The organism is Vibrio hepatarius (assembly GCF_001274785.1).
GTDB lineage: Bacteria > Pseudomonadota > Gammaproteobacteria > Enterobacterales > Vibrionaceae > Vibrio > Vibrio hepatarius.
In genome coordinates this window covers 114,136-171,806 of the sequence record NZ_LHPI01000009.1, presented here as the reverse complement: position 1 = coordinate 171,806, position 57,671 = coordinate 114,136, and the positions used below count along the sequence as shown (strand labels likewise).

Sequence of the window (57,671 nt, the reverse complement as noted above, 5' to 3'; positions counted from 1 at the left end):
AAGGCAATCTTTCGCTAGGACAGGTCGCTGAGCTGACGGGTTTCTCTGGGCAAAGTACTTTTACTCACACTTTTTCCCGTATTCAGGGTGTTTCACCTTCTTTGTATAAGAAACAAGTTGGTTAAATGTGAAAACAAAACCATACAATATTTTGCTTATTTGCATGTGACTCTGTGTTTGTTTTGTTAATAATCAGAGTTTTTAGCAAAAGACTCGGAGTTTTTGACAAGTAATCCTCTCGCGCTCAAAATACACTGCATGCCATTGTAAAAAACCTGATCTATTTTCAGGTGTGAGATTGAGGAAAACGCATGTTTACAGCAACTGATGTGTTGAATGCCGAGTTTGTCGAGCAACCGCTTGATAAGCTGTGGTCATTGATCTCTCCACTATATATGGTGGATGAATCACAATGGCTTGACCAATTACTTCCTTTGGCAATGCCAACTGACGCTGAGAAGGCGCAGATTACTGACAAAACAACCGACCTGATTAAAGCGATTCGAGCAGACAAAAAGTCGATTCAAATGATCGATGCATTGCTACTTGAATACAGCCTGGATACTCAGGAAGGTATTTTGTTGATGTGTCTTGCAGAGGCGTTGATGCGTATCCCAGATGCTGCAACCGCTGACGCACTGATCCGCGACAAACTGACAGTCGCAGACTGGAAATCCCACCTGAAAAACTCAGATTCTGTGTTCGTAAACGCTTCAACTTGGGGCTTAATGCTAACAGGTAAAGTGGTTGGTCTTTCTGAAACAGAATCTCGCAGCCCAGTAAGCGCGGTTAACCGCCTTGTAAACAAGATGTCTGAGCCAGTGATTCGCCAAGCGATGCACCAAGCAATGAAAGTGATGGGGCACCAGTTTGTACTAGGTCGTAGCATTGCAGAAGCGCAAAAGAACGGTCGTTCAATGCGTGACAAGGGTTTCACTTACTCTTATGACATGCTTGGTGAAGCGGCGCTAACCACAGCGGACGCGAACAAGTACTTCAAAGATTACCTAATGGCAATCGAAGCGGTCGGCCGTGACCAATACGGTCAAGATACTAGCCCAGCTCCTTCGGTTTCTATCAAACTTTCGGCTCTTCACCCGCGCTACGAAGTGGCGAATGAAGAACGCGTTCTGACTGAACTATACGACACGCTACAACAGTTGCTGCGCCGCGCGGTTGAACTGGACGTTGCGATCACGATCGATGCGGAAGAAGCAGATCGTCTTGAACTGTCACTGAAACTGTTTGAGAAAGTGTACCGCAGTGAACTTGTAAAAGGCTGGGGTAAGTTTGGTCTCGTGGTTCAGGCATACTCAAAACGTGCGCTACCAGTATTGGTATGGCTAAACCGTCTTGCGAAAGAGCAGGGCGATCTGATCCCACTTCGTCTTGTAAAAGGCGCGTACTGGGATAGCGAAATTAAGTGGTCACAGCAAGCGGGCTACGACAACTACCCAGTGTACACACGTAAAGAAGCGACTGACGTGGCGTATCTGGCATGTGCGCGTTTCCTTCTGAGTGAAAACGTGCGTGGAAACATCTTCCCACAGTTTGCTAGCCACAACGCGCAAACCGTTACTTCCATTGCGGTGATGGCGCAGCATAAAGATTACGAATTCCAACGCTTACACGGTATGGGCGATTCGCTTTACAACCATGTAATGGACATTCACAAACAATCGGTACGTATTTACGCGCCGGTTGGTAGCCACAAAGACCTACTGCCTTACTTAGTTCGTCGCTTGTTAGAAAACGGTGCGAACAGCTCGTTTGTTCACCGTTTGGTCGATGCGCGTTGCCCGGTTGAATCATTGACTCAACATCCAGTTGATATGCTGAATGCATTTGAAACTAAGAACAACACCAGTATTCCACTTCCGCCAGCGGTGTTCCCAGAGCGTAAGAACTCGATTGGCGTTAACGTTGACATCGAAAGCGAAGCTAAACCATTTGAAGCGCAAGTTGAAAGCTTCATGGATAAGCAGTGGGTCGCGGCTCCTATCATTAATGGTCAATCTTTTGCCGAAAGCATGATCAAGGAAAACATCAATCTAGAAGATGTTAAAGCGCCATACGACCGTCGTATTCAGGTTGGTCAGGTAGCATTCGCAACCCTTGATCATGTTTCCGATGCAATCGAAGGTGCACAAAATGCATTTGCCGCGTGGCAAGCAACGCCATCGACAGAGCGTGCAGAGAAGCTAGAGAAACTTGCAGACTTACTTGAAGACAATCTTGCTGAGCTGGTTGCGCTATGTCACCAGGAAGCGGGTAAGACCATTCACGATAGCATCGATGAAGTGCGTGAAGCGGTAGATTTCTGTCGTTACTACGCCAAGCAAGTTGATGCGCTGGGTGAGTTGGCGATCAATGGTTTTGACGGCAAAGCGCGTATCGTAACTCGCAAAGGTCGCGGTGTGTTCGTTTGTATCAGTCCATGGAACTTCCCTCTGGCAATCTTCCTTGGTCAAGTGACTGCGGCGCTGGTGGCGGGTAACACCGTTGTGGCGAAACCAGCAGAACAAACCAGCTTAATCGCTGCACGTGCAGTCGAACTGATGAACCAAGCAGGCTTCCCAGCAGGTACGATTCAACTGTTGCCGGGTCGTGGTGCAGAAATTGGTTCGGCGCTCACGTCTCACGCTGCTATTGCGGGTGTGGCGTTTACAGGTTCGACGGCGACAGCTCAACGCATCAATCAAACGCTTGCTGCTCGCGACGCAGCGCCTGTACCGTTCATTGCTGAGACTGGTGGTCAAAACGCAATGATCGTTGACAGTACTGCGCTACCAGAGCAAGTGGTACGTGATGTGATTCGCTCGGCATTTGCTTCGGCAGGTCAACGTTGTAGTGCATTGCGTGTTTTGTACGTACAAGAAGATATTGCTGACCGCATCGTTGCGCTGATCCAAGGTGCGATGCAAGAGCTGAGCGTTGGCAAGCCTTACCTGCACTCAACAGACGTTGGCCCAGTAATCGATAGCACAGCCAAAACCAAACTGGTTAAACATATCGAACACATGACCGCGACCGAGAAGAAGGTAGCAGAGCTGACGTTAGGTGAAGAGCATCAATACGGTGATTTCGTTGCGCCAAGCGCATTTGAAATCCGCGATATTTCTTGCCTGAAAGAAGAACAGTTCGGTCCGATCCTGCATATCGTACGCTTCAAAGCGAGCGAGTTGCACCAAGTGGTAGAGCAAATCAATAACACAGGCTTTGGCTTGACTATGGGCATCCACAGCCGTAACGAAACCACTTACCGCTGGATTGAGAAACACGCGCGAGTTGGTAACTGCTACATCAACCGTGACCAAGTGGGTGCGGTGGTTGGCGTACAACCATTTGGTGGACAAGGTCTGTCTGGTACTGGCCCGAAAGCGGGTGGTCCACACTACTTATTCCGTTTCACTCAAACTCAGTTTTCTTAATCCGTAGGCAAGGAGAAATATCATGGTTCATCAAGTAACTCTTTTTTCTGATGCTTTTTCGGCGTGGGAAAACTGGAACCTCACCAGCTTTGAATCAAAAAGCGAGTGCTTACTCGCATTGAAAAAGGCTTTGCAAAAAGCTCAGCCATCATTGGCTTCGGTTGTTTCTTACCATATTGCTCAGGCGTCAGCGCTACTGGCTGAAACGCATCAATTGGTTGGTCCAACTGGTGAAACCAATGAATTGTACACCGCAGGCCGCGGTGTCGCTCTCATCATCCAAAACGATGTATCAGAGCAAGCTCAGAAGTCGGCAGTCGCGCAGCTTACCGCCGCGTTAATTGCAGGCAACACCGTTATCTTATGCAGTGATGACGTGAAACTGAGCGAAAAACTGGAAGCTGCTTACATGCAGTCTTCATTACCAATGAACCTAGTACAGTTTGCTCCGCTTGATGCTTACCATCAATTGCTTGAGCAAGACGTACGTAGTGTGGGTTACGTTGGCAAACCTGAGGTTGAGTTAAATATCAACCGTCAGCTAGCGAAACGAGAAGGCGCGATTGTTGGCCTTGTTTCAGAAACGGATCTGGCGGCTCTCTCTGTAGCGCTGGACCCTCACCTCTCGCTTCGTTTTATTACTGAGCGTACGAGAACAATAAATATAACAGCAGTGGGTGGTAATGCGACCTTGCTAGAACTAGGTAGCGAAGCTCACTAACCCTTTCTTTTCCTGTTAGGCTTGCCCTCATTTGACGTATGTTTACCAACGATGAGGGCATTTTAGGGAAGGCGATCGAATAAAAAGAGGACAAATCACATGGAAAATAGCTTTGCTATTACAGCCACGTTTATTGCGTATCTAATTCTGATGCTTGCAATAGGCGTAATTGCGTATCAACGAACGAAAAACTCTTCAGACTACTTCTTGGGTGGACGCTCTCTTGGTCCTTGGCCTGCGGCACTTTCGGCGGGTGCGTCGGATATGAGTGGTTGGCTACTGCTTGGTCTACCTGGTTACGCGTTTGCGGCAGGTATCGAGGCGTTTTGGCTAGCGGGTGGTCTACTTGCTGGTACATGGCTAAACTGGCTAATCAACGCGAAACGTCTACGTACGTACAGTATCACTACTGACTCACTGACATTGCCAGAATACCTATCACGTCGTTTTAACGACAACTCAAAACTGATTCAGGTTATTTCTGCTTTCTTCATCCTTTTATTCTTCCTTTTCTACACAAGCTCAGGCTTGGTAGCTGGCGGAAAACTGTTTGAAACAGTATTTGGTTTGGATTACACCACAGCGGTAATCATTGGTACGGTTTGTGTTGTGTCATACACCCTGTTCGGTGGTTTCTTAGCGGTATCTTGGACTGACCTTGTGCAAGGTCTACTAATGGCGGCGGCACTCGTCATCGTGCCGATTGTGGCGATGGAAGGTGGTTTCAGCGACCTAGAAGGTCAGCTTGCGAACATCAACCCGCAACTACTGACTCTTTGGAATGACTCAAAAGGTGAGCCACTAAGCGCGATCGCGATCATCTCGCTGGTAGCATGGGGCCTAGGTTACTTTGGTCAGCCGCACATCCTAGCTCGTTTTAAAGCGTCTCGTTCAAACAAAGATCTAACGACAGCTCGCCGCATCGCGGTTATCTGGACGGCACTATCAATGTTTGGTGCGATGCTGGTCGGTCTCGTTGGTCTTATCTACGTAAGCAACTCTGGCATCTCTGTCGATGACGGTGAGAAGATCTTCATGCTGCTTGTGAATGCGATGTTCCACCCAGTTGTCGCGGGTATCCTTCTTGCGGCGATTCTTGCAGCAATCATGAGTACAGCGGATTCACAGCTGCTAGTATCGTCTTCAGCACTAGCAGAAGATTTCTACAAGCAAGTGTTTAAGAAAGACGCGAGCTCAGAAGAGATCGTGATGGTAGGTCGTATCGCGGTAATCGCAATTTCAATTGTGGCGCTAACGCTTGCTATGACACCAGACAGCTCTGTATTGGGTCTTGTATCTTACGCGTGGGCTGGTTTTGGTGCGGCATTTGGTCCAGCACTTGTACTTAGCTTGTACTGGTCACGCATGAACCGCAACGGCGCGCTTACAGGTATCATTGTGGGTGGCGTGACTATCGTAGTTTGGAAACAGATTTCTGGTGGTTGGTTCGACGTGTACGAAATCGTACCGGGTATCATCTTCTCAACCATTTCTATCGTGGTTGTAAGCTTGCTAACGGGCGAGCCAGAAGAGAGCGTGAAATCTCAACACTCGAAATATCAAAAACTACTGACTGAACTTGAATAAGAACATTAGTCGGTAAAAAGGCCCCTGAAGCGTAGAGTTTCAGGGGCTTTTTGTATTTTTGGAATAATTATTTGGCAAGCGTCACATTTTTTTCACTAAAGTTTGAGCCGCGCGAACCAACAGCTTACAAATAGGTCAATTAAATAACCCCACCACTTTTAAGGAGAGAAAAACATGCCTCAAGAGTACTGCCATTGCTGTGCAAAAGTGACACCACATAAGGTTGTCATGAAGCGATGTGAGGACACCAACCATTCTATGGTTAAGAGTATGGCTTGTTTTTTTGCGACACTATTCCAAGGGGCACATTACATGAAGATGGAAAAGCAGTGCTTTTGCCGTGTATGTAATAGCCAAACGGAACGTGTGAATAGCAATTCTTTCTCCGATGCCGAAGTGGCATAACCGCCATTCACAAATTTCTTACATTCCACTGATTTGGTGCTAGGTTTACTTAGTGCGTTTAGATAGTATTAGCAAAAAGCTAACAACTATCATAAGAGCGCTAAATGGACTTGGACAGAATTGACCGCGAAATTCTCAGAACCCTTAACCTAAAAGGCCGACTGCCGATTGTCGAGCTTGCCAAACAGGTAAACCTCACCACTTCTCCTTGCTCTGACCGAGTCAAACGCCTTGAAAAAGAAGGCTACATCAAAGGCTATCACGCGGAACTCAATCCCGAAAAACTCGGCCTAGACGTGCAAGTGTTTATCCACATCCGACTGGATCAAACCAGCTTCTCCATTTTTGAAAAATTTGCTGATGCCGTAGAAGACATGCCAGAAATTGAAGAGTGTTATTCGCTGTCCGGTGACTTCGATACCATGATTAAGGTGCGGGTGAAAGACATGAAAGCGTACCAGAATTTTATGTCTTCAAAACTTGGTACGTTGCCGGGCGTGATTCAAACCCGTAGCGAAGTGGTGATTGAAGAACACAAAACCAGTTTTGGTGTGAACGCTGATTTAATTACCAAGCTATAAATCCCGAACGGATGTATAAGGTTTCTTTGGACTCAACGCTTGGGTATAGATTTTCGTTAAAGTGAGGAATATCAGGTAAAACTTCGTATTTGTTGAAGATGATCACAGGTGGTTCATCGCATCATCTTGCATAAGCGATATTATTTAGTAATCGATAGATATTCATGTGTTGCTTAAAAATCAAGGAATTAAGCGCACTCCATTCAGTATCGACACCTTGCTTCAAGCAAAGGAGATGACTAATGACTAAACACTTTGTCGCTGCGATTTTTCTGTTTTTACTGGTCGGCTGTGCCTCAACGGGGGGAGAGAAAGTCGACGACTTTACTAAGCTTTCGGTAGGCTATGGCTGGCTCAACATAGACGATGTCGATGCTAATCGACTTCACTCAGTAGTAATATTCCAACACCGTCCTCACTCTGATAAACCTTACTACCACGTAGCGGTCAAAGAGTTTGAAGGCGGCTACCTTTACTATTCTTTTGCCTTTCCAAACGGCGCTTTCGCTGCTTACTCTGCAGAAGGGCAATCTTGCCTAGGTTTTATCTGCAGTAACACGATTTATAGCTACAACTTCGGTAAACAAGGCGATGATGTGGCGGCATTGCTAATAGAAAAACCGGGTGTCTACCACTTTGGTGATTATGCACTGCAAGAGTTGGATACCGGCTTTTTTGAGCAGTCTAAGTTCGATGTGGTTCCCGTTGACAACGCGCCTTCTGAAAAACAGATGCTTGAGGAAATTCTGAAAGATACCAAAGACAACCCTGTTGTCGCTCAACGAATCCAAAACAGAATCGACCAATTATGAAAAACGTTTTAAAGCTCGCCTTGGTTATTTTGTTTTTGAGCGGCTGTAGCATGCCAACAATGCTGCCGCATACCACAGCGTTATCGAGTGCAGAGAACAAGGTCATTGTCATCGGTAAATTTGAGCTCGACCCGCCGATCGATGTAGAACTTGAACAGACCACGTATTGGAATGCGCTAGGCGATGGTCGCATTCTCAATAAAGTGTTTGTTGCAACGGGAACCCGCTCAGACCGAATTTATCCGGGGCCGATGGATGGAAGCGACGATTGGCAAGCGACCATTGAAGCGACTTGGGGCGTGCCGTTTATGGTGGAAGTTCCTCGTCGCACCACATGGTTGCGAGGGGCGGTAACCTATCTTGATTCGATGCAACGCGATGTATTGAGCTTTCCCGGTGGTGTCTATTTTCAAGTGCCAGAAAACGCCGATGTTGTCTATATAGGCACGTTTCGCTATATCAGAGATGACTTCAACAATATCCAGTACACGGAGATTGTTGATGAATATCAGCAGGCGATGGATGCTCTCGGTCTGGATGACTCCGCGAATGTCACGAGGTCTTTGTTAAAATCTGGCCGATAACTAATCGTTAAATAAAAAAGGGAAGCACTCGCTTCCCTTTTTCGTTGTGTCGTTTTACTAGCTTAAGCAACAAATGATGAGATCACACCGATAATGCCGCCAAACACACCACCCCAAACAACAAGCCAGCCAAGGTGTTGTTTAATCATTTTCTGCACCATCTCTTTGACGAGCTGAGGTGTAAGCTCGCTCAGTCTCTGGTCGATAATTGCTTCAATATTGGCTTCAATTTCACTCATCATCGCCGGTGATTCAAACTGTTCTTTGAGCGCTTGCTTGACACTCTCACTCTGGCTGATGTCGGCCATTGCTTCTTTCATCTTCTCGACAAACGGCTGCTTCAATGGTTGCAGTGCTTCTGTGCCACCAAACATCGCCAGCATGCCACCGAATGATGACGCCGCAATCACTTCGACCAGTGAGTCGAAGGTTGGGTTAAAGTCGACTTTATCGATAACGGGTTGCAGCTCAAGCGTTTTCCCACCAGACATTTCTTGGTTAAGAAACTTGTCGATGTTTTCTTGGGTGAAGAACTGCTCCATCATCAAGTTTTTTATCGCCAGTTTAAACTCTTCAAAGCGTGCCGGGATAACGCCAGAGCCGTATAGACCGGGTACTTTTTCAAACAACATGTGAATCGCAAGCCAGTTGGTTATCGCGCCAGAAAAGGCGAACAGGCCTGCGTAGAAGGCAATTTGGTTGTCTGTTTGGTAGCCACCTGCCAACAAAGCAAGGGCGATGATATTCGTCAGTAAACTTTTATTCATTGCAAATCGATAGGTTTGAACGTTTAAAGGAGCGCAGTATATAACAACTGTCGCCAATCGCTAGACGCATCATGGGGATTGCGCTGGATGGAATCAAGAGGGAAGGGATAAATAACGATAACTGTTAAAAAAATGTGATCTACTATCACTCCGTAGTGCTCTGATTTTACATAACGATTAAGTGAGCGTAACGTTAATAATATGTAACCGATTGGAGGATCTACGATGGTTGCCCTCAATGGTTTTTCCCTCGCGCATATCGACCGCCGAACGGACTGGAATCAAGACTTGTTTAGCCTAAGAGTGACGGGCGCTCGCTTGCAATTTGAAGCGGGGCAGTACACGAAACTGGCTTTGTTCAACCGCCAAGGTGATTTGGTCAGTCGTCCGTATTCTGTTGTTAACGCTCCGTTAAACACGACCGATATGCTTGAGTTTCTGATTGTGTCGCACCCTGAAGGGGCGCTTTCTCCTTACCTACAGCAAATTAAAGAAGGTGATGAAATCTACGTCGGCGAAAAGGCGTATGGAGATTTGGTATTCAGTAATATCCCTAAGCAGACAAAAAACTTGTGGCTTCTGTCGACTGGAACAGGGATTGGACCTTTTTTATCGCTGCTTGATGATATTAACTTTCGTCCAAGCTGCGAGCATATTGTTTTAGTTCATGCGGTGCGTCATGAGCGTGACCTTGTGTACCGCTATCTAATTGACCAACTGATTCAGCAATATGAAGGGCGCCTAAGTTATGTTCCCGTCGTGTCTCGAGAACCGGTAGAAGGTGTGTTAAGCGGCCGTATTCCACAATTGATCGAGAGTGAAACGTTGCAACGTGTGGTGGATGTGCCACTTAATAAAGATGAAAGCTTCGTGATGTTGTGTGGTAATCCGGAGATGATCAAAGACTCCATAGCGGTGTTAACCGAGATGGGGTTGGAGAAGCATCGCCGGGCGACAGGCGGGCAGATTCTATATGAGCGATATTGGTAAAAAAATCCCTGCTTTTCAGCAGGGATTTTTATTTGTCTCGTGAAGCTACTGTGTACGGTACTGCTTAAGGATTTCTGACAGCGATTTTGCTGCCTGAGTCAGATTAGCGATGCCGCTTGAAGATTGCTCCGCGACTTCACGTAAGGCATTCGATTGAGCACGGATATCGGTCAGCTCCGATGCAATGTCGTTGGCGACTGAACTTTGCTCTTCCGCCGAGGTTGAGATCTGAACGCTCATGTTAGTCAATGAGCGTGCAGACTCAGCTATTGCCTGAACGTCCTGACCAAGGTCGGTGATGATGTCGCTACTGGTTTGCGCCTGAGACACAGTTTTAGACGTAATCGACGCAATGTTTTGGCTTTCAGTCTGCAGCTTCTCTATCATCGCTTGAATTTCTACCGTTGCCGATTGTGTGCGGCTGGCGAGAGTGCGCACTTCATCCGCTACAACGGCAAAGCCACGTCCTTGCTCACCCGCGCGCGCCGCTTCAATTGCCGCGTTCAATGCTAACAAGTTGGTCTGCTCTGAAATCGCGTTGATAGTGGTAATGACTTCATTAATTTGCGTGGTGTTCTCGTTCAAGCTAGTAACAGAGCTTGACGTTTGAGCAATGTATTGCGATAGCGTATCGATCTCTTGGATGGCAGCCAAAACACGTTGATGGCTACCTTCGATGTATTGTGAGTCGTGCTCAGTTTGTTCCGTCGCCTGCTGGGAAATACTAGAGACTTCTTTGGCTGAGGCGGTCATTTCTTCCATTGCCGTTGCGACGGAATCAAGCGACGCATACTGGCTGCGTACTTGTGATTCGCTGTGCTTCATCTCTTCTTCAAACGATGCCGACGTATCGGTGAGCGTTTGAGTGTTGTGCTTCACGTTGATGATCAGCTCGCTCAAGGTGTCCATTGCTTTGTCCAACGCACAGCCGATAGTACCGAACTCGTCGCGACCCGGATGAAAACCAAGACGTGAAGTTAAATCCCCCTCGCCGATACGCTGAGTGGTGCTGTACAGCACCCATAGAGCGCCACCGATAAAAGTGGATACCCAGTAACAAAATAGAGCGAAAGGCGCGAGCCAAAGGTAGCTTAACAGGAAAGAGGTCAGTGCTTGTGATTTCGCTTCGGCAATTGTCTCTTGCGCGTCGAACGTGAGCTGATAGATAGAGCCGTTGTCTGCACGTTGAGCAACGGTAATCACACCGTCTTTATTGGTTGGCTGTTTTAACTGTGATACCAGTGTTACGTCTGATTGAGCTTGAATGCGAGTATTATCACCAACCGCCAACATGCCCGCGAGTTTATGCTGAGCGGCATTCATTGCTGAGGTGTTGGCGTTTTCAATGCTAGACAGATAACGACTGCCAGCGATAAATGAAATTGCGCTTAGGAAAAGGATGAGAATGACCCAGAATTTGTCATTAATTGACATCTTGATAAACAGTCGGTCTATGGTTCTAAACTCAACTTCTTTCATGTGAACTTCCTCTGTGGTTACCCTGCTTTGGTTAATCTGGCGGGGTGAATTCAAGTCAATAAGATATTCGCATACTGTATCGACCGACTGAGATTTTCTTCAAATATTTATGTAACCACTAGTATTAAAATTAACAGTAATGGGATTTAGATCTAGTTTTGGGCCCAATTTGGCGATTTAACTAAGCTGAAGCCAGCTATTGGCTTTTCATCTGACGAGAAACATCGAGTTATTTCTCTCGCTATTTTTCAGTGGTAGGACTAATCTGAGCAAAGTTGTATCAGTAGTAGGTGCAAAGCAGTGAATTTGATAGTTAACATCCAAAAAAACGTTCGCAAATATGGTTTTGAAATGGCGACTCGCCAAGCATGGAAATGTGGTATTAAAGCCAACCTTGTTAAACGTGTCGTCGGTGTTGCGAAAGGGCAGATTGTTTGCGTGATTGAAGGGGTAAGGCCCGAGCTGTCGACAGAGATCAATAACCCTCTTCATTGCGCAGAAAAGCAGGGGAAATATGTGTTTGTTGGCGGGGTCGTATGGTTGCCCAATGACTTACTGGCACCAGGCTTTCCGGATTTTATGTTTATGCACGTGCGTAACTTAGGCCCGAAACATAAGTACATGACAGACGATGAGTTGTTTCTCAACTTGGCCTAGTCTGTTATGAACGATTTAAAAAGCCCTCCGATTGGAGGGCTTTGTCGTTTAGTGGTCTAGGTAGAGATAGTTTTGCCAGCTCTTCATCCGAATGAGAACTTTGCGCATGATGGATACATGGCTGAACCTATCTGAGTAAACCGCGACTTCGACTGCGGTGCCCATTGGAAGATGGAACTCGGACAGGTCGTCGGTGATCTTTAATGTGACAAATACGCGTCCGCTGGTGCGCAGTGCTTCTGTGCCAACTAGAGCGCCACGCGCTTGGAACTGGCTCTCACCAATCGCAGGTAGTACGTCGATCACTTCGCCTTTAAATACACGCCCTGGAATCGCTCTGAACACGAATTCTGCTTCAAACCCTGGCTTTAGGCGCTGTAGAGAGTTTTGTCTGAACGCCGCGGTATAAACCAAATCCTCGGTATGGACAAAAGTCATCACGGGCGCGATCGGCAGTGGTACCGCCATAACACCCGGGCGCAAAGCCACTTGAGTGGCAAAGCCGTCTGTTGGTGCGTAGACGACGGTCTGCTCTAGGTTGAACTCGGCTTTTCTCAACTCTGCGAGTAGGCGCGCCACCGTGGTGTTTTCACCGCCAATTTCAGAATCAAGTGCCAACTGTGCTTGGTCAACACGCGCCTTGGCGGCTTCTAATGCGGCCTCTGTCGCCTTGTACGCTTGGCGTCGGGTATCGAGTTGTTGCTCGGTAAATGCGCCTTTGTCATAACCGCGCTGGTAGCGAGCAAATTCACGCTGCGCTTTGTCGCGTTCGGCTTCTGCCTGAGCTTGTTGCGCGCTGGCGGCTTTCAGCTCTGACTCCAGTCCGAGCGCCCCTTGGCTGGCTTCCTTGATTTGTGCCTGTAGCTTCGCTACTTCTGCCTCAAATGGCACAGGGTCAATCTTAAACAGTACATCGCCTTTCTTCAGTGGTTTGTTTGGCTCGACCGGCACTTCGATAACGCGGCCTCTCACGCCAGAAACCATCGGGGTCGAAGAGAAAACTTGGTTACCCAATTGAGTAAACGGGTGGTTGTAGTTCATCAGTAGAATCAAGGTACCAATCAATACCACACCACCGAGCACAGCGGTTGGAACTGTCCATTTGTTCAAAGGGATTTTAAAGATTTTGAAAATAGCGATACAAATGGCGGTGTAAGTCAGAATGAGTAATAAATCCATTAGTTATCCTCCTCACGGTGTTCAGCATCATGAGTCGGAGAGACTGCTGGCTTCTGTTGCGCTTTTAGTTGTTTCAGTTCTTCTTGGAGTTGCTCGACTTGGTCGATTAGGGCATCAACACGGTGGTGGATGTCGTGTTGCTCTTGTTGCAGTTTCTGGAAACCCCAGCCGCGTTCTTTTCTCCACAATGTTGCCCAGATCCAGAGAAATGGCCACAGCGCATGAAAGGTGAATAGGCTGACCCAGCCTGCATAGTGGATAGCATCTTGGTGAGGATGTTCGCGACTTTTCGCGATTTCATAGGGAATATCGTGGATTGCGATAATGCCGTAGAAGATCACCAAGGTAACAAAGACCAACAGGCCAAGAGCAAAGTAGTCAAGAAACATACTTGAATCCCTGTATATGTGTATTGTGAAGACGAGCGGAAAAGCAACACAACGGAAAGCAAAAAATGAGCGAGTCAAATTTTGCTTGTACGCGTATTGGGTAAGTTTTCATTGTAGATGAACTACTTAGCGAATAGCCACCGCTTTGTCGTTTTTGTACTAGTTACTCAGTACAAACTTGATTTCGGCCGTTTGCTTTTGCTCGATAAAGAGCTTTATCCGCTCGATAGAAGGTTCGCTGGGTGTTTTCGCCGTCACGATGCAGAGTGACACCGATACTGATGGTGAGACCACGTTCGCCGAGAACGTCTTGCCAAGAGAAGTCGTAAATGCGATTACGGAAGGACTCCGCGTGGTTACGCGCTTGTTCTAACTCTGTCTTCTCGAGGATCACCAAAAACTCTTCACCACCAAAGCGAACGCAAGAAGCATTCTTGAACTTAAAGTGCTTGGCGAGCTCTGCTGAGACGTTAACGATCGCTTTGTCGCCGACTAGGTGGCTAAGCTCATCGTTGATAGACTTAAAGTGGTCGATATCGATGACCATTAAGGCAAATGGTGTTTCGTGCAAAAGCAAGTCTTTGAGTTTTACGTCCAGCCAACGGCGGTTGTGCAGTTGGGTTAGCGGGTCGGTAAACACGTCTTGCTGCAGCTTTGCCACGGTGTGTTTTTGGGTTTCCGTGGTTTCTTTCAACTCACGGTTTTCGATCTCAGACAGAATCAACTTAAGCTGAAGCTCAAATCGAGACAAACGTCTTAGTTGTGCTGCACCAAGATCGCCAATCGGAATTTTCTTCATCAGCTCGCTCTCGAGTTGATGCGCTTGTTTTTGATATTCCAATGCCGATTTAAAGTTGCCTTGTTCTTCGCTGAGCCACGCCAGCGCGTCGCAAATCTTTAGGTTCAAGGTCGGTGAAGAAGAATCCCCTTTACGATACGCACGCTCCAACACCCAACTTGCCCAATGACGCTTGCCATAATCGGTCAGGCAGCATGCCAGCTCCAAGCGAATCATTGACGCTAACCAGGCTGAATGAATATTACCTGACGTATATTGCAGACTACTCAAGCTCAACATTGCCTTTTCGATGTTTTTCTCGCTGCGGTGAATTTTGGCTTGGTAGAGATGAATCTGGCCAGACAGCACTTTATCGCTGACGAGGATACTGAGCTCTTCGCACTCTTTGATCAGTTCTTTGGCTTCTTTAATACGGTTGAGATAGATGTAACAAGCCAGCATATACAGCTTGTATTTCAGCCTTAGTGAACGACTTGAGATCGCGTGGTCAATGCTATCGATCTTTTGGTAGTAGCGTATCGCACGGAAATGGTCGCCGTAGATGTCGCACAGGTTTCCCATTCCGAGTACCGACATCACGTATTCATCGATAAATCCATTGTCTACCGCGATGGTAGAAGAAGTGATGTATTCGTTCAGCGCCAACGAAAACTCGCCATTTTCGACTAATCGGTCGGCGAGGTTGTTTTTGACCTCGAGGATCAGTGCGGCGTCTTCAGGCAACGACAAAAGGTTTAGCGCCTGCTTTAAATCGTTAATGCTGGCGGGAATTTGTTTTAGTTCACGGTGAAACTCTGCGCTGATCACGAAACACTGCGCTTTTTCTTGGTGTGTTGTGGCGACGTTTTGACGAATATTGTCCCAAAACGCGAGTGCTTCTTCACCTGTCACGGAAGAGGCGTCTAGGCCCGATTCGGAAATCTTATTCAGTAGCACTTCCATCGCTCTCTTCCTGCTGTTGAATCTCAAGTTGCTCGATTGTGAATGGGAACGTGAGGATACCTTGATGGCGAACTTCTGGTAGTGCGTGGTTGAGTCCGCGACGTTGCCAAGGATAAATCTCGATCATCTTTCTCAGTACGTTAGCAACGTTGGCCGCCGACTCACCTTTATCGGACAACAATAAACCTAAATGTTCTTTGCTTAAACGGGTCAGGATGTCTTGCTTGCTGCACAGTGAGTGGGCTAGTTCAGTACAAATATCGATATATTCCGCTTCATCGTGTCGGATAGTAATCACCGAGTGATTACTGTGTTTCAGCTCGGTTTTGAACAGAACCAACTGTTCCCACCAATAAATCTCAGACACCATGTTACTCAGATGCTTATCAGGATCGAACTCATGCTGACGGCGTATGAGATTAATGATTTTACGTGCACGTTGCTCAAGTTGACGCTTTGAAGCTCGAGCCTTGTCATTGTTGAACTTGGCTGTTTGCTCGCGCAGCATATTGATTGAGTGTTTACGATACTTCTTGAATGCTTCTAAGGCGGTTTGATGGTCGCCGTACTCTTCCGCAACCAGAGACTGCTGAAAACATATCTGAGACAACAATTCACCATTATCAAATGATGCGGCAGATTGTTCGGCACTTTTTAGCAGTTCGGACGCCATTTGCGGGTTCTTACGCAGCAGCTCTAAGCGCGCGCGGCTGATGTAGGAGTGTGCTTTCATCCACACTAAGTTGTGCTTCACCGCCAGCGAGTGCGCCTTATTGGTGGCTTGCTCCGCGTCTTCAATGCGTTCAAGTCCAAGTAGCGCTAATCCACGAAAATCCCAGATCTCGGCTTGCCAGGTACTGTCGGGGTGATCTTTTAATACTTCGATCGCGCCATCAAGCACAGAAAGCATCTCGACGTAGTTCTCCAACAGGTACATGTCCCACGCGAGTAGGATACGGGCTTTACCTTCCAACCAGTTAATACGCGTGTGGTTGGCGACAATCATTGCGAGTTCGTGAGTGCTCTTGGCGAGCTCATAATCGTTGGTGATGCGCCAGATGTTACCTAAACCGATTAAGGCTTCGACCTGAAACTCAACTTCATCCACTAGCGCCGATTGCTCTAACGTGTTAATCCAATACTGTTGTGCGGAAAAGTATTTGGCTTGTCCCCAATAGTGGAGTGCGTGAACGTGGAGGATTTCTGGTAGGAAGTCGTCGGTGTCAAGGCTGCTGAGTTTGCTATAAGCTTCTTTTATGTACTTGAGCCCTTTGCGGTACTCCATGGTATTCCAGGCGCAGCGAGACATGATGACCAGAGATTTGATTTCGCCTTCCGGGTAGAGAATTTGCGTTGCTCTTGCAGCACACTGTTCTGCACTCGCACTCACTTTTTCAGGCTCTATCTCTAACCTTGAGCGGAGCTGTTCAATCTCTAAGTCTAGTAGTCGCTGGCTTTTATCCAATGAATCAGTCCTTTACCGCAATACCGCTTTAATAACTTCGCATTATAAGAACAGCAGCTTAACTAACTCTACTAAAAGTAGCAAAACTCATGCTGTTTGTGGGCACTGGTCACATTAATAATAATTATGATAATAGCTCACGAAGTGTCATCGGAGATTGCGTTAATCCCAGATTTTGCGCGGCTGTTTGCCCATTTTTATCTTGATAGCATAGGTTATGCCAAGCGCGGAAAATATCAAGCATTGGTAGTAAACCACCAGGACGTAGCTTACGCCTTGGTTCATTTATAAAGCTTTCAAACAGAGTTTGGAATCGTTGTTGATAAAAAGCGGCTTTACGAATTGACGTTTTTTTTAGCCACAACTCAGGCTGATTATGCTCGCCTGCCAAGTAACAGATTCCTTTTGAGCTGTGATCGACGGTGGCAATCGCCCAGCGATCGCGCCACCACCCCATATGGACGATGTCGACTTTATCCACGTCGTTGTCTGGATTCCAGTTCGCGTCTTCTTCGACGTACATCAAATCAACATTGCGAGTCTGAATTCTTGGCAGACAAACACTCAATGCCGCTGAACGGACAACAGGGTCTTGTGGCAGATAGATTGAAACTTGCGCCTCTTGTTGGCACATATCGAGTACGTGTAAGAAATGAGCGTAGGAGGTATAAGGCGGACGAATCAATGCGCCTTTGGACGGGTAGTTAAAGACCGACAAATTACCCATCGGGTCTTCGACATTCCCTCGCGCAAGGATGGTTTGGTACTTTTGATCGATTCGCTCTTTGAGTACCGGTGACGGGCTTGGTACCGGCATGTTGGCTTCAGACGAGTGCTCGCGTGACACAAATCTCGCGGGTGTTTGGTATGGGTCGTGATCGACACTGCCAACTGGTTCTTCATCGGCGGCATAATTGACATGTTGACAAAGAATATAACCACTGTGCGCTTCGCCAGTGACAAACCACAAAACGCCATTGTTGCTCTTAGGCTGAAGCGTGGTGTAGTGAGCCGCCAACTCGTAGCTGCTGGCATGATTCACCCAGCGCGCATCGAACATCGCAAGTTTGCGTCGGCAGCGGCTGGCAATGTGGACCAGATGGTCGTAAAACGTCTTTGGGTTGATCTCCAACTTGCGGCAAATCTCGCGTACCGAGTAGCCCATAAAGAGCAAGCCAAGGAGGTTTTCTTGAAACTGGAGTTTTTTGTTGGCACCTGACCATTTGTCTACAAACGTCGAGTGGCAGTCTTTGCATCGATAACGTTGACGGTCGCCGCTGTAGCCAAAAGCGTGATAAAGGTGTTTATGGGTGTGAACCGATAGACCGAAATTTGCACAGTCATTGTTGCGACAGGCAGGCAAACCGTCGCTGTGTAGGTGTCGTAAACGGTGCAGCTCGTTGAGAACTTCACGGTTGTTAAGTAAGGGGGGGAAAGCACCACATTCTCGGCATACCATCGCAGGTCGCTTAGGGTTAGCATGTTGCACGACGTAACGATGTGCATCACTCATTCCAAAGTTGTCACACGCCAATGTTTTACAAAAGTTGAGCTGTAACCCGTCTGCTTCCGTTGGCAGTTTGCCAGATGTCACTATTCTCCCCCTCGGGATTATTCAGGCTGCCAGAGTGAGTTCTGGCAGCAAAGGTAAAGCGATTAGATGTTGATTGCAGTTTCAAGAGCAACTTTCATCATGTCATTGAACGACTTCTGACGTTCTTCTGAGCTTAGTTTTTCACCACGGATGATGTGGTCAGATACGGTTAGGATAGTCAGTGCTTTGGCACCTAGGTCTGCCGCAACGCCGTAGATACCGGCAGCTTCCATATCTACACCTAGAATGCCAAGTTTTTCCATCTTCTCGAAGATGTCTGCTTCAGGTGTGTAGAAAAGGTCTGCAGAGAATACGTTACCCACTTTCACAGGCACGTTTTGAGCACGCGCTTGGTTAACCGCTTCTTCTAGTAGACCGTAATCAGCGATCGCTGCGAAGTCATGGTTGTTGAAACGGATACGGTTCACTTTAGAATCTGTAGAAGCGCCCATACCGATAACAACGTCCATTAGTTTTACGTCGTCACGTACTGCACCACAGCTGCCCACGCGGATTACATTTTTAACGCCGTACTCAGCGATTAGCTCGTGTACGTAGATGCAGCATGAAGGGATACCCATACCGTGACCCATTACTGATACTTTTTTACCTTTGTAAGTGCCAGTAAAGCCGAACATGTTACGAACATCACAAACTTGTTTTACATCTTCCAAGAATGTTTCTGCGATGTACTTCGCGCGAAGCGGGTCGCCCGGCATCAGTACAGTTTCAGCGAAATCACCTGGTTGAGCGTTAATATGTGGGGTTGCCATAGTTGTTACTCCAAGTTTACTAGTAAATCAGGAACTGATTACTAATTTTGTTGATTCTCAAAAATCTGTTGAGGCAATACTAGCTAGCAATACTCGCTATCCTTGAGAAGTATGTCACAAAACCACCCCTTAGATCGTTAAAGAAAATCATTAATAACGTTTTCTGTTGAAAGTGGTAAAGCAATCGATTCGGAAAAACGATTGCTTCAGCTGTGCAATTTAAAACCGATCACTCAAAGCAAAATATTACAGGTCATATACAAAAATAATTTTTGTACAATATGTTTGGTTGTGCTAAAACTTATACAAGAATTAAATCTGTATAACAGTTCGTTTGGAGATTGGCATGAGCAACAACATTAATATTGGCATCAGTTCCTGCGTTCTAGGTGAGAAAGTGCGCTTTGACTCTGGGCATAAAGTGAGCAAGTTTGTGACGAAAGAGCTGGCACCTTATTTTCAGTTCGTTTCCGTTTGCCCTGAGGTAGGGATGGGAATGCCTGTTCCTAGGCCAACAATCCGCTTGATCTCCAACGACGAGCGTTTGGCATTGGTGGAAACTAAAGACTCTACTAAAGACCACACGCAAGCGATGGTAGAGTACTCAAAGAGTAAAGTCGCCGAGCTTGAAGAAGCACAATTGTGCGGTTATATCGTCTGTGCGAAGTCACCCACTTGTGGCATGGAGCGCGTCAAGGTTTATAAAAATAACGGTGCTGAAAACATTGGCGTCGGATTGTATACCAACGAATTGATGCAAAAGATGCCTTGGTTGCCAGTCGAAGAAGACGGCAGACTGAATGATCCAATCCTCAAAGAAAACTTCATCACACGTGTGTTTACGCTGTATGACTTTTATCAGTCAGTTGGCAACGATCTCAGTCGTGGCAGTATCATTGCGTTCCACTCCCGTTATAAACTCACGCTTATGGCGCATCACCCTAACTCATACAAAGAGTTAGGTCGCTTGGTGGCCAATATAAAAGATTACGACCTCGAAGAGTTTTACCAACTATATCGAGTGGGTTTGATGAAGGCGATGGCTTACCGCGCAACACGAAAAAACAACACCAATGTCTTGATGCACTTACAAGGATATTTCAAGCGCAATCTGGATAAGAAAGAGAAAGCCGAGCTTCGCCAAGTGATAGATGATTATCGAGTTGGCCTGTTGCCACTGCTCGCGCCTTTGACGCTGATTAAGCACTATTTGAAGACGCATCCAGACGAGTACCTAGAGCAACAAAAATACTTGGAACCTTACCCACAGGAGTTACGTTTACGTTATGGGCTGTAGTGAAAAATTGTACGCCATCCGAGAAGTGTCAGAGTTAACCGGAGTTAAGCCCGTGACTCTGCGTGCATGGCAACGCCGTTATAACTTGGTGCAGCCACAAAGAACGGAGAAGGGCCACCGCCTGTATACCGATCAAGACATCGCGTTGATCAAATTGATCCAAAGCTGGCTCAGTAAAGGGGTTTCGATTGGCAAAGTGAAAGGTCTTTTGGAAGCCAACATGACACCGAGTGGTGTGGGTTCCGAGCAATCTGACTATTTAGAAGAAGTCGAACCGCTACTCAATGCTCTGGCGTCACTTCGCCGTTCAAAAGCGGAATCGGTCATCAATACGGTTTTGAAAGAGTACCCGCTTGAGGTGGTTGAAAGCCAGTTCATTTCACCGATTTTGAGTGCATTGGAATCAATCAAACGTGCGCAGCGTATTTTGCAAATCAGCCTGTTTACGTCGCTGATTGTCTCTAAGCTGGAGTCGATCATCGAATCCGAAAATAAAGCCGCGAAATCGGGCAAATGCTTGTTGATCAACTGTGGTGACAGTCGCGACATTACTAGCCGTTTATGGGCGGTACATCTTTCTGATAAAAGCTGGAATGTCACTTTGATGGACAACGTCGAGGACGTTTCAGGGCTAGTCGATATTAACTTGGCAGACAACTATCAAGCGCTGGCTATTTACAGTGAGAAACCTTCAACCGAACAACAAAAATCCGCCATTCGTCAGGTACAAGAAAATTTCGATGGGGAATGCTTCTTGTCTGACGTACTGAATGCAACACAGGACTGATTATGAACTTAGTCTGGTTCAGACGCGATTTGCGCGTAGACGATAACAGTGCGCTTCTTGCCGCGATTAACACCAACAAGCCAGTTGTTGCTTTGTTCGTTGCGACACCCTCTACGTGGCAACAACACGAGCTAGCACCCATCCAAGCGGATTTTATTTATCGCCGTTTGTTTGAGCTACAGCAAGACTTGGCGAACTTGAACATCCCGTTGCTATACGCAGAAGTGGCGAGTTTCAGTGACAGCGCTGACAAAGTTGCTGAGTTGGCCGATGAGTTGGGCTGCGATGATGTGTACCTAAATAAAGAGTACGAGTTGAATGAGGTCAAACGTGATGAGCGCTTAGCACAAGCGTTATTGACGCAAGACAAAGCGCTTCATTGTTTTGATGACAAATGTATCCTCAATCCGGGCACGGTCGTCAATAAGCAAAACCAGTACTTTAAAGTCTTTACTCCGTTTAAAAAGGCCTACCTAAGTCAGCTATCGCTTGCTCCTGTTGTGCCACAAAAGGCTGTGGAAGCGGTGTTGCCACCGGAGTCGTTACACACTAGCGAGTACCAGTTTAGCCAAGACAGCACGTTCAGTTATCCGCGAGTTTCGAGTGAAGACTATGCCGTCGATACAGAAAGCATTTATCAAACCTTGCGCCGCTTTAATAGCGAAGATGTGGATGACTACAAAGATAAGCGAGATTTTCCTGCTATCGAAGGGACCAGCCGATTGTCGCCTTATTTGGCGATTGGCGCACTGTCGGTGCGTCAATGTATGGCTCGCGTTTTGTACCAACAGTCGATGCCGCTGAGTGCTGGGCGTGAAACATGGCAGAGTGAATTGATCTGGCGTGAATTCTACCAGCACCTAATCTATTTCGAACCAAAGTTGAGTATGGGCAAGAGCTTCCTTGAATGGGGGGAACAGCTCCGTTGGGACAACTCGCAAACGCGTATCGAGGCATGGAAAACCGGCAATACGGGTTATCCGATTGTCGATGCCGCAATGAAACAGCTTAACCAAACAGGTTGGATGCATAACCGTTTGCGAATGATTGTCGCAAGTTTCCTGATTAAAGACCTGCAAGTGGATTGGCGGGTAGGTGAAGCGTACTTCATGAGCAAACTGATTGACGGTGACTACCCTGCCAACAATGGCGGTTGGCAATGGTGTGCGTCAACCGGTTGTGACGGTCAACCTTACTTCCGCATTTTTAATCCGGTTACCCAAGGAGAGCGTTTTGATGCTGATGGCAGTTTCGTTCGACGTTGGATCCCAGAGCTTGCTTCTGTGCCGGACAAGTATGTTCATCAACCTTGGAAATGGAGCAATGTTAGCGCGCTGTCATATCCACCACCAATAGTTGATCACAAGGCGCAAAGAGAGATAACCTTGCTGAATTATAAAAACGCTAAGGATACTTTGGATGCTACGTAAGCTGATTGCGCTAGGTTGCAGCATATTTGCTTGTAATGTATTTGCCGCAAGTTATGAACTGCCGCCTGAAGGAAGCAATATTGTTGGACGTACGCAATATCACAAGATCAGTGAAGGTGAGACGTTGGCGGAGATCGCCAAACAATATGATGTGGGCTTTTTGCCGTTAATGGCGGCAAATAAAGGTGTAGACCCTTTTCTACCGCAAGTGGATTATGTGCTGACGATCCCGACGCAAGTGATACTGCCAAACGTTGAGAGACAAGGCGTTGTGGTTAACCTTGCGGAGTTGCGTCTGTACTATTTTGAGCCTAACTCGAATATCGTGCATATTTTCCCTGTTGGTATTGGTCGCGTCGGACGCGATACGCCAGTGATGCAGACCTCAATCAGCCAAAAACGTCCTAATCCGACTTGGACGCCTCCGGCTTCAATTCGTCAAGAATACCGTGCGAAAGGGATTGAACTACCAGATGTAGTGCAAGCTGGGCCTGAAAACCCGTTAGGTGAGTATGCTTTGCGCTTGGCTTACGGCTATGGTGAATACCTGATCCATGGTACCAATAAAGACTTTGGTATTGGCTTGCGCGTCAGTGCGGGTTGTATTCGTATGGAGCCAAAAGACATTGAATGGTTGTTCCCGAAAGTGACATTGGGCGAGAAGGTTCGCATCATCAACGAACCGATCAAAGTGGCACTAGAACCAGATCGCAGTGTGTTTGTTGAAGCGCATGAGCCGTTAACTCGCAGTGATGGCGTAAAAGAAGCGTTGACTGTACCGCAAGAGTTAAGCTGGTGGCTGAAAGAGTTTGATCATTCAGAAGTCAAAGCGAGAGCCGTAATTGCTGCACAGAATGGTGTGCCAGTTGAGGTGGTTCCTCCTTCTTTCTAAAATAATCTGAATAAAAAAAGGGTCTGCAATGCAGACCCTTTTTTAATAATAATGACTAATTACTTAGTGTAAGACTGAGCAATGTTGTCGATACGCTCGTTAGCGCGTGCTGCTTCTTCTTGAGCTGCCATTGCCGCATCGCCAGATTTACGAACGTCAGATTGAAGTGCCTGAACGTCTTGGCTTAGTTGGCTAACTTGGTTGCTTAGCTCGTCCATTTTTGCTGTTGTTTCTTCGTCTGGACCAGAAGCACAGCCAGCTAGTAGAAGAACCGAAGACGCTGCAGCTGCGATCAACATTTTGTTCATAATTGAACTCCTTGCGTTTTTAGTATCAATGTGGAACGTCCTATACCTTATAATCGTATAGTAACGCATATTAGTGTAGTGGTAATTCTAAGCTTCCAAAAGCAGAATAAAGTTAAAAAAACCCAAGTTTTTAAGCAATTATCAAATAAATTGACTTATGTCTCATTGGTGAGAGCAAAAATTGCACAGCTTGTTGAGTGAATTTTGTGCTTTTTTAGCCCGTCAAGAGTTTATTTTCTGTGATCACTATCCACTTTGTACAAATGTCGGTATCATAGCCTGTTTTCAAATTTATCACGTTCTGAACGGCTGCAATGTGCCGGTAGAACAGACCTGCTGCACAGATGGAGAATACTTTGCACTTCAAAGATTTAGGTTTAGACAATCGCTTACTTAAGACCCTAAAGCACTTCGATTTTAAGCAAGCTACAGAGATCCAACAGAAAGCCATTCCAGTGGCTATTGCTGGTAAGGATCTTTTGGCTTCGTCAAAAACAGGTTCGGGTAAAACGCTGGCTTTTGTTCTTCCTATGTTACATAAGTCGCTAAAGAACAAAGCATTCTCTGCGAAAGACCCACGTGGTTTAATTTTGGCTCCCACGCGTGAGTTGGCCAAGCAGGTTTATACTGAGTTGCGTTCAATGCTGTCTGGATTGTCATACGAAGCGACACTGATCGTAGGTGGTGAAAACTTTAACGACCAAGTGAAAGCGCTGCGTCGTTACCCGAAATTCATCGTTGCGACGCCAGGACGCCTAGCTGACCATCTTGAGCACCGCTCTCTATATTTAGACGGCTTGGAAACACTCGTACTGGATGAAGCAGACCGCATGCTGGATCTGGGTTTTGCACCAGAGCTTCGTCGTATTCACAATGCTGCTAAGCACCGTCGTCGTCAGACATTAATGTTTTCTGCGACACTTGACCATGCAGAAGTCAATGAAATTGCTTTTGAGATGCAAGACGCGCCAAAACGTATCGCGGTTGGTGTTTCGAATGAAGAGCACAAAGACATCACGCAGAAATTCTATTTGTGTGACCACCTAGACCATAAAGAAGCGATTCTTGAACGTGTGCTAGAAGAAGCTCAGTACAAACAACTGATCATTTTCACGGCAACGCGTGCAGACACTGACCGTTTGACCGAAAAGCTCAACGAGCAGAAACTCAAAGCGATCGCCTTAAGCGGTAACCTCAACCAGACTCAGCGTAATACTATCATGAGCCAGTTTGAGCGTGGTGTGTTTAAGATTCTGGTTACTACTGATGTTGCTTCACGTGGCTTGGACATTGCTAACGTGACTCACGTGATCAACTTTGATATGCCGAAGCACACTGAAGAATACGTTCACCGTGTTGGTCGTACTGGCCGTGCCGGTAACAAAGGTGATGCGATCTCGCTAGTTGGACCAAAAGACTGGGACAGTTTTAAGCGCGTTGAAGCTTACCTTCAACAAGATCTTCAATTCTCAGAGTTAGAAGGGCTAAAAGGTAAGTTCAAAGGGCTTAAGCCGCGCAAGCCAGATTTCCGTGGTAAGGTGAAGTCGAGCAAGAAAGCCAAGCCTCAAGCGAAGAAAGTGGCTAAGAAGCCAGCGCAGCGCGATAAAGCCTTCTACCAAAATGTGGCGGTGGGCGATTCGGTGTTTATACCGAAAAAGAAAGTCGCGCCTAAAGCCGACGACGAATAATAAAAAAAGGGGTTACGATGAGTAACCCCTTTTTTTTGTTCTGTGCTCAATGAACTAGATCTTGAAGAAACCGAGCTGCTGTTTCTGATGCTCCGCAAGGTTTGATAACTCTTGGCTTGCTGCTGCGGCTTGGGTAATACCCGTGACGTTTTGGCTCACTAATTCGTAGATGTTGCCCAAGTTCTTGTTCACGTCTGAAGTGACTTGTCCTTGTTGCTCAGAAGCGACCGCGACTTGCGCGTTGAGTGTGGTTAAGTGTGAGATGGACTGGCTAATGTTGTTTAACGCTTCATTGATGCGGTTGGCCTGCTCCTGATTACTCGCCAGCATATCCAAACTGGAGTGCATGCTCTCGTTGGCAACACTCGACTGGCTTTGCAGTTCTTCGATAATGGTTTGAATCTCTTTGGTTGATTCCTGAGTCCGTGCAGCCAGCATTCTTACTTCATCGGCTACAACAGCAAAACCGCGGCCACTTTCCCCAGCACGTGCGGCTTCAATCGCAGCATTCAATGCCAGTAAGTTGGTTTGTTCCGAGATGCTCTCGATAACCTCAATCACTCGGCCAATCTGTTGCGATTGCTCTTTAAGTGAATTCACCACATTGGCCGCTTCGGTAAGTTGCTCAGTCATCTCTTTGCTCGCATGCGTATTGCGCTCAAAAATGGTTAGGCTTTCTTGGGCGAGTTTGCTGGCATTGTTCGATGACGCATCGGCTTGATTGGCATTTTGAGTCACGTCTGATGCGGTGCTCTCCATTTGATTGATTGCCGATGCCACTTGTTCGACTTCATTTTTCTCTCGGTCTGAGTTTACACTCGATTGCGTCATCACCGCTGCAAGTTCTGTTGACGCGGATGCCACATCGACGCTAATGCGAACTAGGGAATCAACCGTGGTACGTAGTTGCTTGACGGTGATATTGAAGTCTTTCGCCAGTGCAGTGATCTCATTGTTGCCTTGCTCTGCGACCTTGACGGTGAGATGCCCTTGAGCCAATTGCTGCATTGCTTGTTGCAACGCTTTAATCGGCGTCACAATGATGCCCGCCAGCATCCAGCTAATCAGAAGCGCTGATGCTAAGACCACCAACAGGCCGATAAAGGTGTGTAGCATCACGTCAGAGTGACTGGTTTGGTTATCGGCGACTTCTTGAACGGCCAATTGATTGAGTTGCTTCGATAACGCATCGATGGCGACGACCATCGCATTACCTTTTTTTCGATATTCTGCGGCCGCTTTATCGTACTGAGCGTCAAAGTTGTGGTCTAACGTTTCTCCCGAATGTTGATGAGTCAGCAGAGGAATCATGGTGTCTATTGAGTAATCCACGTACGCATTGATCGCTGTTCTTAACGCTTCTACCTCGATTTCTAACCCGGCAACGTTGTTGAGTGAGTCGAGTAAGATCAGACTGTTATTTTTGTTTTCATTGAGCGTTTTGGCGAGCGTTTCTACGTCTTCAGAGCGAAATAAGCTGTAGATGGCTTTGATTCGCATTCCGTATGTGTTGTCGATAATTGTAGTCAGTTCATCCTTGTGAGCAATGAGTCCTTCTGTCGATACTGTCACTTGGGTGAAGACGTTTTTAAGGTTGGAAGCACTGTAACTAATACCGGCTAATAAGAGCAGTAATGTAAATAAAACAGGCACAATGACCTGAATCTTGATAGACAAGCCACTAAGTAGTTGGCGCATTGAATGTCCTCTTCATAAAAAAGAAATGAAAATAAAGTAATATTTTTATTATTAGAGGGAATGATTCTAATTTGCCTTAGGTAGATTTCAATCTTCTAAACGCGAGTGGATCGCAAAATCATGAGGATTTTGTGTAAGTAAATTTATTTACTTATCAATTGTTTATGTGATTTGTTGCAATGCACTTGTTACCGTCTTCTGTTCTATTGTCGCCGTGGCTCTGGCGTTCTTATCCCTGTATTGATGAAAAAGTGTTTATTGCAACCTGTCATGTAGGCTTCAACTAAGTGAAACACAACTGTCATATTCGAGTTCTAAAGTGAGCACCGTTCAAGTGAAACACAAACGGCAATGTAGCCAATTAAGGATATTGTGATGAAAAAGACAGTTATCGGTGCAATCGCACTTCTAGGCGCAATGGCAGTGACTCCTGTTTCTGCTAAAGAAACTATCTCTGCAGTGGGCTCTAGCAGCGTAACTCCACTGATGGAAGTTTTCTCTGAAACATACATGAAGAAGAACTCGAACGTATTTATTGAAGTTCAAGGCCCAGGTTCTTCTGCTGGTGTAAAAGCAGCTAAGAACGGTTCAGCGGACTTAGGTATGTCTTCTCGTAACCTAAAAGACTCTGAAAAAGAACCATCTCTAATTGAAGAAGTGGTTGCTCGCGACGGTATCGCAGTTGTAGTAAACCCTAAGAATGGCCTTAAAGGTCTGACTGCAGAGCAAGTGTCTGCAATCTACAAAGGCGAAGTGACTAACTGGAAAGATGTTGGTGGTGAAGACAAACCAATCGTAGCGATTACTCGTGATACCGCATCTGGTACTCGTGGTGCTTTCGAAGACATCATGTCTCTAAAAATGAAAATCTCTGGTAAGAAAGTATCGGCGATTTCTCAACGTGCTCAAGTAGCGAACGGTAACGGTGCACTTAAAACTATGGTTGCATCTAACCCTTACGCAATCGGCTACATCTCTCTAGGTACAGTCGATAACACTGTTCACGCACTAGCAATCGACGGCGTTGACGCAAACGTAGACAACGTGAAAAACGGTTCTTACAAAGTGGCTCGTCCTTTCCTAGTTCTATACAAGAAAGGTCAACCATCAGCTGAAACTCAGAAATTCCTAGATTGGATGCTAACTGATGAAGCGCAGTCAATTGTTGACCAAAAAGGCTACATCTCAGTTAACTAATCAGATTCTCATTATAAATTGCTCAGCCTACTTTTGGGCTGAGCGCTTTCTCACTCAATAACGGGCGACCAGCGCGTTAGAACGGTAAGAACTTTATGACCATCGCAACAAATAGTGAAAAGCTTATGAACAATGAAGCGACTCAAACGGTAAAGCCACGTCTTCGTGCTAAGAAGCAAGTTGACTGGAAAGAGCGCATTTTCCATGGCTTGTTTCTCACCAGTGCTGTCATCGGCATTGTGTCCCTATCCATTATTGCTTACTTCATCATTCGAGAGTCTATCCCAGCGTTCCAAGAAGCAGGTTTATCAGGCATCGTATTAGGCCAAAACTGGTTACCACCTGCGTTGTACGGTGTTGCGACCATGATCGTCGCATCCGTTGTTTCGACGTTTGGTGCAGTTATTGTCGGTGTACCTGTTGGGGTCTTGACGGCAATCTTCATCGCAGAAGTCGCGCCAAAACGTGTTGCAGACGTAATTCGCCCAGCGGTTGAACTATTGGCAGGTATCCCATCGGTTGTCTATGGTTTCTTTGGCTTGGTAATTATTGTTCCCCTGATTCAAAACGTTTTTGATGTACCTGCGGGTAACACCATTTTGGCAGGTATCATTGTATTGGGTGTGATGATTCTACCGACGGTAATTACGGTATCAGAAACGTCAATTCGAGCAGTGCCTCGCGCTTACAAAGAAGGTTCTTTGGCGCTTGGAGCGTCAAAAATCTACACGATTTTCAAATTGCTCGTTCCTGCTGCACGTTCAGGCATTATGACCGGCGTTATTTTAGGTATTGGTCGTGCTCTTGGCGAAACCATGGCGATCATCATGGTAATGGGTAACGCGCCAGCAATGCCACAAGGTATTCTTGATTCAGCAAGGACTCTGACTGCGAACATCGCAATTGAAATGTCCTATGCAAGTGGTGTTCACGCTAATGCTCTGTACGCTACAGGGGTCGTGTTACTGGTGTTTATTATGATGCTCAACGCAGCACTACTCTACCTTAACCGCGAAAAAGCGAAGTAAGTGACTGACAGGTGATGAAAATGGATCGCGTAAAACTAAAACAAGCTCGTGAGTTTAAAGACAAGATCTTTAACGGTTTAATCTGGGCAGCAGCGGCACTGACAGTCGGCTTCCTGTTCTGGATTATCTGGTACATTCTTTCAAACGGCCTACAGCACGTAGACTGGGCCTTCATTTCTGATGACTACACTCGTACGGGCGATGAGCACGGCATCTTCCCGATGATCGTTTCGACGATATACATGGTTATCGCATCTATTGCGGTGGCAGCGCCTTTGGGCATCATGACAGCAATTTATCTAACGGAATACGCCAAAGTAGGTAGTCGCTTAGTTAAAGTTATTCGTTTTTGTACTGAATCATTGGCGGGGATTCCGTCGATTATCTTCGGTCTATTCGGTATGACTTTCTTTGTTGCGATTCTCGGTTTGGGTTTCTCGATTCTGTCGGGCGCCCTCACGCTAAGTATTCTTATTCTTCCTGTTATTATCCGTACAACAGAAGAAGCGTTAATGGCGGTGCCTCAAACATACCGTGAAGGTTCATACGGTTTGGGCGCATCAAAAATCTACACTATCTGGCGCTTGATTTTGCCAAGTGCAATGCCAGGTATCTTAACTTCGGTCATTCTTAGTATTGGTCGTGTAATCGGTGAGTCAGCACCTGTCTTCCTAACAGCAGGTATGGTGGCACGTATTCCGGATTCTTTATTAGATTCGGGGCGAACACTAACGGTTCACCTTTATAAGCTAACTACCGAGCTGTTCACTGTTGAAGAGTGGAACCAAGCTTACGGTACAGCGACGGTGTTGATTGTGGTTGTTCTGCTGATCAACATGGTGACGAAACTTATCGCAAGTCGTTTTAATACCGCTACTTACTAGTTGCTATTACACAAGATTTACACGAATTTAAGATTAAGAGATTTAAGCATGAACAAATTTGATATTAAGAACCTAGACTTGTTCTACGGCGAAAACCAAGCACTAAAAGCAATCAATTTGCCAATTCCAACCCGTCAGGTTACTGCACTGATTGGTCCATCTGGTTGTGGTAAATCAACGCTTCTGCGTTGCCTTAACCGTATGAACGACTTGATTGAAGGTGTCAAAATCACTGGCCAGCTTAATATGGATGGTGAAAACATCTATGGTAACGTTGATGTTGCAGACCTGCGTATCAGAGTTGGTATGGTTTTCCAAAAGCCAAACCCATTCCCAATGAGTATCTATGAGAACGTCGCATACGGCCTTCGTGCGCAAGGCATCAAAGATAAGAAACACATCGACGAAGTCGTAGAACGCTCTCTCCGTGGTGCGGCGCTGTGGGATGAAGTAAAAGACCGTTTGAAATCACACGCATTTGGTTTATCGGGTGGTCAGCAACAACGTCTGTGTATCGCACGTACCATTGCTATGGAGCCGGATGTGATCCTGATGGATGAACCAACATCGGCACTTGACCCAATCGCGACGCACAAGATTGAAGAATTGATGGAAGAGCTTAAGAAAGACTACACCATCGTGATTGTCACGCACTCTATGCAACAGGCGCGTCGTATTTCTGACCGCACTGCATTTTTCTTGATGGGAGAGCTGGTTGAGCATGACGATACTCAGGCTATCTTTAATGAACCTAAAGACGATCGCACCAAAGGTTATGTGAACGGAGACTTTGGTTAAGCGAATATTTATATACAAAATTATCACTATAATAATAAGCGATGGTACTTGCCCCTCTTTTTAAGAGGGGCTTTTTTTTGGTCCAAATATAGCGACTCGCAAATGTAATTTTCTAAATGTCACGTGAAAAACATCGCCAATAAGTATTAGGTGTATTCATTGTGATAATTAGTAAAAACTAATTTAAAGCTAATGCTCTAACTATTTTTTACTAAAAAATGATTATTTTGTTTCTTATTCGACATTTAAATTAGATTGAGATCACTATTGTCTCACATGTGAAAATTATTACATCTCACATCCTAGATAATAGGAAATAAGGGGTGTTATGCAGTTTGTTTTTAACGAAAAAAAATCCAGACTATTGAGCTTGGAAATGAATGAACTTGAATATTTATAAATTGTGTTGCTAGCGCATTGGGAGCTTTACCCAAGGGCGGTAGCGTATCAAATTAAGGACTAAACAGTTATGAGAGCGATTGGAGCAATAAAAAGCCATGGAGAGGAAAATGTTCTCGCTTACCGACTCATGGATACCACCCTTATTTCTCTTGGTTTCTTGTTAGTGTCTCTTTTATACGTGGGTAGTATTAACGTTCATTATATAACCGCTCTGTGCGTTACGGTATTAGTCTTTGGCATAATTTCCGAGTTGTTGGGCGTTTATAACTCGAACTACTATTACTCCGCTAAACAGACCTTCGCTCCGATTCTCCTATCTTGGTTATCCAGTATCGCACTTCTGCTTACTTTTGCATTTGCGCTGAAGATTACCGATAACTTCTCTCGTGTTGCTCTCAGCATTTGGTTTGTTTATGCGCCAGTTGCACTGACGTCTTACCGATTTGCATTTAGTAAGTTGTCGAAAGCACGTCACGCTGATTCATACGAGCAGAAGAGTATCATCATTGGCGCGACACCTTCGGGTTTATCACTGGCGAGAGAAATTGAGGGAAATAAACACCTTGGGTTGCAGCTAGTCGGCATTTTTGATGATCGCTCTCTTGATCGTCTGCCAGAGCAAAGTCAAGCGTCAATTCGTGGTTCAATCAACGATGCATTAAAATTGGCAAAGGAGCGCGATTTTCGCCATGTTTATGTAGCGCTGCCAATGCAAGCGTCCCACCGTATTAAAGAGATTATTAATTACTTCTCAGATAGCACGGCTCGCGTTTATATCGTGCCGGATTTTTTCACTTTTGATCTTATCCAATCTCGCTGGCGTAACGTTGGTCAAGTGCCAACATTGAGTATTTATGACACGCCGTTTTACGGCGTGACCACTTTCGTTAAGCGCCTGGAAGATATTGTCGTTTCTTCAATCATTCTCGCCCTAATTAGCCCAGTGTTGTTAGCGGTTGCTATCGGGGTAAAAACTTCCTCGCCTGGCCCCGTGATATTTAAACAATATCGTTACGGAATTGATGGGAAAAAAATCAAGGTATGGAAGTTCCGCTCAATGAAAGTCATGGATAACGGTGGCGTTGTGAAACAAGCGACTAAAGATGATCCAAGAGTAACTAAGTTCGGTAGCTTTATTCGCCGAACTTCACTCGATGAACTTCCGCAATTCATTAATGTTTTACAAGGTCGCATGTCTATTGTTGGTCCTCGTCCTCATGCGGTTGCGCATAACGAAGAATATAGGCAAATCGTCGACAAATATATGCTCAGACACAAAGTAAAGCCTGGCATAACAGGCTGGGCTCAAATCAATGGTTATCGAGGTGAAACAGATACGTTGGATAAGATGGAAAAGCGCGTCGAATATGACTTGAACTATATTCGCAACTGGTCGTTATGGCTGGATATAAAAATAATTTTTCTCACCGTATTTAAAGGCTTTGTAGGTAAAAATACATACTAAAGGATTAGTGATGAACACTCCGAAATTATCAATTTTAGCGTTGCTGTTGGCTGTTAATTATCAATCTGTACAAGCGGCTGAGAGTCAGGGTTACACCACTGAATCTGGCTTAAAAATCACACCACTTCTTGAATCACGTTTCGAACACAACGACAACGTTGGTCGTTATTCAGATTCGGAAGACCCAGAGTCTTCGACAGTATTTGTTGTGGAGCCTGGTGTGAGTATCGAATCTGACCGTGGTGGCAACCAGTACCGCGTTAGTTATCAATTAGCGTCAGGTACGTATTTCGATAGTAGCGATGACAACTATCTAGACCACAAATTTTCTACTAATAACTTTATTCGCTTCAACGCCCGCAATGGTATTGCTCTTAACTACAGCTACCAGTACTTGCACGAAGAACGCGGTACAGGTCTGCTTGCAGGTGACCTGTATTCTCTTGCTGCAGATGAGCCTGTGGAATACGCCGTCCACAATGTAAACGGAACTTACGTATATGGTTCGCAAGAGGCAACGGGACGCCTAGAGCTGACATTAGGTTATGAAGACCGCGAGTACAAAAACTACCGAAATGTCGTTCTACCTGATATCGGTCGTGTGAGTACAGCGTACAAAGATCACAACGAGCTAAATGGTGCGATCGCTTTTTACTATCGAGTGATGCCAGCGACCAGCTTGTTGTTTGAAGTGGATGCAGTCGATCGAACATACGACCTTGATGATGCAGCAGGATTGTCCCAAGACAACTTAGACATGTACTACTTAGTGGGTGCCACTTGGGACGTATCGGGTAAGACAACCGGTAAACTGAGACTCGGTCTACAAGATAAAACCTATGATGAATCAAGCCGAGAAGACTTCCAAGGTTTTAGCTGGGATTTAGAGTTTGTCTGGAAACCACTACAGCACTCTACAGTTGCTCTATCTGGCTCACAACGTGCTCGTGACCCTGAACAAGGCACGACATATGTCGATGAAACCAGTGTATCGGCGGGTTGGAAACATTACTGGGTAAACAACTTTTACAGCCGAATCACAGGTCAAGTTCGAGAAGATGATTACGCAAATTCTGAACGAGAAGATGACCTAATGACCGCAGGTGTGACGTTTGGCTACGAAATTCTAGACTTCGCTGATATCGGTTTAGGTTGGAAATTCGAAACCAACGATTCAACTACTTCTGGTAACAGCTACGACCAAAATATTTGGTACCTGTCTGCAGACCTACTTTTCTAACTTTTCTAATTCGGAACTCTAGACTATGAAAAGCGTTTTGCTTACTTCGCTTTTGACCTGCTTGGTTAGCTTTAGCTATACAACGTTCGCGTTTGAAGACACATATAAACTAGGGGCAGGCGACAAGATCCAGATTTCAGTTTATGGAGAGGAGAACCTCTCCATTGAAGAGCTCTACATCAATAATAGCGGTAAGTTTGACTACCCATATTTGGGGCAACTTACTGTTCTAAATAAAACACCAGAGCAGCTTAAAAGTGAAATCACCAAGGGTCTGAAAGGGGACTACTTAATTTCCCCTAAAGTACGAGTTTCTGTTATTGGCTTTAGAAGCATCTACGTCAACGGTGAGGTGAAGAAACCAGGAGGTTATGAGTACCAGCCTGGCCTTACCGTAGACAAAGCCATCGCATTGGCTGGTGGTTTTACGGACCGTGCTGCGAGAAACAAAGTCTATATCACTCAATCAGGCTCAGACGATCAGAAAAATCGAGTGAAACTGACTTCACGAGTGAAACCCGGCGACATCATCGAAATCGATCAAAGCTTTTTCTAACCCACCTTCAAAATCATCGCTAACACGGATTATCTAGCATGTTAACTCAATCCAATGCGGATTTACCTAACCAAGATCGAACCATCGATCTTGGTTATTACTATCATTTAGTCAAGTCACGTTGGTTATCGATAGCTGCATTCACCACTTTGTGTACTGCTATCGCTGTACTGTTCGCCTTGTCAATTACTCCTACATATACCGCAACCGCAACGTTGCTTATTGAAGCGTCTCAGAAAAAGGCAATTTCTATCGAAGAGGTTGTCGGGATCGATACCAGAGCTAAAGAGTACTACCAGACTCAGTTTGAAATTCTGAAATCTAACCATGTTGCGCAGCGCGTTATCGATAAACTCAACCTCACCCAAGTTGCAGAGTTCAATCCGGCGATGTCTATTGAAGAACCATCAGCCGTTGAGGAGCTTAAGCAATCCGTGAAGCAATGGCCGTTAATCAGAACTCTTTTCCCTGAAGAAGACGTTGCTGAAGTCGATTTGAAAGCAGAGCAAGAGGCACTAAATCGCAGTGTTCTAAAAACATTTAAGTCAAAGCTCACGATTTCACCTATCCGAAAAACTCAGCTTGTAAATATCAGTTTTGAATCAGAAGATCCTGCATTGGCTGCCAAAATTGCCAATGAAGTCGGCCAGTCCTTTATCGAAAACAATCTCGAGTCAAAATTACTTGCAACTGAACAAGCGACCAGTTGGATTAACCAGCGACTTGCAGAGTTGAAGAGCAAGTTGGATAGCTCAGAACAAGCATTGCTGCAGTTTCTGGAAGCGCAAAAGCTGATTGATGATAGCGGTATTGTGGCGTTAACCAGTTCAGAACTGTCAAATCTTACTGACCGCATTGCTCAAGCAACCGAGAAGCGAATTGAAACTCAAGCGCTGTTCAATGCATTAAAGAACAATAAATCGACAGATGTTGCGACGCTATCTTCTATCTCGCTGATTTCTCATCACCCTCAAATTCGCGATATTCGATTGGCAGAATCGCAAGCCGAAAAAGTGGTGAGTGAGCTGTCAAAACGATACGGACCAAAGCATGACAAGATGATTCAGGCCCGTGCTCAACTGGAGTCGATTCAACGTCGTGCTGACTCAATTGTTAAAAAGTTAGTTAATGGTATTGAGAAAGAACTATCTAGCGCAGTCAACCAAGAGCAACTGCTAAAAGCAGAATTGCTTGAGAAGAAGGAAGAGTTTCAGTCGTTAAGTGTGGTGAAAAGAGAATACGATGCACTGAAACGCGAAGTTGACACCAACGCCAAACTGTACGACTTGTTCCTAACCCGTCAGAAAGAAACTTCTGCAACCAGTGACTTTAGCGCTGCCAACGCCCGCTTTAGTGATTATGCGATGGTTCCTCAGAATCCAAGCAAGCCAAATAAAAAACTGATCGTCGCGATGGCATTTGTTGCCAGCATGGGGATGGCCGTGGTGATCTGCATTTGCCTTGATGCTTTCAACAATACCATAGAGTCAAGCCGTGACTTTGAGAACAAACTTGGGTTGTTACCGACGGGGACGATTCCAGCGGTGAAAGACAAGCGCTTTAAGAAAGCCCCGCTTGACTTCCGAGTTTTCGGTGAAGAGAAGTTTGCGGTATTCCAAGAATCATTAGACTCGATCCGTACCTCATTAATGCTCAGCCACGCACAACGAAAAGTGCTCGCGATTTCGTCTTCTGTACCAGGTGAAGGTAAAACAACCACATCGGTGAACTTAGCACTCTCTTTTGCCAAGTTAGAGAATGTTTTGCTTATCGATTGTGATTTGCGTAAACCTTCTATCGCCCAGCGTTTCTTGTTGCCAAATAGCCACCCGGGGCTAGTAAACCACCTTGTAATGGATATGCCCATCAAAGACTGTATCACGCGTATTGAAGGTACGAAGTTAGATGTACTGACCGCAGGTATGGTCGCGGCAAACCCGCAAGAGTTATTAAGCGGCGAAGCGTTTAAGAACCTAATCAAACGTCTATCTGAGCAGTACGACCGCATCATCATTGATACGCCACCAGTACTACCAGTTAAAGACTCATTCTTAGTCGGACAACTGACCCACGGTATCATTTTGGTGGTGAAAGCCAACAGCACGACTCGTTCTGTATATCGCCACACCATGACGTTATTTACCAAACACAAAGTGGTTGCTGATGGCGTGATACTGAATCAAGTACAAGTTCCCAAGAAAGGGAAGCATAGCTACACCGAGTACGCCGCATACTCGCATGCAACCAGTTAAGGAAAGAAAATGAACTCAATGATTAAAGTACTTTCGGTTTTTGGCACCCGTCCAGAAGCTATCAAAATGGCACCGTTAGTACGTGCGTTGGATAGTGCTGAGGGTATCGACTCAAAAGTCTGCGTGACCGCTCAGCACCGAGAAATGCTTGACCAAGTACTTGAACTATTTGAAATTCAGCCTGAGTTTGACCTCGATATCATGAAATCGGGTCAGTCTCTAAATGATGTTACCAGCCGAATTTTGCTGGGCCTGAAGCCTATTTTGGAGTCGTTTAAGCCAGATGTCGTTTTGGTTCATGGTGATACTGCGACAACATTATCGGCGAGTTTGGCTGCGTATTATCAACAAATTGCTGTTGGTCATGTGGAAGCGGGGTTAAGAACGCAAAACATCTACTCCCCTTGGCCTGAAGAGGGTAACCGTAAACTAACGGGCGCTTTGGCGACACTGCATTTCACGCCAACGCGCACTTCGGTAGAGAACCTAAAACAAGAAAACATAATTGACGGCGTACACATTACGGGTAACACCGTGGTTGATGCTTTGTTACTCGTCAAAGACAAACTGGAAAACGACTCGGAGCTGTCTCGACAGTTGGATGCGAAGTTCAGCCTAATCGACCCTCGTAAGAAAATGATTTTAGTAACAGGACACCGCAGAGAAAGCTTCGGTGGCGGCTTTGAAAACATCTGTCAGGCACTGAAAGAAATTGCGGTCAACAATCCTGATTGCCAAATTGTTTATCCAGTGCACTTAAACCCAAATGTTCAAGAGCCGGTCAATCGCTTGATCTCTGATGTCGACAACATCCACTTAATTGAGCCTCAAGAGTACCTATCGTTCATTTATCTAATGAATCGCTCGCATATTATTTTGACCGACTCTGGCGGTATTCAAGAAGAAGCGCCGTCGCTCGGTAAACCCGTATTGGTAATGCGTAACACAACAGAGCGCCCTGAAGCGGTATCGGCAGGGACGGTAAAACTGGTTGGTACGGATAAGGATGTCATTGTTCGCGAAGTAGAAACCTTGCTTCATGATCAAGACGCTTATTTAACGATGAGCCGCGCTCACAACCCATACGGTGACGGACAAGCTTGCGCACGTATCGTCGATATTATCAAAGAGCGATTCTAAGTCGGTTTACTTTGGTTGATAGACCAAATTCTTTCTCTTTCTCAAAATTTAATTATTTCAGTTTGATATTTAAGGTGACGTTATGTCTTTTAATACCGTATCGGTAATTGGCTTAGGGTACATTGGCCTACCGACAGCAGCAGTCGTTGCTTCGCGTGGCATGAAAGTAGTGGGTGTTGATGTCAGTCAGCATGCGGTTGATACCATCAACGCTGGTGATATTCATATCGTCGAACCGGACTTAGACATTGTTGTAAAAGGTGTGGTTGCCACAGGTAACTTACGTGCAACCACTACACCAGAAAAAGCCGATGCTTTTATGGTTGCAGTCCCAACCCCTTTCCTGCACAGCGAAAACGGTGAGCACCAAGCGGATCTGTCATACATTGAAGCCGCAGCAAAAGCGATTGCCCCTGTTTTGGAAAAGGGCAATTTGGTGATTCTTGAGTCAACGTCTCCAGTCGGTGCCACTGAGAAACTGGCCAACTGGCTAAAAGAGATGCGCTCGGATCTTTCTTTCCCACAAGACGCAGGTGATGGTGCAGACATCAAAGTTGCGCACTGTCCTGAAAGGGTTCTACCTGGCTACGTTCTACAGGAACTTGTGTCGAACGACCGTGTAATTGGTGGTCTGTCTGCTGCGTGTAGTGCTAGAGCCGTTGAGCTGTACCAAACGTTTGTGCGTGGTGAATGTATTGTTACCAACGCGCGTACCGCGGAAATGGCCAAGCTGACAGAGAACTCGTTCCGTGACGTGAACATTGCGTTTGCTAACGAGCTTTCGATCATCTGTGAGAAACTGAAGATCAATGTGTGGGAGCTGATCAAACTATCGAACCGCCACCCTCGCGTTAACATCCTAAACCCAGGTCCGGGCGTCGGCGGTCACTGCATTGCTGTTGACCCTTGGTTCATCGTTGATAGCGCGCCAGATGAAGCGAAGCTAATTCGTCAAGCGCGTCTGATCAACGACGCAAAACCTTACCATGTTATCGAACAAGTAGAGAAAGCGGCGAATGAGTTTAAGCGCCCGGTGATTGCTTGCCTTGGTTTAGCGTTTAAAGCTGACATCGATGACTTGCGTGAAAGCCCTGCACTACAGATTGTTGAGGAATTGGTTGAGCGTGAGGTTGGGGAGCTAATTGCTGTTGAGCCGAATATCAAATGTCTACCGAATAAGCTAGCTGACAAAAACATTACTTTGGAAACGTTCGAATCTGCGCTGGAGCGAGCGAATGTTATCGTCGTACTAGTTGATCACCGTCAGTTCAAAGCGGCAGATAAGTCGGAATTGGCGCGTAAAGTTGTTATTGATACTCGTGGTTTGATGTAAGTCTAACCAAGTCCAAACGAATCTGAGGGCCAAAGTGGCCCTCTGTTTTCCCTGACTGTTATCTGAAGTACCGAGATAAAATGAACCTTGAAAGAATTAATACGGATAACCTAGTTAAAGGGGTTTTATTAGTATCTCTTATTTTCCTTTTTGTTGGCCACAACCTGTTTGACAGAAAGGTTTTACTCGCAACATTACTTGTTTATTTGCTGTTTTGTATCAGGTTTGTTCCAGTCATCGTTAAACAGGTGATGAATAACTATCAATTGGTTATTGTTCTTGCCTGGTGCTTTGCTAGTGTATTGTGGTCATCTTGGGTGTATAAAAGCCTTGAAGAAGCCATAATTCAAATGATGATGCTTATGAGCGGAGTACTGATCGCTTTTACGTTTAGTCTCAATACGCTTCTAAGAGCACTCACTATCACGGCTTATGTTGTCGTTAGCATCAATTTACTTTCGTTGCTTGTTTTAAAGGGAAATGCCTTTAGCGATGCTGGTATGGTTGGTTTCTATAACCATAAAAACAACTTTGGTTTAGTGATGAGCTTGAGTTTGTTGATTTGTTGCTATGACTTTCTGGTCAACAGACGCAAGGTGTCGATGATATTTTCTGCGGCAGCACTCTTTCTTCTTATGTTGTCTATGTCAAAAACGTCGATTGCGCTCTTTATTGTCTGTTCAACGGTGAGTTTAGCCGCGTATCAGTTTGGTGGGCGTAACAAGTTTGAGTTGGTTGTGCCAATAAAGATTACTTCATTTTTACTGCTGAGCTTTGCTTTTTTGATGCTGGCTTTATACCGATTTGAAGTACTCGACTATCTGTATTACTCAATGGACGAAGAGTTGCTGACTGGTCGGGGGAAATTGTGGCTGACTATGTTGCTGCACGCAGAAAATAATGCAGTGTACGGATTTGGTTTCAATGCGGTATGGGGCAAAGGGGAGCTTTCTGAAATATATTACACCGACCTTTTTACCGACAACCCTCTTTGGGTGGAATCATTGGCAGCGTCTGACGGTGGTTACATTGACCTTATCATTTCAATCGGTTTGATTGGTTTGTTTTTATTCACACTGTACATAATAAATACGGGAATAAATCTTTTTTGTTTAATAAGAGAAAAAGGTTTTGTTTTGCTTTTTTCGCTATTTCTATTTATTACCTTACACAATGTAACGGAAACTACATTTTTATTTTCTACTAACTTATTGTGGTATTTGTTTATTTTAGTTTCTTGTATCGCTACCAATCATTTCTACAGGGCAAGAAATCTAAATGTCTAAGATTTATAATTTAAAAAAAGCGGCATGGTACGCAACAGAGAATATAACTAAAGTAGCTTTTGGACTAGTGAGCGTCATAGTCGTTGCACGTATGTTTGGACCTGAAAACTTAGGTAAGCTGAGTTATGTTCAAGCGTTATCCGCTACGGTTTCGTTTCTTGTTGTGCTTGGGCTTGATCATATTGTTGTTAGAGATACCGCCAAAGATCCTACAAATTTCAGCTATCTGCTGACAGTGTTTGTCATGCAAACAATGGGGTGGGTTGGTTATTCACTCGTTGTGTATGCGGTACTTTGGATTTCTGCTGAAGGCCAAATTGATTACGATATCTTCATCATTTATCTTGCCGTGTCATTGACTACCTATTTTGCGCGGGCCACCGTACTTAGGTTGTACTTTCAAGCAGTTAATCAACCTAGAAAGCTTGGTGAATCGGCATTAATCTCTCGTTTTGTCGCATTGGCTTATCTGGCAGTAGCAATTTGGATGGACCTACCATATTACTGGGTTGTCTTATTTATCCCTGTCCAAGCTGCCGTGCAATTTGTGTGGCTTTTCGGGGCGTTCATTCGTTCGACACAACCTTTCGTATTCAAAGGTGTACGGTTTGACTTTGCTAGGGCAAAAGCCTTGCTGCTAGAAGCCATCCCTTTGATTGGCTCGTCTATTTTGTTTCCTATATTCATGCAAGCTGACATTTTAATTATCTCACACTTGCTAGATAAGACGAGTGTTGGGATGTACAGCTCTGCCGCGAAACTGGTTATGCAACTGGTTTTTCTTGGGCATATTATTACGATGACATTCTATCTTTCGTTGTCAAACCTATATTTTGACAAGGATGAGAAGTTTGATGATTTTATCCGAGGATTGACGATCATCCTTATCGTTCTTTCTTTGATTTTAGCGTCAGGTGTCAGTGTGTTTTCAGATTACATCATCTACGTGCTTTATGGAGAAAAGTACCAGGGTGCTGGTGATGTACTCGCTATCTCTGTTTGGTGTTGGGTGTTTATATTCCCAGCTGCTTTGTACTCAAGATTGCTAATTATTCAAGGGCTAGGTAAGTACGAGTTTATTAAATCTGCTGTTGTTGCTGTATTTAGTGTGTCGATGAACTTCTTATGTATTCCTAAATACGGAATTGAAGGCGCAGCGGTTGTGTCTGTACTTTCTTATTTTATGGCTGATTTTTTACTCTACATGTTTTTTAAAGATACGAGAGGGATATTTTTTTACGGTTGTTATGGATTTAGGAATATATTTACAAACCCCAAGCAGGCATACAGTTTAGCGATGTACACATTAGGAACTAAATCATGAAACTGCTCACAATTGTTATGCCTGTCTATAATGTTGAAGACTATATCAAGCAAGCTCTTGACTCGTATTTTTCTCAAGAAAGCCCAAAAGTAGAGTTGATAGTTGTTGATGACGGGTCACCAGATTCCAGTTACGACATTATTGTTGAAAACTACCAAGATAAAATTACTTCAGGTGCTCTTACGCTACTCAGACAAGAACACGGTGGTGTAAGCCGTGCTCGTAACTTAGCTCTAGAAATTGCGAGCGGAGAGTATGTCACATTTTTTGACTCTGATGACATGCTACTCGATGGCTACGTGGAAAGTGTACTGTCAGCGATTCAAACTCATTCGCCAGATGTGATTGAGTTTGGCTTTAAAACGTTTTCCCAAGATAAGAATGTTGAACAGTCGCCAGAAGTATTTGTTTACCAAAAATTTGGTCTCAATGACGCGAGTTGTATTCGAGATACTATTTACTCACGTTCGGTTTGGTACCCTTGGTTGAGAGTTATCAAGCGAGAATTTTTCTCCAACAAAAGGTTCCCAGACGGCGTAAAGTTTTGTGAAGATTTAATGCTTTTTACAAATATCTATCAAGACGTTCGCTCAATTTATCATATAAACAAAGCTCTTTATGGCTATAGGTTGAATCAAAATGGTGCCACGTTAAATATCAAACCTGATTACTTTGATAACTTGATGTCGTTTTATACATCATTAAACAACATCGATGAACGTTATATGGATTACTTAAAAATCAACCTCGCCTATCTTTTTTATCGCTGCCAAACAGGGACTAAAGTTCCAAATGAAATTCGACTGGAATTTTTTAAGTTATTCGTTCGCTATATCTTTGATAGAAATGTCTCGTATCGAAAGAAAATAATCCTTGGTTTCCCAAATACTCACAGGACATTGAAAAGGTGGTTGAAAAAGTGAAGATCTTTTTCCGGATATCCAAGCTCGGTTTTGGCGGAGCTGAGCAAGTATTTCTTTCACTCGCGAGAGAGTTTAGTAAGCGTGATGGCGTATCAATTTGTTTTGTCGTCGATCACGTGAATAGTGAGAACGTGAAGACAGCCATTGATGATGGTCACCGCGTTCATAATTTGAATGTTTCAAGGACAATGAAATCCATTGTCCCATTTGCCAAGTTTATCAAGCAAGAACAACCAGACGTTATTATTTCTGCGTATACAGATACCAATGCTGCAGCAATTCTCTCTGCTTCCTTGTGCGGAATGAGTTCGAGAGTCATTGTTTCAGAGCACGCATCTCTTTTCGAACATTGGCAGAATAAGAGTCGTTTAAAGAAGCTGATATTAAAGTCTTATGTATCTTATCTTTACCGTTTGTCGACATCTGTCATTTGTGTTTCCAAGGGGTTGTCAGGTCAAGTTGCACAATTGATGGGTAGTACTCGTCGAGTAAAGACAATCTACAACCCTGTGCGTTCTTTTGCCGTCAATGCAATCAAAGAACAGCACGCTAATATGACCAAACAACTGGTTGCTGTGGGTCGCGTGGCAGAACCTAAAGATTATTCAACCCTCATTCGAGCGGTTGCAAAGCTGAACGAAACGGGCGATTACCACTTAACGATCGTTGGTGGGATTTTTAGTCAGAGTGAATTTGCCAAAGTCACAGCCGTCATTGAGCAGCTCAACATTCAAGATAAAGTGACCTTCGCAGGTTATACCGACAAGGTTGAAGACTATTACCGTGAGGCCGACATGTTCGTAATGAGCTCTGCATGGGAAGGGTTTGGTAACGTAATTGTTGAAGCGATGTCACTTGGATTGCCAGTGGTATCGACGGATTGTAATTACGGCCCAGCGGAGATCTTGGAAAATGGCAAGTACGGTCGACTCGTCAGCGTAGGTGACAGCGATTCTTTAGCGGGGGCAATTTTGCAAGAAACACACAGTCCTTTGGTCCCAAAGGAATCGCTAATTACTCGCTCCAAGGATTTTTCAGAGGCTGAGATCGCGAGTCAATATTTGGTTGTAATTGATGAGGTTGTCAGTGCAAACGCATAGTTTAACGTATTTAGTGAAGTCTGATTTGTATCGACACAATGGCACGGTCAGCTTCAAGATATTTTTGCGAGACTTGTTGTTTCGTAAAGGATTTAAGTTTGTATTTTGGATGCGTGTTGCGAAGCACTTTGACTCGAATCCTATCATTAGAATTCTGCCTAAACTCATGTATATGTATTACAAAAGAGTTTATACCACTGATGTTAATTATCGTGCGAATGTCGGGCCAGGTTTCGCGATGTACCACGTATTTGCAACGTCATGGGGGCAAAATGTGACCATCGGTAGCAACGCGACAATTGTTCATGGTGTCACTATAGCGGGTAAGAATAACCAGTTTCCTACTATAAAAGACAATGTTTACATTGGAACAGGGGCTGTAGTTTTAGGAGGCATCACCATAGGGAATAACGTAGTAATCGGTGCTAACGCGGTCGTTACTAAAGATGTGCCTGATAACGCCGTTGTCGTCGGTAACCCTGGCAAGGTTATTTCTTTTAATGGTTCCTCATCTTCTCAACGTCATATCTGGAAATTTGATTAATGCAAAAACACATAGTGTCCGTTGGCACAGCGGCACCGGGTGGAATAGATTCGGTGATTAAAGGTTATGAAGAAAACGGCTTATTTGACACTTCTATCCATACACGATTAGTCACACACCGTGGTAAAAGTAAGTTTGAAGATCTGGGCTTATTTATTAACGGTATTTTCCGTTTGCTTTGGTTATCAATGACTAACAAGCACTTAATTCTTCATTGCCATATGTCGTATAAAGGCAGTTTCTGGCGCAAGTTGACGTTTGTAATCATCGCTAAGCTATTTTCGAATTCAACCATAGTGCACTTACATGGTTCAGAGTTTAAGCAATACTTCTCTACGCGTGGAAAATTAACTCAGAAGTTAATCATTTGGCTCATCAACAACGTAGATGCATTTGTCACGCTCTCTGATGGATGGAAAGAGTATGTGAAAGAGATATCCGGTAGAGATGTTTCGGTGATCAACAACTACGTAGATGTTATTGAGCTAGAGTCAGATAAGAATTCTAAAGATATTTTGTTTCTTGGCGCGTTCATTCAACGTAAAGGGATTTACGACTTGTTGAACGCGTGTGCGCAGATGCGTTGTGAATACCACCTACATCTTTGTGGAGCAGGTGAAAACGATAAAGTGGAATCGTTGATTAAGGAGCTAAATCTTCAAGACAAAATTACAGTTCACGGTTGGGTCGATAAGCAAAAGAAAAGTGAGTTACTGCACTCATGTAGCGTAATGATCTTACCTGCGTACAACGAAGGCCTACCTATGACGTTGATTGAGTCTATGGGTAGCCAGATTCCAGTTATCACAACGCCAGTTGGCGCCATTCCTGAGGTTATCAGAGATGGCTATTCGGGTTATTTGGTTGACCCGGGAAATGTAACGCAGATCCGTGACAGGCTCGAGTTTGTCTTGTCTAAACCTGATGAACTTAAGGATGTTACCGCTCATGCATTGACTATTTATCAGAACAATTTCACTTCTCAAGTGATTCTACCAAAGTGGCGAGAGATCTATGATAAGTGTTAGGAGAAAAGCGTTTCAGCGCATATTAGTCAGTCTGTGTTTTGTTTTCTCTTTCACCATCAACGCAAGTACCACTCAACAACAAATAGAAAATGTTGCCAATTCGCTCAATGCTCGGGGGCTTACCCAGTTTATGAGGCTTGAAGCTGTTTATGACAAAACAATTATCCCGTTGGAAGACAAACTGAAGTTTGTGATTCAAGGTTGTCAGGACAAAATACACAATGGAATACGTTCAGAACTTACGGTGAACTACCCTTTTAGTACGGGAGACAAAGTCACTTATGAGTATCAAATATATATTCCACGATACTTTCCTTCCGATCCCGAAGGTCGCTGGTTTCTTCTTTCTCAGTGGCACGATCAACCAGATCCAGCGCTTGGTGAAACTTGGGAAAACTTTCCTGGCCGCAGCCCACTAGTTGCACTCTATTCAGGTCCAGGTTCAACGTTCGGTTTAATTTATGGTGAGGAAATGACCGTATTGCCCTTTTACTTAGGTATGTGGAACACACTGAAGTTTGAGTTTTTGTGGTCAGAGGGAAATGATGGAAAGTTGGCAGTTCATGTCAATGGTATTCAATTTAATTTCTCTGGAAAGAATATGCATAACAACTATCAACACTATTTGAAGATTGGCATGTATCGTCATCGAGACATTGAATCGAAGAATGAAATCTACTTTAGAAACCTAAAAATAACTACCGTAGAATAAGGTTAGGGAATAATGAAACGTATTGAGTTTCTCGGCTTTCCAATGGATCAAGCCACAATGGAAGAAACCGTTGCTGATATTAGAAGCAAAATATTAAGTGGTAACTTCACCCAACACGTAGTGGTGAATGTTGCCAAGCTCGTTAACATGCGTAAAGACGCAGAATTAGCTCGCAGCGTCACTGAGTGTGACATCATCAATATTGATGGTATGGGTGTGGTTTGGGGTGCAAAAGCACTTGGCCACAAGATTCCAGAACGTGTTGCGGGTGTGGATTTGTTTCACAACCTCAATGCGATGGCAGAGCAAGAGTCGTTTTCGGTGTTTTATTTAGGCGCGAAACAAGAAGTTGTCGAAGAAACGGCTAAGCGAATGCAAGCGCAGCATCCAAACTTAAAGATTGCGGGCATTCATCATGGCTACTTCTGGGACGATGAAGAAGCGGTTGTCGAGCAAATCCGTCAATCTGGCGCACAACTGCTTTTTGTTGCGATCACTTCACCGAAGAAAGAAAACTTCATCAACAAATGGCGTGACCGTTTAGGTGTGAGTTTCGTTATGGGTGTGGGTGGCACATTTGACGTGGTAGCCGGTAAAGTGAATCGTGCACCTGAGTGGATGCAAAACGCAGGGTTAGAATGGTTGTACCGTGTGATTCAAGAGCCGCGCCGCATGTGGAAACGTTATTTAGTGACCAACTCAACCTTTGCGTGGCTACTGCTTAAAGAAAAGTTCTCGGCAAAACGTAATTACCAAAATGCAGGTTAAGCACTTACTCGATTACAAGACACTCGCCATTGCAGCGCTTGCAGTTATTGTCATCTTTCTCGCCAGTAGCCAACTGATTAACAGTTTGCACGTGAGCGGTTTGGAAATTTCACTGAACCGATACTCCCACAACAGCGAGCGCGTGAATGAGTCTAGCGTGGCCGACGATAATGCCGTGATTGCTAGTATGTTGTCTTCGACTTTTGCTGGTGGTTACGAGTATGAGCTGGCAGCTAAAGCGCTAAGTTGGCAATCGTACAAGCAGCTGACAGACAAAGAGGCAGAGCTGACAAAACAATACTTGTTATCGAGCATTAGGACTCGTCCTACTTGGTACGCGACCTATCTTGAGTTGGCTCAACTCGAGCCTTCAGACAGTCGCGTAGAACAAGTTAAGTTAGCACAACGTTTTGGGCCGAATATGCCGTTAACCCTTTTTGCGCAGTTTGATGTTGGGTTTAGTCGTTGGAACCAGTTAGACAGCCAGCAACGGGTTGAACTAAGTACAAGCTTTTTAACTACGGCTTTGAAGTGGAAATACCGAGAGGAACTGTCTCGGCTACTCACTTATTCGCCAGGGGCAGAGCGTATGTGTCGCTTGCTCGCGTTTAACAATACCACGCATGAAAAATGCCAAACGAATATCAACGGTTAGGTCGAGCGATAGTGGTTGCATGCAAACCATGATTGTTGCGGCTTAATTGATTATTAATCACAAGGAAGAATAAATGACTTCATTATCTCGCTTAACGCTAATACTAACGTCACTCTTTTCGGTTAGTTCACTGGCTGCTACTGATACGGTGACCTCTCAATTAGGTGAAAATCCGACTCGTGAAGAGGTTGTGATTGTGTATAAGTCGAATCCAGACATCGTACTCGATATCTTGACGATATTGCTGCGCAGCGACAATGTCGACCCTCAGGTTAGTATTCAAAGTGCTTTTGAAATTGCCCCTGAACTTGCGGAACAAATCGCTGCCATCGCTCGTGAAGAAGGGATTGCGGACGAGTTAATTACAACGGCAGCACTACTTTCGGGAATTGACCCGACTCAATTTGCCCAAGCGACAGCGGCCGGTATTGCGTCTGCTGCACCTGGCACGCCAGCGATTGCTCCACCAACACCGCCAGCAGTAGGTGCAAACGGTGGCGGTAATGGTGTTGTTTCACCAAACTAAATTGTTGACATAGCCCAACATTGGTTGGGCTTTTTTATTCGCAGTATTCAATGAAATCTTTAGAGCAATTCTCTTTCTACAGTCTAATCGCGTTATTAATTTGGCTACCGATCCCATTGGGAAGTAACCGTGATTGGGCGTGGTCCATCGCTGAAATTTGGATAGCGCTACAAACGCTGTCTTTACTGATAATTTATAAGAATAACCTGCCTTGGCACTACATTAGCAAATTCAAATGGTTGCTTTTGCCTTTGGGCATTTTTCAAATCTGGGTGTTGTTGCAAGCGTTAGTGCTGCCTAAAGACGTTGTCGCGTTTTTATCCGACAACGCATATGCACTGTATTCTTTAGTGGGTGCGAGTGATTATTCGGTATCTCTGGATAGGACGATGACGCTGCGCTCACTGTTACGTGGTGTCAGTTATTGGTTGCTTGTCTTTAACCTCATCTTGCTTATAAACAGCGGCCGACGATTAAAATACGCGGTAGTCGCGCTTGTGGTGAGTGGATGTGTGCAAGCTTTCTATGCTTCGACTCTGGTTTTGGTCGGTGTAAAAGAAAGTTTGATTTGGGGGCTACCGGAAAAGTCGATCGCGACGGGTTCTTTCATCTACAAGAACCACTTCGCCAACTACCTGATGCTTAGCTTATGCCTCGGTTTAGGTTTAATTGTGACTCAATTGCATACCTCAGAATCTGGGTCTTGGTTTATTCGCTGGAAACGTCTGTTGTCTGGAGTTCTAAGCAGTAAGATGCTGGTTCGCTTAGCTTTAGTGATCATGGTGATCGCGTTGGTGATGACTCGCTCGAGAATGGGTAACACGGCCTTTTTTGCCGCGACTGCGATTGGTGGTCTGCTCGCTTTGCTTATCTATAAAACTAAACCAAGAGCGCTAACGCTATTGGTGGTTAGTGTACTGGCTATCGACACCTTTGTTGTGGGCGCGTTGTTTGGTTTAGATAAAGTGAAACAGCGCTTGGTTGAAACATCGATACAAGCGGAATCACGTGATCAGGTTGTCATCTGGAGTTTAGATATCATCAAAGATTACCCGCTGACTGGCACTGGTATGGCGAGTTTTTACACCGTCTTCCCAGGCTACAGTGAAGCAGATATTGGCTTCTACGACCATGCACATAATGAGTATGTGCAGTTTGCGGTTGAAGCAGGGCTTCCAGCCACTGTTATGCTGGGCTTGATGGTGCTTTATGCGTTGTTTCTTTCGCTAACAACTCAGTATCGGCGTAACAGTCACACCATGAAAGGACTCGCTTTGGGGGCGACGATGGCGATCATTGGTATGTTGATCCATATCTCTGTCGATTTTAACCTCCAGCCGATGGCTAATGCCGTCACGTTCATTTTTGTATTGTTCGTCTGCTTTGCTACGTCGATATTGCCGGCGAGAGATGCAACTGCCAAAGAGTTTTTACCACTAAGCGTCGACAAAGGAAGTTAAGTGTTTAATTCGATTTTAATTGTGTGTACTGCGAATATCTGTCGTTCACCTATGGCTGAGGTTATCTTTCGCAAGCTATTACCCAACCATACAATTTGCTCTGCAGGCACGTGTGTCTCGACTCTTAACTTCGACGATATGCCAGCGGACAAGAACGCTAGGCTGGTGGCTCAACAATTTGAACTGGATTTAGAACAGCACCGTGCGCAGCAACTCACGCCTGAATTGATTGACCAATATGACTTGGTTTTAGTGATGAATCGACATCAGTTGGAAGAGGTAGCGGAAGTGACCCGAGGAGCACGCTCCAAAACACTGTTGATAGGCCAATGGATTCAATTGGGCGATATTGCTGATCCTTACGGGAAAGGCCTTACTGAGTTCGAGCAATGCTATAAAACGTTAGCAAGGGCGGCACTTAGTTGGTCGAAGAAATGCGTTAGGTGATTCAATAACATTTAATCTGCGTATAAAAACAGCGAGTGCTTTGGCCTCGCTATTTTTTTATCCGACGAGCCCTTGCTCGTTCTGTGAGAATTTCATCCGGTACATCTTACCGTCTGCAATCGAAATAAGCTGATTGCTTTGCTTAGCATCTTTAGGGAACTGAGCCACACCGATACTCGTTGAAAGGCTTTCGTACTGTTGCATCCCCACATCCAATGGTTCATAAAAACAGCTTTCTATGATAGCCCATTGCACGTCGATATCTTCATTGTGGAGTGAAATCAGAGCAAACTCGTCACCACCTACGCGGTAGCAATCCATCCCCAACATCGAAATACGCTCGGCGACTTGTGTTAAAGCTCGGTCACCCGCTTGGTGCCCAAAGTTGTCATTGATCTGCTTGAACCCGTTGAGGTCGAGTAAAAAGAGTGTAAACGCTTGCTTGCTCTCAATTAGGTACTCAAGATCATTGAATAGCGCAAGACGGCTTCGCACTTTTGTCAGTGAATCGGTTAGTGATAATTCACGGTGGTACTGCGCTTCTTTATGGATTATGTAACCAGTCAAGCTTGCACATAGACACAGTAACATCAGTAAGCCGATTTGAATCCGATACAGCACTTGTGCATGTTCAACGTAGCCTAAATAAATTGGGCTCTCGAGACGGAAATTGAGGTTAACGTAGTCAATCATCGACATGTAAATGTATGACAATTCATCAGCGAGCTTATCTGCATATTGAGGTTGTTCAATGAGGTCAAGCTCTGGCTCGAGCTCTTTGAAGCTATTGAACAGTGACAGGAAAAACCCGCGTGAGCCTGGCAGAGATAGATACCTATCTGTCTCTTTGTTGTTTAGCAATATGTCAAAACGGCTCCAAGTAAGGTCATACTTGAGCAGCACTTGCTCTCTACGTGCGCTGCTTTCTGTTGCAAAAGGAGCAATCGCGTTTAACTCAGAAAACTCTTTAGTGAGCTGAAACAAGAACCACGTGGCTTGGCTTTGTTGGTCTGTCGCTGTTTTCGCTAGATTTCGCGTCGAGGCAAGAGCATAGATGTTGGCCATGATCAGAAGCAAAGACATCGTGACCAATAAGGCTTTGGACCTTACTAGTATCGACGGTAGATTTGCGTTTCTCTTGTGGTTATTCATCACTGTTTAAGGATTACTATCTCTTTTAATTGCCAAACCATTTGTGAATGGAACTCAATTTTGTCCAACTCGGGGTACTTGCTTAAATTAAACATAAGCCAGAATGGACCTTTTTTCCGCACGGGAATGGTCTCTCCATCCATTTCATAAGTAATGATAGGATCGTATTGGATGATGTTTTCTTTCGTCGTGATAGACGAATAATCGTTAAGACCAATAAACCAGACTGACGTATAGTCATCAATACCGTACTGTTCAAGCAGGTCTACGACTCTAAAGCCCGTTACAGTTTTCTCGTCTACAAACCAAGGTAGCTGCGTAGTAAAAGTGGTCGGTTTAAACTGCTGCGCAATTTCTTGTTGAGAAAGAGTAATGGTCTGTTGGTCATCTATCCTAAAAACAAGTGGAGTGCTTGCTGCCTGAAAGCTAAACAAAAGTAGGACAACACTAAGCAGTTTTCCCATTGCTCCTCCGATTGAAGCTAACTTTTTCATTTATTTCAATGTTACCAAGTATATACAGCGTCATTATAGAACGGTATGTTTTTAAACTATTATGAACGATTAAAAAGCATTGCTTGCTCAAATGTCACATTTTAAACGAAAAAAGCCCCGAATAGGGGCTTTTTTTAACTAATTTGTCATTAAGTTGCTAGAAAATTAAGTGCGCCACACCGGCAATGATAGGCAGCGTGATTAAAGTACGCAAAATGAATATGACGAACAATTCAACAATGTTCACAGGAATACGGCTACCTAGCAGCAGTGCACCCACTTCAGACATGTAAATCAGCTGAGTCACAGACATTGCAGCGATAACGAAACGAGTCATTTCGCTATCTATTGATGCAGCAAGAATAGCTGGGATGAACATATCCGCAAAACCAACAACGATGGTTTCAGATGCCGCCGCTGCTTCAGGAATTTGCAGAAGTTCTAGGAACGGGATGAATGGTTGACCTAGGATGCTGAACACAGGTGTGTACTCAGCGACCACTAGTGCAATAGTACCAAGACCCATTACAACTGGTAGTACGCCAAATACCATATCAACAGCGTTGCGCACGCCTTCACCAAATACACCTTTAAACGATTCAACTTTGCTCGCTTTTTCTAGCGCCAGTTGCATACCCCAAGAAAAGCTCGTGTGGCCTTCTGGTAAAGCGTCTGCTTCCGCATCTGGCTTGGTGCCGTCGATGTAGGTATCTTTCTTGTTGCTCAACGGTGGCAAACGAGGAATGATGATTGCTGCAACAATACCAGCCAAACAGATGGCGCCGTAGAACGGTAGGAACATGTGCTCCAGCTCCACTTGTGCAATCACAACCAAGCTGAAAGTAATTGATACGGCAGAAAATGTCGTACCTACAACCGCTGCTTCGCGTTGAGTGTAGAATTTTTCTTCGTATTGTTTGCTGGTCAATAGAATACCAACAGAACCGTCACCTAACCAAGAAGCCATACAGTCGATTGCACTACGACCAGGAAGGTTAAATACCGGGCGCATGATCTTGCATAACAGTGTGCCGACTAGCTCTAGTAGACCAAAGTTCATCAGTAGTGGCAGAAGTAGGCCCGCGAAGATGAAAACAGAGAACAGGGTTGGCAGCAGGCCTTCTAGCACCAAGCCACCAGTATTTTCTTCCCATACTGCTTCTGGACCTACCTGAAAGTAAGTCATCACAACCGCAATACCACCGATTACTCGAACCGCTAACCAAAGAGGGGATGGGCTGAATAAGCCATTTAAGAAAGAGTTGTTAGCGACGAAAGCTGGTTTTGCAATGGTAAATAGCAAAGATGCAGCCGCCATAAACGCAATGATAGACGTTACAGTCGCAACTAAGTAATCACCGAATACGGCTTGGATTGATTTTGCCAATACGGCTACTGGGATAGTGATATCACCTTGGTAGCTGATCGGCGCCATAAATAAAAATAGTCCCAGCAATGATGGGATAAAGAACATCCAAAAGTTACTTTTAACTTTCGGCTGTGAGAGTGCTTGAGCGTTATTTGACATTACAATTCTCGTGTTACTACTAGTCAATAGCATGCCTATCCATGGCGGCATATATATTCACTAAACATCCATATTTTGTCACATATGGCGCTAGCGTAATGCCTTTTAAGAATCTTTGCAATACTATTCATTAAACATCGCTAAATATTCAATAGTTAGCTCGATATAAATCGATTCTACTAGATAATTGTAGTGATTTTGTTAATTTGTTTGGTTTTTTGTATTATTTGTGATCTTGGTTGATATGTTTATCACTGGAAATAAATAAATATCCCCAATACAAAATAGCCAACACGAGGGCGAAGAAGATAGGCATCAGTAGGGCTGAAAGCGCGTAAGCACTGTAAAGGTTCGCGCCAATAACGCCGCCGGATAGGAAGCCTGCGAAGATAAAGAGAAACAGTTTTGCTTTGCGGTAGTCAAAGCTTTTACCGCGAATTCTTGAACCGATCATAATGCCTAAATCGGTCAGAATTCCCGTCATATGGGTAGTACGAATAACCGCACCGCTGAAGGTTGTGATCATCGCGTTCTGTAGTCCGCATGCAGCGGAAGCGAAATATTGACCGGATAAGTTACCGTCTTGCAGAAGTAGATAGGCAATAAACAGCAGGCCACTTTCAATGCAGAGCGCGACGCCGTATCGGCGACCAAGTTTTAACGCAGTGCCTTCCATAAACATCCCGCTCAGTACGGCGCCGAGCATAAAGCTAATCACCACCATAAATAGATGGAAGGTTTGTTGGTTCAATGATTCTAAACTGGTGCCGAGTAGCGTAACGGTGCCCGAGATGTGTGAGACAGCCTGATGTTGAAAACCGAGTAATCCAATGGCATTCACAACACCAGCAAGTAGCGCGAGTAGAAACGCGCCGTACTCTACCCACTTTGGTAATCTAGAAATCAAAATCAGCTCCTCACAATGAAGAGGGGGATTATATCGCCTCGCCACATAGTGAGATAGCGTAAATTATGCAAACAGTTTGATCCTAAGCAACTAAAGGTAGTGTTCCACTTGGCAGTCAAACTTGACCCAGCTCTCCATGCGCTCTTCATAGACAGAGAAAGCCGGTGAAGGTAAATCTTGAACGTTGAATACGCCTGCGGGAATGACGAGTACATCCGGCGCGGCGGTTAAGCGCATTAGCATAGTGGCGCTACAACAAGGACAGAAATGGTACGTCACTTGATTGCCTGAATCGGTAATGCGGGTGTATTCGACCATTTCTCCGCTGTAATTGACTTGTGATTTGGCGAAGCGCGCTTGTACTCCAAATACGCTTCCGGTTCTTTTCTTGCATTCGAAGCAGTGGCAAACTGAGGTTCGTTCGGGTTCTCCACGGCATATCAAGCTTACTTGTCCGCAACTGCATTCCGCTACGCGTGTTTTGCGTTCTGTCTTCACCTTGTCTCCTGACATGATTGGTTACCGATTTATTCTGCCCCTATGTCACTATTTTTAGGCCAGAGTGCTAGATTTGGTCAAATGTTGCGGGGGAGTAATGTAACATGACTCACCTAGATTTTTGATGAGACTGACAATGAAAAAACGCTTACTTCCAATCCCTCTAATCCTACTTATCCCGATATTACTTTTGATCGTGGTTTCTGCGGCGGGCATCTATCGCTTTAGCCTCAGTGATGAGGAGATCTTGGCAAAGTTCCCATCTAGTCAACAAAGTAACGATGCCGTGATTGAGCAAATCTTTGGTCTATCAACGCCAAACCCGTGGACGATTGAAGTGCCAGAGAGTCATGCCTTCAGCTTTATTAGCCAATATGACGCGCAAACTCAATTGGCTACCGGGAGTTATGACGCAGGCTCTGAACGAGGCACCGTGTCTGTCTGGTCAAAATGGATGCTTTCAGTGAGTGAGACAGATTATGTATCCGTAATGAGCGTGTCTAATCAAGGTAGTGGGGTATTTTACTATTTGGCGCGTTTTCACTACGACCAAGGTTTGAAGCGCATGGTTGTCAAAGAGAGCTACCTGCTGGGTGACCGAATCCAAGTTGCATCGTTAAACAAATTAGGCCAAGAAATCGAAGTCCGCTTTAATAAACATGCACAAGGTCAGACTATGAGTGATACCCCTAGCAATGAACAGCTTTTGAGATTTAGTGTATCAAAGGCGGGAATTGTGAACCCTATTGAATAAATATCCAGTTGTAAAACCCGAAAACGTTGCTTATTGTTTGAACTAGTTTGTTTTAAATTTTTTGCTTGTTGAGGGAGAGAACCATGATCAATAAACGTTATTTCAAAACCAAGGACGAAGTTGAAGTAACTTTTGAGTTACCAGCAACCGAGGTTGCCGAGTCGGCGGTACTATTTGCTGACTTTTTGGATTGGCAACCAACGGAAATGAAGAAAGTCGCTAAAACCAAGTCTTACAAGTTTAAGACTCGTTTACCGAAAGATGCGCAGTTTGAGTTTCGATATTTAGTCGATAATGACAAGTGGATTAACGACCCACAGGCAGATCAGTATAAGCCGAATGGATTTGGTGGAGACAACTGTCTGGTTACCACATTTCAGTAACAATTGCTGCGAACTTCTCTAAAAAGGCTCCTATGGAGCCTTTTTTGCGGTTTTTTTGAGCCAATTCTTACATTACTCAGGTGACAAAGTTTGAAGAAATTCGTACCCTTAACGCCTTAATTTTGTACTTAAGGGTAAACCGGTGCGAGCGGATACAATAAAAAATCGCCTAAATGAGCTTTCTAAGCGTAAAAAGTTGCTGATTATAAGCCTACCAATTGTGGCGGCGATGGCACTTTCTTCTGCAAATAACAATAGCTCTCTTACCCGTACGATTGACCTGTCTATTCCCGAATCTGAAATTGTTGCTGATATTCTTCAGACAGAGCACCAAGTGGTAAACGTCCCGGATTACGAATACGTTATTCAGCCGGGTGACAACCTAAGCTCGATTTTTGACCAACTTGGATTTGGTTACAGCGAACTGATGAGCGTGATGGCCACAGATCTCAACTATCTCGCATTAGATACGCTCAAACCAGGCCATAAACTGCGTTTTTGGCGCGGTGAAAAGAGCGGTACGCTGAAAAAAATGGAATTGGAGTTCAGCCTTGTTGAAAGTGCGGTGTATACCCGCCTTGATGACGGCAGCTTCGAATTTAAAGATGTAAAGATTCCTGGTGACTGGAAATCGTACGCGATGATCGGAGAGATCAACGGTAGCTTCTCAACTTCTGCCCATGCGCTGGGTTTAGGAAATAACGAGATCAGCCAAATCGTGACGCTGTTAAAAGATAAGGTTAACTTCGGACGTGATCTACGAGCGGGAGATAAGTTTGAAGTCGTGCAGTCTAAGCAATCGGTCAACGGCACGTTAACGGGTAACCGTGAACTGCAAGCAGTGCGCATTGTTAACCGTGGTCGTGAATTGACGGCGTATCTTCATAGCGACGGCCAGTACTACGACAAAAACGGTGACAGCCTTCAGCGTGCGTTTCAACGTAAGCCTGTGGTTGGCGGGTATCGACTCAGTTCTCACTTTAACCCGAATCGTAAACACCCAGTGACCGGACGAGTGTCTCCTCACAACGGTACCGACTGGGCGACGCCAACAGGAACACCGATTGTGTCAACGGGTGATGGTGTTGTGGTCATGACGCGTAAGCACCCTTATGCGGGTAACTATGTGGTGATTCAGCACGGCAGTCGCTACAAAACTCGCTATTTGCATCTAAGTAAAATTCTGGTGCGTAAAGGGCAGAAAATTCTGCGTGGACAACGTATCGGTTTAGCCGGTGCAACAGGCCGAGTGACTGGGCCGCATATTCACTATGAGTTGATTGACCGCGGTCGTCCGGTTAACGCGATGAAAGCCAACATTCCAATGGCAAACTCGGTGCCGAAAAAAGAAATGGCGGCATTTAAGCAGCGTCGGGATGAGCTTGACCAAATGCTCAAACAACAAGAGTTGGAGTTGGTCAGACAAAGCTTATCAAGCACGACGGGTTAACTCATTTATGTAATCAAAAAGCTCCTTCGGGAGCTTTTTTTGTATGTGATGTACGCAAAAGTTGCATTACATAAATGTCGATATTGTTTCTTTAATTTGTGATCTTGTCGTGAGAAATGTAATCAAAGTAATAACCATATGATACAAATTGATTTCCATCAAAAAGGTAAGGTTATTGTGTG

The 57,671-nt window shown here is 45.0% G+C and carries 54 protein-coding genes (1 of these 54 running past the window's edge); 39 read left to right on the top strand and 15 right to left on the bottom strand.

Annotated features, from left to right (window positions below):
• The 7 genes from AKJ31_RS11555 to AKJ31_RS11520 form a co-directional block, all read left to right on the top strand.
• Positions 1 to 125 carry the end of a helix-turn-helix domain-containing protein gene (locus tag AKJ31_RS11555; protein WP_053409253.1) on the top strand. The gene continues 691 nt to the left of window position 1, outside the view, so only the last 125 of its 816 coding nucleotides appear in the window; its start codon lies beyond the left edge, outside the window; the stop codon is at positions 123 to 125.
• A gap of 186 nt (positions 126 to 311) precedes the next feature.
• Positions 312 to 3,431 (top strand): bifunctional proline dehydrogenase/L-glutamate gamma-semialdehyde dehydrogenase PutA, encoded by a 3,120-nt coding sequence (gene putA, locus AKJ31_RS11550; RefSeq protein WP_053409252.1) that lies wholly within the window; start codon positions 312 to 314, stop codon positions 3,429 to 3,431.
• 22 nt (positions 3,432 to 3,453) lie between these two features.
• Positions 3,454 to 4,152 carry a 1-pyrroline-5-carboxylate dehydrogenase gene (locus tag AKJ31_RS11545; RefSeq protein WP_053409251.1) on the top strand — a complete coding sequence of 233 codons (699 nt, stop codon included), beginning with the start codon at positions 3,454 to 3,456 and terminating at the stop codon, positions 4,150 to 4,152.
• A 99-nt stretch (positions 4,153 to 4,251) separates the two neighbouring features.
• Entirely contained in the window at positions 4,252 to 5,739 is a 1,488-nt protein-coding gene (gene putP / locus AKJ31_RS11540; protein WP_053409250.1) for a sodium/proline symporter PutP, read from the top strand.
• A gap of 509 nt (positions 5,740 to 6,248) precedes the next feature.
• Positions 6,249 to 6,725: an Lrp/AsnC family transcriptional regulator gene (locus AKJ31_RS11530; protein WP_053409248.1), complete on the top strand. Its 477-nt coding sequence runs from the start codon at positions 6,249 to 6,251 to the stop codon at positions 6,723 to 6,725.
• Between the two features lie 242 nt (positions 6,726 to 6,967).
• The gene (locus AKJ31_RS11525) at positions 6,968 to 7,537 is read left to right on the top strand and encodes a hypothetical protein (protein WP_053409247.1); all 570 of its coding nucleotides are present in this window, start codon (positions 6,968 to 6,970) and stop codon (positions 7,535 to 7,537) included.
• A complete protein-coding gene (locus tag AKJ31_RS11520; RefSeq protein ID WP_053409246.1) occupies positions 7,534 to 8,121 on the top strand; it encodes a hypothetical protein in 588 nt (195 codons plus the stop codon). Before AKJ31_RS11525 ends, AKJ31_RS11520 begins: the two co-directional genes overlap by 4 nt.
• A gap of 62 nt (positions 8,122 to 8,183) precedes the next feature.
• Here AKJ31_RS11520 and AKJ31_RS11515 read toward each other — a convergent pair whose 3' ends face one another.
• A complete protein-coding gene (locus AKJ31_RS11515) occupies positions 8,184 to 8,888 on the bottom strand; it encodes a DUF445 domain-containing protein (protein ID WP_053409245.1) in 705 nt (234 codons plus the stop codon).
• A 225-nt stretch (positions 8,889 to 9,113) separates the two neighbouring features.
• On the opposite strand from AKJ31_RS11515, the gene AKJ31_RS11510 reads away from it, so the two are divergent.
• Entirely contained in the window at positions 9,114 to 9,878 is a 765-nt protein-coding gene (locus tag AKJ31_RS11510; RefSeq protein WP_053409244.1) for a ferredoxin--NADP reductase, read from the top strand.
• A gap of 45 nt (positions 9,879 to 9,923) precedes the next feature.
• Here the strand turns inward: AKJ31_RS11510 and AKJ31_RS11505 are convergent, their stop codons facing one another.
• Positions 9,924 to 11,357 (bottom strand): methyl-accepting chemotaxis protein, encoded by a 1,434-nt coding sequence (locus AKJ31_RS11505; RefSeq protein WP_053409243.1) that lies wholly within the window; start codon positions 11,355 to 11,357, stop codon positions 9,924 to 9,926.
• 300 nt (positions 11,358 to 11,657) lie between these two features.
• On the opposite strand from AKJ31_RS11505, the gene AKJ31_RS11500 reads away from it, so the two are divergent.
• Positions 11,658 to 12,014, top strand: coding sequence for a hypothetical protein (locus AKJ31_RS11500; RefSeq protein ID WP_053409242.1), 357 nt, complete (start codon positions 11,658 to 11,660; stop codon positions 12,012 to 12,014).
• Between the two features lie 48 nt (positions 12,015 to 12,062).
• Here AKJ31_RS11500 and AKJ31_RS11495 read toward each other — a convergent pair whose 3' ends face one another.
• The 6 genes from AKJ31_RS11495 to deoD form a co-directional block, all read right to left on the bottom strand.
• On the bottom strand, positions 12,063 to 13,193 hold the full coding sequence (locus AKJ31_RS11495; protein ID WP_053409241.1) for an HlyD family secretion protein: 1,131 nt from the start codon (positions 13,191 to 13,193) through the stop codon (positions 12,063 to 12,065).
• Positions 13,193 to 13,582, bottom strand: coding sequence for a DUF3302 domain-containing protein (locus AKJ31_RS11490; protein WP_053409240.1), 390 nt, complete (start codon positions 13,580 to 13,582; stop codon positions 13,193 to 13,195). The genes AKJ31_RS11495 and AKJ31_RS11490 overlap by 1 nt, the downstream gene beginning before the upstream one ends.
• Positions 13,583 to 13,745: 163 nt before the next feature.
• Positions 13,746 to 15,323 carry a tetratricopeptide repeat-containing diguanylate cyclase gene (locus AKJ31_RS11485; RefSeq protein WP_053409239.1) on the bottom strand — a complete coding sequence of 526 codons (1,578 nt, stop codon included), beginning with the start codon at positions 15,321 to 15,323 and terminating at the stop codon, positions 13,746 to 13,748.
• Positions 15,304 to 16,788, bottom strand: a complete 1,485-nt coding sequence (locus AKJ31_RS11480; protein WP_053409238.1) for a tetratricopeptide repeat protein — start codon at positions 16,786 to 16,788, stop codon at positions 15,304 to 15,306. Before AKJ31_RS11480 ends, AKJ31_RS11485 begins: the two co-directional genes overlap by 20 nt.
• A gap of 124 nt (positions 16,789 to 16,912) precedes the next feature.
• A complete protein-coding gene (locus AKJ31_RS11475; RefSeq protein WP_053409237.1) occupies positions 16,913 to 18,382 on the bottom strand; it encodes a lactate dehydrogenase in 1,470 nt (489 codons plus the stop codon).
• Between the two features lie 62 nt (positions 18,383 to 18,444).
• Complete coding sequence (deoD, locus tag AKJ31_RS11470) at positions 18,445 to 19,155, bottom strand: purine-nucleoside phosphorylase (RefSeq protein WP_053409236.1); 711 nt, start codon at positions 19,153 to 19,155, stop codon at positions 18,445 to 18,447.
• A 346-nt stretch (positions 19,156 to 19,501) separates the two neighbouring features.
• Here deoD and AKJ31_RS11465 point away from each other — a divergent pair, with 346 nt between their 5' ends.
• The 4 genes from AKJ31_RS11465 to AKJ31_RS11450 are packed head-to-tail and all read left to right on the top strand — an operon-like array spanning position 19,502 to position 23,561.
• On the top strand, positions 19,502 to 20,452 hold the full coding sequence (locus AKJ31_RS11465; protein WP_053409235.1) for a YbgA family protein: 951 nt from the start codon (positions 19,502 to 19,504) through the stop codon (positions 20,450 to 20,452).
• Positions 20,442 to 21,239, top strand: a complete 798-nt coding sequence (locus AKJ31_RS11460; RefSeq protein ID WP_053409234.1) for a MerR family transcriptional regulator — start codon at positions 20,442 to 20,444, stop codon at positions 21,237 to 21,239. The genes AKJ31_RS11465 and AKJ31_RS11460 overlap by 11 nt, the downstream gene beginning before the upstream one ends.
• 2 nt (positions 21,240 to 21,241) lie before the next feature.
• The gene (phrB, locus tag AKJ31_RS11455; protein ID WP_053409233.1) at positions 21,242 to 22,669 is read left to right on the top strand and encodes a deoxyribodipyrimidine photo-lyase; all 1,428 of its coding nucleotides are present in this window, start codon (positions 21,242 to 21,244) and stop codon (positions 22,667 to 22,669) included.
• Complete coding sequence (locus AKJ31_RS11450) at positions 22,659 to 23,561, top strand: L,D-transpeptidase family protein (protein ID WP_053409232.1); 903 nt, start codon at positions 22,659 to 22,661, stop codon at positions 23,559 to 23,561. The genes phrB and AKJ31_RS11450 overlap by 11 nt, the downstream gene beginning before the upstream one ends.
• A gap of 59 nt (positions 23,562 to 23,620) precedes the next feature.
• Here AKJ31_RS11450 and AKJ31_RS11445 read toward each other — a convergent pair whose 3' ends face one another.
• Positions 23,621 to 23,869 carry an Lpp/OprI family alanine-zipper lipoprotein gene (locus AKJ31_RS11445; RefSeq protein ID WP_053409231.1) on the bottom strand — a complete coding sequence of 83 codons (249 nt, stop codon included), beginning with the start codon at positions 23,867 to 23,869 and terminating at the stop codon, positions 23,621 to 23,623.
• Positions 23,870 to 24,213: 344 nt separating this feature from the next.
• Between AKJ31_RS11445 and AKJ31_RS11440 the strand changes: the two genes are divergently transcribed.
• Complete coding sequence (locus tag AKJ31_RS11440; RefSeq protein WP_053409230.1) at positions 24,214 to 25,557, top strand: DEAD/DEAH box helicase; 1,344 nt, start codon at positions 24,214 to 24,216, stop codon at positions 25,555 to 25,557.
• Positions 25,558 to 25,611: 54 nt separating this feature from the next.
• Here the strand turns inward: AKJ31_RS11440 and AKJ31_RS11435 are convergent, their stop codons facing one another.
• Positions 25,612 to 27,255, bottom strand: coding sequence for a methyl-accepting chemotaxis protein (locus tag AKJ31_RS11435; protein ID WP_053409229.1), 1,644 nt, complete (start codon positions 27,253 to 27,255; stop codon positions 25,612 to 25,614).
• A 375-nt stretch (positions 27,256 to 27,630) separates the two neighbouring features.
• Here AKJ31_RS11435 and AKJ31_RS11430 point away from each other — a divergent pair, with 375 nt between their 5' ends.
• From AKJ31_RS11430 to AKJ31_RS11325, 22 genes are all read left to right on the top strand, one after another.
• A complete protein-coding gene (locus AKJ31_RS11430) occupies positions 27,631 to 28,452 on the top strand; it encodes a phosphate ABC transporter substrate-binding protein (RefSeq protein WP_053409228.1) in 822 nt (273 codons plus the stop codon).
• Between the two features lie 95 nt (positions 28,453 to 28,547).
• On the top strand, positions 28,548 to 29,480 hold the full coding sequence (pstC, locus tag AKJ31_RS11425) for a phosphate ABC transporter permease subunit PstC (protein WP_053409227.1): 933 nt from the start codon (positions 28,548 to 28,550) through the stop codon (positions 29,478 to 29,480).
• Positions 29,481 to 29,500: 20 nt separating this feature from the next.
• Complete coding sequence (gene pstA / locus AKJ31_RS23000) at positions 29,501 to 30,364, top strand: phosphate ABC transporter permease PstA (RefSeq protein WP_053409226.1); 864 nt, start codon at positions 29,501 to 29,503, stop codon at positions 30,362 to 30,364.
• 48 nt (positions 30,365 to 30,412) lie between these two features.
• A complete protein-coding gene (gene pstB, locus AKJ31_RS22995) occupies positions 30,413 to 31,162 on the top strand; it encodes a phosphate ABC transporter ATP-binding protein PstB (protein ID WP_053409225.1) in 750 nt (249 codons plus the stop codon).
• A 469-nt stretch (positions 31,163 to 31,631) separates the two neighbouring features.
• Positions 31,632 to 33,029, top strand: coding sequence for an undecaprenyl-phosphate glucose phosphotransferase (locus tag AKJ31_RS11410; RefSeq protein ID WP_053409224.1), 1,398 nt, complete (start codon positions 31,632 to 31,634; stop codon positions 33,027 to 33,029).
• Positions 33,030 to 33,039: 10 nt separating this feature from the next.
• On the top strand, positions 33,040 to 34,269 hold the full coding sequence (locus tag AKJ31_RS11405) for an outer membrane beta-barrel protein (RefSeq protein WP_053409223.1): 1,230 nt from the start codon (positions 33,040 to 33,042) through the stop codon (positions 34,267 to 34,269).
• Between the two features lie 25 nt (positions 34,270 to 34,294).
• A complete protein-coding gene (locus AKJ31_RS11400; protein ID WP_053409222.1) occupies positions 34,295 to 34,825 on the top strand; it encodes a polysaccharide biosynthesis/export family protein in 531 nt (176 codons plus the stop codon).
• Positions 34,826 to 34,863: 38 nt separating this feature from the next.
• Entirely contained in the window at positions 34,864 to 37,077 is a 2,214-nt protein-coding gene (locus tag AKJ31_RS11395; RefSeq protein WP_053409221.1) for a GumC family protein, read from the top strand.
• Between the two features lie 9 nt (positions 37,078 to 37,086).
• A complete protein-coding gene (gene wecB / locus AKJ31_RS11390) occupies positions 37,087 to 38,217 on the top strand; it encodes a non-hydrolyzing UDP-N-acetylglucosamine 2-epimerase (RefSeq protein WP_053409220.1) in 1,131 nt (376 codons plus the stop codon).
• A gap of 82 nt (positions 38,218 to 38,299) precedes the next feature.
• The gene (wecC, locus tag AKJ31_RS11385) at positions 38,300 to 39,550 is read left to right on the top strand and encodes a UDP-N-acetyl-D-mannosamine dehydrogenase (protein ID WP_053409219.1); all 1,251 of its coding nucleotides are present in this window, start codon (positions 38,300 to 38,302) and stop codon (positions 39,548 to 39,550) included.
• Between the two features lie 80 nt (positions 39,551 to 39,630).
• A complete protein-coding gene (locus tag AKJ31_RS11380; RefSeq protein ID WP_053409218.1) occupies positions 39,631 to 40,836 on the top strand; it encodes an O-antigen ligase family protein in 1,206 nt (401 codons plus the stop codon).
• Entirely contained in the window at positions 40,829 to 42,160 is a 1,332-nt protein-coding gene (locus AKJ31_RS11375; protein ID WP_053409217.1) for a flippase, read from the top strand. The genes AKJ31_RS11380 and AKJ31_RS11375 overlap by 8 nt, the downstream gene beginning before the upstream one ends.
• Positions 42,157 to 43,083 (top strand): glycosyltransferase family 2 protein, encoded by a 927-nt coding sequence (locus AKJ31_RS11370; RefSeq protein ID WP_053409216.1) that lies wholly within the window; start codon positions 42,157 to 42,159, stop codon positions 43,081 to 43,083. Before AKJ31_RS11375 ends, AKJ31_RS11370 begins: the two co-directional genes overlap by 4 nt.
• Positions 43,080 to 44,183 (top strand): glycosyltransferase, encoded by a 1,104-nt coding sequence (locus AKJ31_RS11365; RefSeq protein ID WP_053409215.1) that lies wholly within the window; start codon positions 43,080 to 43,082, stop codon positions 44,181 to 44,183. The genes AKJ31_RS11370 and AKJ31_RS11365 overlap by 4 nt, the downstream gene beginning before the upstream one ends.
• Positions 44,170 to 44,727: a serine O-acetyltransferase gene (locus tag AKJ31_RS11360; protein ID WP_245639052.1), complete on the top strand. Its 558-nt coding sequence runs from the start codon at positions 44,170 to 44,172 to the stop codon at positions 44,725 to 44,727. Before AKJ31_RS11365 ends, AKJ31_RS11360 begins: the two co-directional genes overlap by 14 nt.
• Positions 44,727 to 45,755 carry a glycosyltransferase family 4 protein gene (locus AKJ31_RS11355; protein ID WP_053409214.1) on the top strand — a complete coding sequence of 343 codons (1,029 nt, stop codon included), beginning with the start codon at positions 44,727 to 44,729 and terminating at the stop codon, positions 45,753 to 45,755. Before AKJ31_RS11360 ends, AKJ31_RS11355 begins: the two co-directional genes overlap by 1 nt.
• Positions 45,742 to 46,467 (top strand): heparin lyase I family protein, encoded by a 726-nt coding sequence (locus tag AKJ31_RS11350; protein ID WP_053409213.1) that lies wholly within the window; start codon positions 45,742 to 45,744, stop codon positions 46,465 to 46,467. Before AKJ31_RS11355 ends, AKJ31_RS11350 begins: the two co-directional genes overlap by 14 nt.
• Before the next feature lie 12 nt (positions 46,468 to 46,479).
• A complete protein-coding gene (locus tag AKJ31_RS11345) occupies positions 46,480 to 47,235 on the top strand; it encodes a WecB/TagA/CpsF family glycosyltransferase (RefSeq protein ID WP_053409212.1) in 756 nt (251 codons plus the stop codon).
• The gene (locus AKJ31_RS11340) at positions 47,225 to 47,890 is read left to right on the top strand and encodes a hypothetical protein (RefSeq protein WP_053409211.1); all 666 of its coding nucleotides are present in this window, start codon (positions 47,225 to 47,227) and stop codon (positions 47,888 to 47,890) included. Before AKJ31_RS11345 ends, AKJ31_RS11340 begins: the two co-directional genes overlap by 11 nt.
• Positions 47,891 to 47,963: 73 nt before the next feature.
• A complete protein-coding gene (locus AKJ31_RS11335) occupies positions 47,964 to 48,416 on the top strand; it encodes a hypothetical protein (protein ID WP_053409210.1) in 453 nt (150 codons plus the stop codon).
• 50 nt (positions 48,417 to 48,466) lie between these two features.
• Positions 48,467 to 49,876 (top strand): O-antigen ligase family protein, encoded by a 1,410-nt coding sequence (locus tag AKJ31_RS11330; RefSeq protein ID WP_053409209.1) that lies wholly within the window; start codon positions 48,467 to 48,469, stop codon positions 49,874 to 49,876.
• Positions 49,877 to 50,323 carry a low molecular weight protein-tyrosine-phosphatase gene (locus tag AKJ31_RS11325; protein ID WP_053409208.1) on the top strand — a complete coding sequence of 149 codons (447 nt, stop codon included), beginning with the start codon at positions 49,877 to 49,879 and terminating at the stop codon, positions 50,321 to 50,323. It abuts the gene before it with no gap.
• A 57-nt stretch (positions 50,324 to 50,380) separates the two neighbouring features.
• On the opposite strand, the gene AKJ31_RS11320 is transcribed toward AKJ31_RS11325, so the two are convergent.
• From AKJ31_RS11320 to AKJ31_RS11300, 5 genes are all read right to left on the bottom strand, one after another.
• Positions 50,381 to 51,406, bottom strand: a complete 1,026-nt coding sequence (locus AKJ31_RS11320) for a GGDEF domain-containing protein (protein WP_245639051.1) — start codon at positions 51,404 to 51,406, stop codon at positions 50,381 to 50,383.
• Positions 51,407 to 51,474: 68 nt separating this feature from the next.
• Positions 51,475 to 51,969, bottom strand: a complete 495-nt coding sequence (locus AKJ31_RS11315) for a putative pterin-binding protein (RefSeq protein WP_245639050.1) — start codon at positions 51,967 to 51,969, stop codon at positions 51,475 to 51,477.
• Positions 51,970 to 52,126: 157 nt separating this feature from the next.
• Positions 52,127 to 53,497, bottom strand: coding sequence for a YjiH family protein (locus tag AKJ31_RS11310; protein ID WP_053409206.1), 1,371 nt, complete (start codon positions 53,495 to 53,497; stop codon positions 52,127 to 52,129).
• A gap of 223 nt (positions 53,498 to 53,720) precedes the next feature.
• Complete coding sequence (locus AKJ31_RS11305) at positions 53,721 to 54,404, bottom strand: YoaK family protein (RefSeq protein ID WP_053409205.1); 684 nt, start codon at positions 54,402 to 54,404, stop codon at positions 53,721 to 53,723.
• A 90-nt stretch (positions 54,405 to 54,494) separates the two neighbouring features.
• Positions 54,495 to 54,902, bottom strand: coding sequence for a GFA family protein (locus AKJ31_RS11300; protein ID WP_083439975.1), 408 nt, complete (start codon positions 54,900 to 54,902; stop codon positions 54,495 to 54,497).
• Positions 54,903 to 55,038: 136 nt separating this feature from the next.
• Here AKJ31_RS11300 and AKJ31_RS11295 point away from each other — a divergent pair, with 136 nt between their 5' ends.
• The 3 genes from AKJ31_RS11295 to shyA all read left to right on the top strand — a co-directional run bounded on the left by AKJ31_RS11295 (position 55,039) and on the right by shyA (position 57,489).
• On the top strand, positions 55,039 to 55,656 hold the full coding sequence (locus AKJ31_RS11295) for a hypothetical protein (protein WP_053409203.1): 618 nt from the start codon (positions 55,039 to 55,041) through the stop codon (positions 55,654 to 55,656).
• Positions 55,657 to 55,739: 83 nt separating this feature from the next.
• The gene (locus tag AKJ31_RS11290; RefSeq protein ID WP_053409202.1) at positions 55,740 to 56,039 is read left to right on the top strand and encodes an isoamylase early set domain-containing protein; all 300 of its coding nucleotides are present in this window, start codon (positions 55,740 to 55,742) and stop codon (positions 56,037 to 56,039) included.
• A gap of 157 nt (positions 56,040 to 56,196) precedes the next feature.
• Entirely contained in the window at positions 56,197 to 57,489 is a 1,293-nt protein-coding gene (shyA, locus tag AKJ31_RS11285; protein WP_483855396.1) for a peptidoglycan DD-endopeptidase ShyA, read from the top strand.
• Positions 57,490 to 57,671: the final 182 nt, after the last annotated feature.

What these genes read in the sequence shown, in the direction of transcription:
- putA (WP_053409252.1), top strand. Translation starts at nt 312, where the DNA reads ATGTTTACAGCAACTGATGTGTTGAATGCCGAGTTTGTCGAGCAACCG.
- AKJ31_RS11545 (WP_053409251.1), top strand. Translation starts at nt 3,454, where the DNA reads ATGGTTCATCAAGTAACTCTTTTTTCTGATGCTTTTTCGGCGTGGGAA.
- putP (WP_053409250.1), top strand. Translation starts at nt 4,252, where the DNA reads ATGGAAAATAGCTTTGCTATTACAGCCACGTTTATTGCGTATCTAATT.
- AKJ31_RS11530 (WP_053409248.1), top strand. Translation starts at nt 6,249, where the DNA reads ATGGACTTGGACAGAATTGACCGCGAAATTCTCAGAACCCTTAACCTA.
- AKJ31_RS11525 (WP_053409247.1), top strand. Translation starts at nt 6,968, where the DNA reads ATGACTAAACACTTTGTCGCTGCGATTTTTCTGTTTTTACTGGTCGGC.
- AKJ31_RS11520 (WP_053409246.1), top strand. Translation starts at nt 7,534, where the DNA reads ATGAAAAACGTTTTAAAGCTCGCCTTGGTTATTTTGTTTTTGAGCGGC.
- AKJ31_RS11515 (WP_053409245.1), bottom strand. Translation starts at nt 8,888, where the DNA reads ATGAATAAAAGTTTACTGACGAATATCATCGCCCTTGCTTTGTTGGCA.
- AKJ31_RS11510 (WP_053409244.1), top strand. Translation starts at nt 9,114, where the DNA reads ATGGTTGCCCTCAATGGTTTTTCCCTCGCGCATATCGACCGCCGAACG.
- AKJ31_RS11505 (WP_053409243.1), bottom strand. Translation starts at nt 11,357, where the DNA reads ATGAAAGAAGTTGAGTTTAGAACCATAGACCGACTGTTTATCAAGATG.
- AKJ31_RS11495 (WP_053409241.1), bottom strand. Translation starts at nt 13,193, where the DNA reads ATGGATTTATTACTCATTCTGACTTACACCGCCATTTGTATCGCTATT.
- AKJ31_RS11490 (WP_053409240.1), bottom strand. Translation starts at nt 13,582, where the DNA reads ATGTTTCTTGACTACTTTGCTCTTGGCCTGTTGGTCTTTGTTACCTTG.
- AKJ31_RS11485 (WP_053409239.1), bottom strand. Translation starts at nt 15,323, where the DNA reads ATGGAAGTGCTACTGAATAAGATTTCCGAATCGGGCCTAGACGCCTCT.
- deoD (WP_053409236.1), bottom strand. Translation starts at nt 19,155, where the DNA reads ATGGCAACCCCACATATTAACGCTCAACCAGGTGATTTCGCTGAAACT.
- AKJ31_RS11465 (WP_053409235.1), top strand. Translation starts at nt 19,502, where the DNA reads ATGAGCAACAACATTAATATTGGCATCAGTTCCTGCGTTCTAGGTGAG.
- AKJ31_RS11460 (WP_053409234.1), top strand. Translation starts at nt 20,442, where the DNA reads ATGGGCTGTAGTGAAAAATTGTACGCCATCCGAGAAGTGTCAGAGTTA.
- phrB (WP_053409233.1), top strand. Translation starts at nt 21,242, where the DNA reads ATGAACTTAGTCTGGTTCAGACGCGATTTGCGCGTAGACGATAACAGT.
- AKJ31_RS11450 (WP_053409232.1), top strand. Translation starts at nt 22,659, where the DNA reads ATGCTACGTAAGCTGATTGCGCTAGGTTGCAGCATATTTGCTTGTAAT.
- AKJ31_RS11445 (WP_053409231.1), bottom strand. Translation starts at nt 23,869, where the DNA reads ATGAACAAAATGTTGATCGCAGCTGCAGCGTCTTCGGTTCTTCTACTA.
- AKJ31_RS11440 (WP_053409230.1), top strand. Translation starts at nt 24,214, where the DNA reads ATGGAGAATACTTTGCACTTCAAAGATTTAGGTTTAGACAATCGCTTA.
- AKJ31_RS11435 (WP_053409229.1), bottom strand. Translation starts at nt 27,255, where the DNA reads ATGCGCCAACTACTTAGTGGCTTGTCTATCAAGATTCAGGTCATTGTG.
- AKJ31_RS11430 (WP_053409228.1), top strand. Translation starts at nt 27,631, where the DNA reads ATGAAAAAGACAGTTATCGGTGCAATCGCACTTCTAGGCGCAATGGCA.
- pstC (WP_053409227.1), top strand. Translation starts at nt 28,548, where the DNA reads ATGACCATCGCAACAAATAGTGAAAAGCTTATGAACAATGAAGCGACT.
- pstA (WP_053409226.1), top strand. Translation starts at nt 29,501, where the DNA reads ATGGATCGCGTAAAACTAAAACAAGCTCGTGAGTTTAAAGACAAGATC.
- pstB (WP_053409225.1), top strand. Translation starts at nt 30,413, where the DNA reads ATGAACAAATTTGATATTAAGAACCTAGACTTGTTCTACGGCGAAAAC.
- AKJ31_RS11410 (WP_053409224.1), top strand. Translation starts at nt 31,632, where the DNA reads ATGAGAGCGATTGGAGCAATAAAAAGCCATGGAGAGGAAAATGTTCTC.
- AKJ31_RS11405 (WP_053409223.1), top strand. Translation starts at nt 33,040, where the DNA reads ATGAACACTCCGAAATTATCAATTTTAGCGTTGCTGTTGGCTGTTAAT.
- AKJ31_RS11400 (WP_053409222.1), top strand. Translation starts at nt 34,295, where the DNA reads ATGAAAAGCGTTTTGCTTACTTCGCTTTTGACCTGCTTGGTTAGCTTT.
- AKJ31_RS11395 (WP_053409221.1), top strand. Translation starts at nt 34,864, where the DNA reads ATGTTAACTCAATCCAATGCGGATTTACCTAACCAAGATCGAACCATC.
- wecB (WP_053409220.1), top strand. Translation starts at nt 37,087, where the DNA reads ATGAACTCAATGATTAAAGTACTTTCGGTTTTTGGCACCCGTCCAGAA.
- wecC (WP_053409219.1), top strand. Translation starts at nt 38,300, where the DNA reads ATGTCTTTTAATACCGTATCGGTAATTGGCTTAGGGTACATTGGCCTA.
- AKJ31_RS11380 (WP_053409218.1), top strand. Translation starts at nt 39,631, where the DNA reads ATGAACCTTGAAAGAATTAATACGGATAACCTAGTTAAAGGGGTTTTA.
- AKJ31_RS11375 (WP_053409217.1), top strand. Translation starts at nt 40,829, where the DNA reads ATGTCTAAGATTTATAATTTAAAAAAAGCGGCATGGTACGCAACAGAG.
- AKJ31_RS11370 (WP_053409216.1), top strand. Translation starts at nt 42,157, where the DNA reads ATGAAACTGCTCACAATTGTTATGCCTGTCTATAATGTTGAAGACTAT.
- AKJ31_RS11355 (WP_053409214.1), top strand. Translation starts at nt 44,727, where the DNA reads ATGCAAAAACACATAGTGTCCGTTGGCACAGCGGCACCGGGTGGAATA.
- AKJ31_RS11350 (WP_053409213.1), top strand. Translation starts at nt 45,742, where the DNA reads ATGATAAGTGTTAGGAGAAAAGCGTTTCAGCGCATATTAGTCAGTCTG.
- AKJ31_RS11345 (WP_053409212.1), top strand. Translation starts at nt 46,480, where the DNA reads ATGAAACGTATTGAGTTTCTCGGCTTTCCAATGGATCAAGCCACAATG.
- AKJ31_RS11340 (WP_053409211.1), top strand. Translation starts at nt 47,225, where the DNA reads ATGCAGGTTAAGCACTTACTCGATTACAAGACACTCGCCATTGCAGCG.
- AKJ31_RS11335 (WP_053409210.1), top strand. Translation starts at nt 47,964, where the DNA reads ATGACTTCATTATCTCGCTTAACGCTAATACTAACGTCACTCTTTTCG.
- AKJ31_RS11330 (WP_053409209.1), top strand. Translation starts at nt 48,467, where the DNA reads ATGAAATCTTTAGAGCAATTCTCTTTCTACAGTCTAATCGCGTTATTA.
- AKJ31_RS11320 (WP_245639051.1), bottom strand. Translation starts at nt 51,406, where the DNA reads ATGTCTTTGCTTCTGATCATGGCCAACATCTATGCTCTTGCCTCGACG.
- AKJ31_RS11315 (WP_245639050.1), bottom strand. Translation starts at nt 51,969, where the DNA reads ATGAAAAAGTTAGCTTCAATCGGAGGAGCAATGGGAAAACTGCTTAGT.
- AKJ31_RS11310 (WP_053409206.1), bottom strand. Translation starts at nt 53,497, where the DNA reads ATGTCAAATAACGCTCAAGCACTCTCACAGCCGAAAGTTAAAAGTAAC.
- AKJ31_RS11295 (WP_053409203.1), top strand. Translation starts at nt 55,039, where the DNA reads ATGAAAAAACGCTTACTTCCAATCCCTCTAATCCTACTTATCCCGATA.
- AKJ31_RS11290 (WP_053409202.1), top strand. Translation starts at nt 55,740, where the DNA reads ATGATCAATAAACGTTATTTCAAAACCAAGGACGAAGTTGAAGTAACT.